54 protein-coding genes and 2 pseudogenes (1 of these 56 only partly in view) are annotated in these 51,182 nt (G+C 38.6%); 34 read left to right on the forward strand and 22 right to left on the reverse strand.

Features of this window, described 5'->3' with window-relative positions:
* The 7 genes from KME09_08845 to KME09_08875 form a co-directional block, all read left to right on the forward strand.
* Window positions 1-742 carry the 3' portion of a M48 family metalloprotease gene (locus tag KME09_08845; GenBank protein ID MBW4534033.1) on the forward strand. The gene continues 110 nt to the left of window position 1, outside the view, so only the last 742 of its 852 coding nucleotides appear in the window; its start codon lies off the left edge, out of view; its stop codon occupies window positions 740-742.
* Between the two features lie 55 nt (window positions 743-797).
* Window positions 798-1,343 (forward strand): DUF456 family protein, encoded by a 546-nt coding sequence (locus KME09_08850; GenBank protein MBW4534034.1) that lies wholly within the window; start codon window positions 798-800, stop codon window positions 1,341-1,343.
* Between the two features lie 94 nt (window positions 1,344-1,437).
* On the forward strand, window positions 1,438-2,625 hold the full coding sequence (locus tag KME09_08855; GenBank protein ID MBW4534035.1) for an NAD(P)/FAD-dependent oxidoreductase: 1,188 nt from the start codon (window positions 1,438-1,440) through the stop codon (window positions 2,623-2,625).
* 7 nt (window positions 2,626-2,632) lie between these two features.
* The gene (locus KME09_08860) at window positions 2,633-3,826 is read left to right on the forward strand and encodes a 1-acyl-sn-glycerol-3-phosphate acyltransferase (GenBank protein MBW4534036.1); all 1,194 of its coding nucleotides are present in this window, start codon (window positions 2,633-2,635) and stop codon (window positions 3,824-3,826) included.
* A gap of 294 nt (window positions 3,827-4,120) precedes the next feature.
* Window positions 4,121-4,843 carry an HAD-IA family hydrolase gene (locus KME09_08865; protein ID MBW4534037.1) on the forward strand — a complete coding sequence of 241 codons (723 nt, stop codon included), beginning with the start codon at window positions 4,121-4,123 and terminating at the stop codon, window positions 4,841-4,843.
* Window positions 4,844-4,918: 75 nt separating this feature from the next.
* Window positions 4,919-5,818, forward strand: coding sequence for an Hpt domain-containing protein (locus tag KME09_08870; GenBank protein ID MBW4534038.1), 900 nt, complete (start codon window positions 4,919-4,921; stop codon window positions 5,816-5,818).
* 92 nt (window positions 5,819-5,910) lie between these two features.
* Complete coding sequence (locus KME09_08875; GenBank protein ID MBW4534039.1) at window positions 5,911-6,186, forward strand: hypothetical protein; 276 nt, start codon at window positions 5,911-5,913, stop codon at window positions 6,184-6,186.
* Here the strand turns inward: KME09_08875 and KME09_08880 are convergent, their stop codons facing one another.
* Window positions 6,187-7,152, reverse strand: a complete 966-nt coding sequence (locus KME09_08880) for a ribonuclease III (GenBank protein MBW4534040.1) — start codon at window positions 7,150-7,152, stop codon at window positions 6,187-6,189.
* Window positions 7,153-7,331: 179 nt separating this feature from the next.
* The gene (gene lipA / locus KME09_08885; protein MBW4534041.1) at window positions 7,332-8,243 is read right to left on the reverse strand and encodes a lipoyl synthase; all 912 of its coding nucleotides are present in this window, start codon (window positions 8,241-8,243) and stop codon (window positions 7,332-7,334) included.
* Between the two features lie 325 nt (window positions 8,244-8,568).
* On the opposite strand from lipA, the gene KME09_08890 reads away from it, so the two are divergent.
* The 5 genes from KME09_08890 to KME09_08910 all read left to right on the forward strand — a co-directional run bounded on the left by KME09_08890 (window position 8,569) and on the right by KME09_08910 (window position 12,731).
* Window positions 8,569-9,129 carry a response regulator gene (locus KME09_08890; protein MBW4534042.1) on the forward strand — a complete coding sequence of 187 codons (561 nt, stop codon included), beginning with the start codon at window positions 8,569-8,571 and terminating at the stop codon, window positions 9,127-9,129.
* 172 nt (window positions 9,130-9,301) lie between these two features.
* Entirely contained in the window at window positions 9,302-9,484 is a 183-nt protein-coding gene (locus tag KME09_08895) for a hypothetical protein (GenBank protein ID MBW4534043.1), read from the forward strand.
* A gap of 146 nt (window positions 9,485-9,630) precedes the next feature.
* Window positions 9,631-10,722 carry an AI-2E family transporter gene (locus KME09_08900; GenBank protein ID MBW4534044.1) on the forward strand — a complete coding sequence of 364 codons (1,092 nt, stop codon included), beginning with the start codon at window positions 9,631-9,633 and terminating at the stop codon, window positions 10,720-10,722.
* 52 nt (window positions 10,723-10,774) lie between these two features.
* Window positions 10,775-11,980 (forward strand): homocysteine biosynthesis protein, encoded by a 1,206-nt coding sequence (locus KME09_08905; protein ID MBW4534045.1) that lies wholly within the window; start codon window positions 10,775-10,777, stop codon window positions 11,978-11,980.
* Window positions 11,981-12,119: 139 nt separating this feature from the next.
* On the forward strand, window positions 12,120-12,731 hold the full coding sequence (locus KME09_08910) for a PH domain-containing protein (protein ID MBW4534046.1): 612 nt from the start codon (window positions 12,120-12,122) through the stop codon (window positions 12,729-12,731).
* Between the two features lie 462 nt (window positions 12,732-13,193).
* On the opposite strand, the gene KME09_08915 is transcribed toward KME09_08910, so the two are convergent.
* Window positions 13,194-14,012: a hypothetical protein gene (locus tag KME09_08915; GenBank protein MBW4534047.1), complete on the reverse strand. Its 819-nt coding sequence runs from the start codon at window positions 14,010-14,012 to the stop codon at window positions 13,194-13,196.
* Between the two features lie 296 nt (window positions 14,013-14,308).
* Between KME09_08915 and KME09_08920 the strand changes: the two genes are divergently transcribed.
* From KME09_08920 to KME09_08935, 4 genes are all read left to right on the forward strand, one after another.
* Window positions 14,309-15,121: a tetratricopeptide repeat protein gene (locus tag KME09_08920; GenBank protein MBW4534048.1), complete on the forward strand. Its 813-nt coding sequence runs from the start codon at window positions 14,309-14,311 to the stop codon at window positions 15,119-15,121.
* Between the two features lie 128 nt (window positions 15,122-15,249).
* On the forward strand, window positions 15,250-15,888 hold the full coding sequence (locus KME09_08925; GenBank protein ID MBW4534049.1) for a 1-acyl-sn-glycerol-3-phosphate acyltransferase: 639 nt from the start codon (window positions 15,250-15,252) through the stop codon (window positions 15,886-15,888).
* 38 nt (window positions 15,889-15,926) lie between these two features.
* Window positions 15,927-16,517, forward strand: a complete 591-nt coding sequence (locus KME09_08930; GenBank protein MBW4534050.1) for a chromophore lyase CpcT/CpeT — start codon at window positions 15,927-15,929, stop codon at window positions 16,515-16,517.
* 231 nt (window positions 16,518-16,748) lie between these two features.
* Window positions 16,749-17,615, forward strand: a complete 867-nt coding sequence (locus KME09_08935; protein MBW4534051.1) for a DNA-formamidopyrimidine glycosylase — start codon at window positions 16,749-16,751, stop codon at window positions 17,613-17,615.
* A 190-nt stretch (window positions 17,616-17,805) separates the two neighbouring features.
* Here the strand turns inward: KME09_08935 and KME09_08940 are convergent, their stop codons facing one another.
* Window positions 17,806-18,267, reverse strand: a complete 462-nt coding sequence (locus tag KME09_08940; GenBank protein MBW4534052.1) for an ATP-binding protein — start codon at window positions 18,265-18,267, stop codon at window positions 17,806-17,808.
* Window positions 18,268-18,369: 102 nt separating this feature from the next.
* On the opposite strand from KME09_08940, the pseudogene KME09_08945 reads away from it, so the two are divergent.
* Window positions 18,370-18,612: pseudogene (locus KME09_08945) on the forward strand (transposase).
* Window positions 18,613-18,690: 78 nt separating this feature from the next.
* Here the strand turns inward: KME09_08945 and KME09_08950 are convergent.
* Both KME09_08950 and KME09_08955 read right to left on the reverse strand, forming a co-directional pair.
* Entirely contained in the window at window positions 18,691-19,077 is a 387-nt protein-coding gene (locus KME09_08950) for a TIGR02588 family protein (protein ID MBW4534053.1), read from the reverse strand.
* Window positions 19,078-19,145: 68 nt separating this feature from the next.
* A complete protein-coding gene (locus tag KME09_08955; GenBank protein MBW4534054.1) occupies window positions 19,146-20,045 on the reverse strand; it encodes a TIGR02587 family membrane protein in 900 nt (299 codons plus the stop codon).
* Window positions 20,046-20,318: 273 nt separating this feature from the next.
* On the opposite strand from KME09_08955, the gene KME09_08960 reads away from it, so the two are divergent.
* Window positions 20,319-20,741: a response regulator gene (locus KME09_08960; protein MBW4534055.1), complete on the forward strand. Its 423-nt coding sequence runs from the start codon at window positions 20,319-20,321 to the stop codon at window positions 20,739-20,741.
* A gap of 4 nt (window positions 20,742-20,745) precedes the next feature.
* Here KME09_08960 and KME09_08965 read toward each other — a convergent pair whose 3' ends face one another.
* From KME09_08965 to KME09_08975, 3 genes are all read right to left on the reverse strand, one after another.
* Window positions 20,746-21,159, reverse strand: a complete 414-nt coding sequence (locus KME09_08965) for a response regulator (GenBank protein ID MBW4534056.1) — start codon at window positions 21,157-21,159, stop codon at window positions 20,746-20,748.
* Window positions 21,160-21,390: 231 nt separating this feature from the next.
* A complete protein-coding gene (locus KME09_08970; GenBank protein ID MBW4534057.1) occupies window positions 21,391-21,771 on the reverse strand; it encodes a DUF2294 domain-containing protein in 381 nt (126 codons plus the stop codon).
* Between the two features lie 397 nt (window positions 21,772-22,168).
* Window positions 22,169-23,146: a DVUA0089 family protein gene (locus tag KME09_08975; protein ID MBW4534058.1), complete on the reverse strand. Its 978-nt coding sequence runs from the start codon at window positions 23,144-23,146 to the stop codon at window positions 22,169-22,171.
* 265 nt (window positions 23,147-23,411) lie between these two features.
* Here KME09_08975 and KME09_08980 point away from each other — a divergent pair, with 265 nt between their 5' ends.
* On the forward strand, window positions 23,412-24,107 hold the full coding sequence (locus KME09_08980) for a hypothetical protein (GenBank protein MBW4534059.1): 696 nt from the start codon (window positions 23,412-23,414) through the stop codon (window positions 24,105-24,107).
* A gap of 158 nt (window positions 24,108-24,265) precedes the next feature.
* Here the strand turns inward: KME09_08980 and KME09_08985 are convergent, their stop codons facing one another.
* The 3 genes from KME09_08985 to KME09_08995 form a co-directional block, all read right to left on the reverse strand.
* Entirely contained in the window at window positions 24,266-25,408 is a 1,143-nt protein-coding gene (locus KME09_08985) for a hybrid sensor histidine kinase/response regulator (GenBank protein MBW4534060.1), read from the reverse strand.
* On the reverse strand, window positions 25,398-26,843 hold the full coding sequence (locus KME09_08990; protein MBW4534061.1) for an AAA family ATPase: 1,446 nt from the start codon (window positions 26,841-26,843) through the stop codon (window positions 25,398-25,400). Before KME09_08990 ends, KME09_08985 begins: the two co-directional genes overlap by 11 nt.
* A 357-nt stretch (window positions 26,844-27,200) precedes the next feature.
* On the reverse strand, window positions 27,201-27,554 hold the full coding sequence (locus KME09_08995) for a hypothetical protein (GenBank protein ID MBW4534062.1): 354 nt from the start codon (window positions 27,552-27,554) through the stop codon (window positions 27,201-27,203).
* Window positions 27,555-27,867: 313 nt separating this feature from the next.
* Here KME09_08995 and KME09_09000 point away from each other — a divergent pair, with 313 nt between their 5' ends.
* Entirely contained in the window at window positions 27,868-28,140 is a 273-nt protein-coding gene (locus KME09_09000; GenBank protein ID MBW4534063.1) for a DUF692 family protein, read from the forward strand.
* Window positions 28,141-28,210: 70 nt separating this feature from the next.
* Here the strand turns inward: KME09_09000 and KME09_09005 are convergent, their stop codons facing one another.
* The gene (locus KME09_09005; protein MBW4534064.1) at window positions 28,211-28,387 is read right to left on the reverse strand and encodes a YqaE/Pmp3 family membrane protein; all 177 of its coding nucleotides are present in this window, start codon (window positions 28,385-28,387) and stop codon (window positions 28,211-28,213) included.
* Window positions 28,388-28,636: 249 nt separating this feature from the next.
* Between KME09_09005 and KME09_09010 the strand changes: the two genes are divergently transcribed.
* The 6 genes from KME09_09010 to KME09_09035 all read left to right on the forward strand — a co-directional run bounded on the left by KME09_09010 (window position 28,637) and on the right by KME09_09035 (window position 33,031).
* A complete protein-coding gene (locus KME09_09010) occupies window positions 28,637-29,002 on the forward strand; it encodes a phage holin family protein (GenBank protein ID MBW4534065.1) in 366 nt (121 codons plus the stop codon).
* 234 nt (window positions 29,003-29,236) lie between these two features.
* Window positions 29,237-30,376: a DUF2382 domain-containing protein gene (locus KME09_09015; GenBank protein MBW4534066.1), complete on the forward strand. Its 1,140-nt coding sequence runs from the start codon at window positions 29,237-29,239 to the stop codon at window positions 30,374-30,376.
* 34 nt (window positions 30,377-30,410) lie between these two features.
* Window positions 30,411-31,211 (forward strand): SDR family oxidoreductase, encoded by an 801-nt coding sequence (locus KME09_09020; protein ID MBW4534067.1) that lies wholly within the window; start codon window positions 30,411-30,413, stop codon window positions 31,209-31,211.
* Between the two features lie 57 nt (window positions 31,212-31,268).
* On the forward strand, window positions 31,269-31,730 hold the full coding sequence (locus KME09_09025) for a BON domain-containing protein (GenBank protein MBW4534068.1): 462 nt from the start codon (window positions 31,269-31,271) through the stop codon (window positions 31,728-31,730).
* Window positions 31,731-32,036: 306 nt separating this feature from the next.
* The gene (locus KME09_09030) at window positions 32,037-32,744 is read left to right on the forward strand and encodes a sterol desaturase family protein (protein ID MBW4534069.1); all 708 of its coding nucleotides are present in this window, start codon (window positions 32,037-32,039) and stop codon (window positions 32,742-32,744) included.
* A 137-nt stretch (window positions 32,745-32,881) separates the two neighbouring features.
* Window positions 32,882-33,031, forward strand: a complete 150-nt coding sequence (locus KME09_09035; GenBank protein ID MBW4534070.1) for a hypothetical protein — start codon at window positions 32,882-32,884, stop codon at window positions 33,029-33,031.
* Between the two features lie 150 nt (window positions 33,032-33,181).
* Here the strand turns inward: KME09_09035 and KME09_09040 are convergent, their stop codons facing one another.
* From KME09_09040 to KME09_09065, 6 genes are all read right to left on the reverse strand, one after another.
* Window positions 33,182-33,727: a DUF2231 domain-containing protein gene (locus KME09_09040; protein MBW4534071.1), complete on the reverse strand. Its 546-nt coding sequence runs from the start codon at window positions 33,725-33,727 to the stop codon at window positions 33,182-33,184.
* A 334-nt stretch (window positions 33,728-34,061) separates the two neighbouring features.
* Window positions 34,062-34,910 carry a phytanoyl-CoA dioxygenase family protein gene (locus KME09_09045; GenBank protein ID MBW4534072.1) on the reverse strand — a complete coding sequence of 283 codons (849 nt, stop codon included), beginning with the start codon at window positions 34,908-34,910 and terminating at the stop codon, window positions 34,062-34,064.
* Window positions 34,911-34,987: 77 nt separating this feature from the next.
* Window positions 34,988-36,277: an O-antigen ligase family protein gene (locus tag KME09_09050; GenBank protein MBW4534073.1), complete on the reverse strand. Its 1,290-nt coding sequence runs from the start codon at window positions 36,275-36,277 to the stop codon at window positions 34,988-34,990.
* A 167-nt stretch (window positions 36,278-36,444) separates the two neighbouring features.
* Window positions 36,445-37,344, reverse strand: coding sequence for an FkbM family methyltransferase (locus KME09_09055; protein ID MBW4534074.1), 900 nt, complete (start codon window positions 37,342-37,344; stop codon window positions 36,445-36,447).
* On the reverse strand, window positions 37,284-38,102 hold the full coding sequence (locus tag KME09_09060; protein ID MBW4534075.1) for a PIG-L family deacetylase: 819 nt from the start codon (window positions 38,100-38,102) through the stop codon (window positions 37,284-37,286). Before KME09_09060 ends, KME09_09055 begins: the two co-directional genes overlap by 61 nt.
* Window positions 38,065-39,393 carry a glycosyltransferase family 4 protein gene (locus KME09_09065; GenBank protein ID MBW4534076.1) on the reverse strand — a complete coding sequence of 443 codons (1,329 nt, stop codon included), beginning with the start codon at window positions 39,391-39,393 and terminating at the stop codon, window positions 38,065-38,067. The genes KME09_09060 and KME09_09065 overlap by 38 nt, the downstream gene beginning before the upstream one ends.
* A 407-nt stretch (window positions 39,394-39,800) precedes the next feature.
* On the opposite strand from KME09_09065, the gene KME09_09070 reads away from it, so the two are divergent.
* Window positions 39,801-41,096: a flippase gene (locus KME09_09070; GenBank protein MBW4534077.1), complete on the forward strand. Its 1,296-nt coding sequence runs from the start codon at window positions 39,801-39,803 to the stop codon at window positions 41,094-41,096.
* Window positions 41,097-41,294: 198 nt separating this feature from the next.
* Here the strand turns inward: KME09_09070 and KME09_09075 are convergent, their stop codons facing one another.
* Entirely contained in the window at window positions 41,295-43,379 is a 2,085-nt protein-coding gene (locus KME09_09075) for a nucleotide-binding protein (protein MBW4534078.1), read from the reverse strand.
* Between the two features lie 82 nt (window positions 43,380-43,461).
* Window positions 43,462-43,923, reverse strand: a complete 462-nt coding sequence (locus KME09_09080) for a DUF29 domain-containing protein (GenBank protein ID MBW4534079.1) — start codon at window positions 43,921-43,923, stop codon at window positions 43,462-43,464.
* A 172-nt stretch (window positions 43,924-44,095) separates the two neighbouring features.
* On the opposite strand from KME09_09080, the gene KME09_09085 reads away from it, so the two are divergent.
* The 4 genes from KME09_09085 (at window position 44,096) to KME09_09100 (ending at window position 45,523) form a co-directional block, all read left to right on the forward strand.
* The gene (locus KME09_09085; protein MBW4534080.1) at window positions 44,096-44,260 is read left to right on the forward strand and encodes a type II toxin-antitoxin system HicB family antitoxin; all 165 of its coding nucleotides are present in this window, start codon (window positions 44,096-44,098) and stop codon (window positions 44,258-44,260) included.
* Window positions 44,261-44,394: 134 nt separating this feature from the next.
* Entirely contained in the window at window positions 44,395-44,859 is a 465-nt protein-coding gene (locus KME09_09090) for a hypothetical protein (protein MBW4534081.1), read from the forward strand.
* A complete protein-coding gene (locus KME09_09095; GenBank protein ID MBW4534082.1) occupies window positions 44,856-45,188 on the forward strand; it encodes a hypothetical protein in 333 nt (110 codons plus the stop codon). Before KME09_09090 ends, KME09_09095 begins: the two co-directional genes overlap by 4 nt.
* Window positions 45,185-45,523, forward strand: coding sequence for a hypothetical protein (locus KME09_09100; GenBank protein MBW4534083.1), 339 nt, complete (start codon window positions 45,185-45,187; stop codon window positions 45,521-45,523). The genes KME09_09095 and KME09_09100 overlap by 4 nt, the downstream gene beginning before the upstream one ends.
* Before the next feature lie 235 nt (window positions 45,524-45,758).
* On the opposite strand, the pseudogene KME09_09105 reads toward KME09_09100, so the two are convergent.
* Window positions 45,759-45,896: pseudogene (locus KME09_09105) on the reverse strand (IS6 family transposase).
* A 214-nt stretch (window positions 45,897-46,110) separates the two neighbouring features.
* On the opposite strand from KME09_09105, the gene KME09_09110 reads away from it, so the two are divergent.
* The 3 genes from KME09_09110 to KME09_09120 all read left to right on the forward strand — a co-directional run bounded on the left by KME09_09110 (window position 46,111) and on the right by KME09_09120 (window position 50,584).
* Window positions 46,111-48,282 carry an EAL domain-containing protein gene (locus tag KME09_09110; GenBank protein ID MBW4534084.1) on the forward strand — a complete coding sequence of 724 codons (2,172 nt, stop codon included), beginning with the start codon at window positions 46,111-46,113 and terminating at the stop codon, window positions 48,280-48,282.
* Between the two features lie 197 nt (window positions 48,283-48,479).
* A complete protein-coding gene (locus KME09_09115) occupies window positions 48,480-50,132 on the forward strand; it encodes an NAD(P)/FAD-dependent oxidoreductase (protein MBW4534085.1) in 1,653 nt (550 codons plus the stop codon).
* A gap of 116 nt (window positions 50,133-50,248) precedes the next feature.
* Window positions 50,249-50,584, forward strand: a complete 336-nt coding sequence (locus KME09_09120) for a hypothetical protein (protein ID MBW4534086.1) — start codon at window positions 50,249-50,251, stop codon at window positions 50,582-50,584.
* The last annotated feature ends 598 nt before the right edge of the window (window positions 50,585-51,182 follow it).

A 51,182-nucleotide genomic window follows, 5' to 3' on the forward strand; every position in this document is an offset into this window, starting at 1 on the left:
AGTGCAGCTTTCTCCTGAACAGGAAGTTGTGATTGGTCGCCAGTCAGCACCACAGATGGCAGCACAGCACGGCAACCTCTATCCCGATCGAATCTTACAAGACTATATAGATGAAGTAGGAAATCGAGTTATTCAGAATTCGGTAGCCAAAAATTCAGCTTATCCTTTTGAGTTTCATCTTTTGCGCGATCCCCAAACGATTAATGCTTTTGCCCTACCTGGAGGGCAAGTGTTTCTGACCGCAGCTTTACTGAGTAAATTAAATTCTGAAGCACAGCTAGCAGGGGTTTTGGGTCATGAAGTTGGTCATGTGATTGGTAGACATGGTGCAGAACATTTAGCCAAACAACAGCTAGGGAGTGCCTTAGTCAATGCAGTAGGAGTTGCCGCCAGCGATAGTCCTGGTAGTGGTAGACAGGCAGCAATTTTAGCCCAGGCGGTAAATCAAATGGTCAACCTCAAATATGGTCGAGAAGACGAATTAGAAAGCGATCGCCTGGGATTTCAATTTATGACTGAAGCGGGTTATAACCCTGTAGGCATCGTTGAGTTAATGAAAATTCTTGATTCTGCTAGAGGTGATGCAGGAGGACAGCCAGAGTTTATGAGTACTCACCCCAATCCAGGAAATCGAATTGAGAAATTAATTGCCATCATTAACCAGACTTTCCCCAATGGTGTTCCCCCTCAACTACAGCAAAATCAAGACCGTTTTGCCAGAGTAGTTGGCGATCGCCTTTAACTGAAATAGGAAATAGGAAAGGGCTATAAATGCAAACCCGTTATTAAATTTAACTATGGATATAATTACTATTTATTGGATTGTCTTAGCTGTCATGGCAATTGGGGTCATCGGGTCAATGATTCCTGGACTTCCTGGCAGCAGTATTATTTTAGCGGCGATTGTAGGTTGGAGTATCTTCACAGGTTTTGCTGGCATAGGCTGGCCAATGATTTTAATCTTTGTGGTCTTAATTCTCAGCGCAGGAGTGGAATATTTGGCGTTATATTTTGGCGCAAAACAGTCTGGGGCGAGTAAATGGAGTCAGTATGGTGCGATCGCGGGGATGGTCTTAGGCTTTGTGGGTTTACTACCAGCTTTGCCCTTTGGCGGGCCTTTAATCGGCGTATTGTTGGGTGCAATTATCGGCGCTTTTGTCGGGGAATATGCTTATCGTAGCAATCTTGAAGGTTCAGAACGGATGCAGCAGGCACTAAAAGCAAGTGCAGGTGTTGTGGTTGCCTCTTTAATTGGTAACCTGATTGAAGCATTGCTAGCAGCTTTAGCCGTAGCCATATTTATTTATTCCACCTGGTCGTTTGTGTTTATTGGCAGCAGTTAGCAGACAGCAGGCAAAAGCGATCCACAATTTTTAGAGAACCGCTAGAATCAATATATATTAAGCATTAGTTATTTGGTGCGAACAAGATATTTTTATGAGCGCAACAAGAATTTGTATTGTCGGTGGTGGTTTTGGTGGTCTTTATACGGCTTTGCGCCTGAGTGAATTTCCCTGGCAAAGTGCAGACAAGCCAGAAATAACTCTGATCGATCAAAGCGATCGCTTTTTGTTTTCGCCTTTGCTCTATGAATTGATTACCGAAGAGATGCAGAGTTGGGAGATTGCCCCACCTTTTGCCGAACTCTTGGCAAATACAGGCATTATTTTTCAGCAGGGTAGCGTTACTGAAATTGACATCGAAGGGAAGCAAGTTACTCTACACAACGAGCAAAAAATCGACTACGACAAGCTAGTGCTTTCTACGGGGGGGAGAACTCCTGTCGAGTCCACCCCAGGCGCAAAAGACTATGCTCTACCATTTCGTTCCCTTAATGATGCTTATCGTCTTCAAGAAAAGTTGAGGCTATTGGAGGAAAGCGATCGCGATCGAATTCGGATTGCCGTAGTTGGCGGTGGCTACAGTGGCGTGGAGTTGGCCTGTAAGCTGGCGGATCGCTTAGGTGAAAAGGGCAGAATTCGCATTATTGACCGAGGAACGCAAATTCTGAAAGATAGTTCTGAATTTAATCGAGAAACGGCGATTAAAGCCCTGGAAAAAAATCAAATCTGGCAAGATTTAGAAACCGAAGTCGAGCAAGTTACCTCAGACAGTATTACTCTAATTTATAAAGGTCAACCTGATACGATTCCCGTCGATTTAGTTTTATGGACTGTCGGCAACCGCGTTTCTGAATTAATCAGTAAACTTCCTCTGCCACAAAATGAGCAAGGATTATTAGAAATTGAGCCTACTTTACTAGTTAAAGGAAGAGAAGATATTTTTGCCTTGGGAGATGCTGCCAACAGTTACGATGGCGACGGCAAACCTCTACCTGCTACAGCTCAAGTAGCTTTTCAGCAGTCTGATTACTGTGCTTGGAATATTTGGGCATCGGCAACTAATCGTCCTTTATTGTCTTTCCGTTATCAGCCTTTGGGGGAAATGATGACCTTGGGTACAGACAACGCTACAATCAGCGGTTTAGGTTTAAAATTAGATGGCCCGATGGCGTATGTGGCTAGGCGTTTGATCTATTTATATCGTTTACCAACCTTGAAACATCAGTTAACTGTCGGGTTTAATTGGATTACTCAGCCTATAGTTGAACTGTTGTCGTCTTAATCTTTCGATGTCCGATCCTAAATTTATCCCGCCTCAGCAAAACCCTCTGCTGGTTCGCTTAGCTCAAAGTATATTTTATCTAGTAACTTACCTGGCTTTCAAGTTTAGCCTCATAGTATCTGAAGAGGATCTAGCAAAGGTAAGGGCGATCGCTTGTGATCGAGTCGTCTATCTACCCAATCATTCCAACCTAGATGATGGTGTTGCAGTGTTTCAATTGTCTGCACGCATCGGACAGTTGTTTCATTACGTAGTGGCGATTGAGGCTTTTCAAGGTGTAGTTGGCAAGTTAATACAGCTGGTTGGCGCTTATTCCCTGCGTCGAGGCGTAGGCGATCGCTCTAGCGTCATACAAACCCTCACAATACTCCAGCAACCCCAATGTAAGCTAGTAATTTTTCCTGAAGGGGGTTGTTCCTATCAAAATGATACTGTGATCCCGTTTCGCACTGGGGCAATTGAGCTATCTTTTAAGGCACTAGAAAAGTTAGTTAAACAAGAAAATACAGTCCCCGACTTTTATTTAGTACCTGTTAGCTTAAAATACTGTTACCCCAAAGCTACAAACAAACAAATTGACCAAGCTCTTACTCGTCTAGAACATGCTTTAGCTCTTAAAGCGATTCAGGACGATCGTTACTCTCGTTTAAGGGCGATCGCCGAAAAAGTCTTAACTAGTCTTGAGACGGAATATCATGTTGCTGTCGAGCAAACCGACTGGAATCAACGCTGTCAAAATCTGAGAAAACAAATGCTGGGCTACTGTGAAGCAAAATTAGCCATAGCTACCAAAAATCAATTAGGCGATCGCGAAGCCAATCGCGAACGAGTTTATCGAGTACAGTCTATTCTACGCAACCTGAGCGATCCAGATCAAAAAGCAGCTATAGACTATGAACACCTCTACCTAACTACCGTTCGGCTACTCAATTTTGATGCCATCTATGATGGCTACGTGGCAGAAAAACCGACAATCGAAAGATATTTCGCCACAATAGATCGTTTAGAAAGAGAAGTTTTTAAAATTGATCGACCGAAATTTAAAGGATGGCGAGAAATCACCGCTAAAATAGGTACGCCAATTAATCTCAAAAATTATTGGCAAAAATATCACAGCGATCGACCCTCAACTTCACGCGAACAAATCATCAATCACCTAACTGAAATTGCTCAGCAGGAAGTCCAGGCTAATCTCAGCTAAATTAATTACTGATGTTAAGCACCTGCTAATTTACTCTATAGTTTTTGCGTTGGGGTTTTGCCCTAAAGGATATGCCCTAAAGGACTAGCTTCGCGTCGCGTAGCGGTATCTCCAACTATGCGACTTGTCCTAAAGGATACTGCTCCGCATATGCCGCTTAGTTCGGTAGACAAGTGCTTTAGCACTAGCTTCGCGTCGGGAATTAGGGACTTGGGGCAATAATTATCTCCCTATCTCCCTATCTCCCTACATAATTGTAATTACTAACTTTTTTCTGCCTAACGTCAGTTAATCATGCAAATATTAGACCAATTACCCCGCGAGTCTCTACCCAAAGTCATTTTTTTTGATGCTATGGGTACTTTATTCGATCTAAAAACTAGTGTCGGGGAAATATACCATCAATATGCCCATCAATATGGTGTAGAAATAGATGCAGAACAGATAGAACAGGCTTTTGCAAATAGCTTTAAATCTGCCCCTCCATTAGGATTTTCGCCTAATGAACTAACAATAATTAAGCAACAGGAATTTGACTGGTGGAAACAAGTAGTATCAGCAACTTTTGAGCAGTTAGAGGTATTAGAAAACTTTAGCGATTTTAATGCTTTTTTTAGGGAAATATATCTTTATTTTGGGACGAAAGATCCTTGGTATGTATTTCCTGATACTGTTAATTGTTTAACTAAATGCAGCGATCGCAAAATTGAATTAGGCGTTATTTCTAATTTTGACAGTCGCTTAATAAAAGTACTGAATCTCTTAGATCTAGATCAGTTTTTTACTAGTATTACCATTTCTTCAGTGGCGGGATTTGCCAAGCCGAAGTCTAATATTTTCCAGCTCGCTTTGAGTAAACATAATTTGCCCTCAGACCAAGCATGGCATATTGGCGATAGTCCAACTGAAGATTACGCAGGCGCAAAAAATGCAGGATTAAGCTCATTCTGGTTAAATCGCTCAGCCTATTCATTGAATATTGAAAATCAACTACCCAATTTATGGAGTCTGGGATAAACTTGTCAATATATAGTGCTTTATATAGACATTTTTAGACATTTTAACAGCGTTTAAGGACACGGGGGATAGTAGGTGGATACAGCTAATCAACAGAGAATTCTCGGATATTTTATCGAAGAAGCAAAAGAACATCTGCAAACATTAGAGCAAGGAATTCTACAGCTAGCTACGTCTGTACAGGATACCGAGACTGTTAACGAAATGTTTCGAGCTGCTCACTCAGTCAAAGGTGGTGCTGCAATGTTGGGCTACACCAGTATTCAAAAAACTGCTCATCGTCTCGAAGATTCTTTCAAAATATTGAAAGATAATCCTGTTGATGTCGACCAAAAGCTAGAAACTTTATTTCTTAACGGTTACGATCATCTTCAAGATTTAATTGAACGTTTAGAAAATTCTGCCGATTTTAAGGATGCTGATGCAGTAGAAATTTTACAGCAATCAGAATCAAATTTTGCGATCTTAGATCAATATCTCCAGCAGCTACTCTCAGGATCTACTTCGGGTCAAGCAAACGTCCCTCAGCAAGTGACAAAAATACTCAAGCAAATGCTACAGATATTCAAGCAGCCTGACAGTCCAGAAAGCCGTCAGAAACTGCATTTATGCTGTAGAAGCTTGGGGGAAATTGCCCCTAGTGAAGCTAACTGGCAAAATCTTATTTCCACTACTCAAACAGCGATCACTAATAAAAAGTATCCCTACAGCACAATTGCTCAGGTAGTTATTAAAGAAATCAAGCAGGCTGGCGACTATTTAAATGCTGGTCAGGCAAACAAACTCACGATCAGTAAAAACCTTCAGCAGTTGGCAGCTACGGCAGGCGGTACTGCTAGTGGTGTTGCTAGTGCTGTTGGTGCTGGCACAGTGAGTATTCCCACAGATCCTCAAGGTGCTGCGATCGCTTTACTTAAAACATTCAACAAACAGCAAATCATGCAAATATTTCAGATTATTAAGACCCGTCTCTAACTGGTAATATTGAACCAAAGACATAGATTTGATAATTTAATGTATGTCATAATAAAAGCTTATAATGTAAGTTTTTTAAGTGATAATTAGCTGTGTTTCAATTTGCTTTAAATTCCGCTATTCTATTCAAACCATTACTGCTTCAACTTCGTGTAGTTGGAGCTTTTTCCATTTTGAGCCTTTGTACTTGGAGTTTAATTAGCTGCATTTTGGATGTAATCGCTCAAGCTAAAAAAATGCATCAAATTCCCTGTAGTAAGTGTCGCTTTTTTACAGGAGACTATCGTCTCAAATGTACGATCAATCCTTCGGTAGCTAATACAGAGCAGGCGATTGGCTGTGGTGACTATCACCATCATAATTACTAATTAGTTTGCTGGCTCATTTTCACCAATTAGCTCATAGTATTTTTCTCGACCTTCATTGTATTGATTATTAGAATAGTTCATCACTTTATGAATAATCCATTTTTGCGGTTTACCGTCTTTAAGGAGTAAAGCGATCGCTGTAGCCATAATTTCATCATCGTCAAGACAGTCTTGAGCAAAGTAAGCACTGGTTTTACGGAAGCTAGATTTACTGTTTTCGCTGTCAAGATGTAGATATATTTTTGCGAGTAAAGTTTTATATGACTTAGGTTTTATCTGTTCAGCAAACATAGCTGACCAAGTAGGATCAGATAATTTCAGGTAATTACTCTGACTTTCTTTAGCAGTAAGTTTTCGAGCCAAAGATTTTAAAATATTGGGACTTGCTAGATGAATCTGTTTATATAAATAATCAACGACAACCGTTTGAAGTAAAGTATCTCCTAAAAACTCAATATGTTTATCCGAGGGAGCATGTTCTAATTCAGGCTTGAGATAACGTTTGAGGGATGGCACGATTAACCGTTTTTGTAGCCAATTGCGTGTCTGCGCAAAACCGCGATCTATAAATATTGCACCGATTAAAGCTTTGCAAGCCTGTTCAAAGGGATTACTTTGCTTGACTCGTAAACGATGACGTTCTTCTTTAAGATCCAAAAATGGATAAAATTCGCCTAGCTGTAAATCGTACCAAAAATTAGTTAGTCTTTCTGATTCGGTTAACTTACTCACCAATGCCTTTTGTTTTCCTACCTGAAAGTGAGAAAAATTCCAATAAATGTAGTCAACCAAAACTAAATTAAGAATTGCCTCCCCTAAAAGTTCCAAACGCTGATTGTTAATTTCAGGCTCATCAATTAGCTTGGCATAGGAAGAATGAATCAATGCTAGGCGAAGAGTTTGATCGTATTTAAAATTGATGCCAATCTTGTTCTCGATTTGTGATGGTTCCCAATTATTATTCATTGCTAATGTTGAAGTGATTCCCTGTTAACAAGACTACCTAAGATATATCGGCTAATGACAAAACTATAGAATATAGATAGATCTAATCCCACCGCTAATCGATAAAGTTATGGTTTCTGTATTTAAATGGTCGATCGCCGATTGGCATGAACTTAATCGAGATAATTAGTAATCAGTAATCACTCTTCTCCTGCATGATAAGAACTTCTAACCAATGGTGCAGAACGAACATGAGAAAACCCCAGATCTTGAGCTATTGCTCCTAAACGAGTAAATTCATCAGGAGTCCAATATTTGACTACAGGAAGATGAGCCAAAGAAGGACGCATATATTGACCGAGAGTAAGGCGATCGCATTTAATTTGCCGTAAATCTTTTAAAGTCTGAATTACCTCTGCTTCTGTCTCTCCTAACCCCAACATCAAACCTGATTTAGTAGCAATACTGGAGTCTATTTCTTTGACGAAGCGTAAAACATTAAGCGAGCGATCGTATTTTGCACCTCGTCTAACAGGTGCTTGTAAACGGGGAACAGTCTCTAAATTGTGATTGTAGCAAACAGGTTTGGCTGTGACGACGGTTGCCACTCGCTGCTGTTGACTAATATCTGCCGATTTACCACTCCAAAAATCGGGGGTTAGTACTTCAATTTGAGTTGATGGATTTTCTTGGCGTATAGCTGTCATCACTCTCACAAACCAAGCTGCACCGCCATCATCTAGATCGTCCCTCGCAACAGAGGTTAACACCACGTAGCGTAAGCCTAATAATTTAACAGCATCAGCTACCTTTTTTGGCTCATCAGGATCGAGAATCATCGGTGCATGACCCTTTTCTACCTGACAAAAAGCACAAGCGCGAGTACAAGTCTGACCCATTAATAAGAAAGTGGCAGTCCGATTGCTGTAGCATTCTCCACGATTAGGACATCTTCCTTCTTCACAGATAGTATGAATGTCTCTCTGTTTAATAATTTTCTGTACGGTAGACAGTTCACTTGCCTTACCGATAGGTCGCTTTAACCACGCAGGTAAAGAAGTCGCTTCAGTATGCCAATGGTTTTTGGTTGAAGAATGTGCAGAGTGATTCATAATTTATTGACGATTAGCAAAAGTATTGTAAATTAGTTATTTTCAAAGTCATTAGTTTTTAATTTTTAGCTCATGTAAAAAGCATTAAGTCAGGCTGATTCAGCTACGTAATACATCATCTAAATTTAAAGACCGTTTAATTAAAGCGCTTTTGTGGCTTGAAATTAGCACTCGGCGTAAATTACAAAAATAATTATTTATTAGATGTTTTTTCCTGTTATTTTAGTAATTCAAAAGGGAACTCTAAACTTGTAACCCAAAACTAACTGTCAAAACCAGTCTAGTCGATATCAGGTATCAAGAGTTAGTCGCTTAGGAGTAAATCGTGTCAACCCACAAAATTCTAGTTATTGATGATAGTAAAGTCATTAGAATGCGAGTCAAAGATATGTTGCCAGAGGGTAATTTTGACATTATTGAAGCCAAAGATGGTCTTGAAGGATTCAACTTAATTAGAACAGAAAATCCCAATTTAATTATGTTAGATTTTCTGTTACCAAAAATGAGTGGGTGGGAAGTATATCAAGAGATCCAGAAGCAATCACAATATCGCTCAATTCCCTTGGTTTTGATGTCTGGTCGCAAGGAAGAAGTCACCGATAAAATTACTGAGCCTTTTGAATATTTTTCCTTTGTCGAAAAACCTTTTGATAAAGAACAGCTCATTAATGCGATTCGCGATGCAATGATGAAGGCGAAAAAACAGCCGCAAGCATTGGTTACAGCATCCCCCAAAGCAGCTAGTGGAGCTAATGCCAATCTTTCTGCCTTAACCGCTGAAATTGAGTATTTAAAGTCTAAAGTTTACCGTCTAGAACAAGAGTCAGAGCAGATGAAAAAACAGTTTAATCAACTTGTCACTTTTATCAAGCAAAAACTGAGATAATTTTTGGCGCGACGATGATCTTAAATTGCGATCGCTAACTAAGAAATCAATTTTTGCTCAATTTTACCGATAATTATTAGACGGCTATTGACACCTGCTAAAGTTGTGGATAGCAACTACTGTGTTTGCTAGTGCAAGAATTGTGACTTATGCTATTTATCAACCAAGCTTAATGAACAATCAAGCTATTTTTGTCTTTAAAATACTGCTATTTTCTCTTGGATTATCTTTGTTAGTTAAGTATGGAGGCCGATATCTAGAGCTTCAGCCCACTACAATTACTGCTTTAACTATTGTTTTAATGCCATCTGTGGTTATTGGTTTAATCTTGGGCTGGCGCTACTATCAGAGTTAATTAAGCACTAAATTGCACAAATAACATCGTAACTAGATTATTTCCCGTGAATTATCAATAATATATTAGATAGCAAAACTCAAAAATTAGGTTAATCTATAGGCCAACTTTATGCCTGCTATGCTCAACCAAAGGAGTTTAAAAAAGTGAATTTTGGTGCTTGGATTGGTCTAATTGTCTTTTTTATCTCCATATATATATTGTGGCAAATCAAGCAGTTACTGCTACTGCTTTTTACGGCAATTGTCTTAGCAACATCCTTAAATATCTTGGTTAAAACCTTTCAACGCCGAGGTATCAAGCGATTTAGTGCGGTTCTTTTGTCAATGTTGTTGCTTATTTTTGTGAGTGTTAGTTGTGTTTGGATTGTTATACCACCGTTTATTGACCAGTTTCAAGATTTAGGTAAATTAATTCCCCAAGGGATAGAAAGATTAAACACCTGGACTGATTTACTTTCAGAGCGTCTCGATCCTCGAATAATAACTTTATTGCCAGATACCGAAGAATTAAATCGGCAATTACAACCTCTGCTCAACCAATTTTTAGGTAGCGGGTTAACAATTTTCTACAATTCTTTGGGCGTTTTGTTAGGTATTTTGCTGCTGTTAGCCATCACTTTAATGTTACTTGCCGATCCTATGACTTATCGGCAGGGTTTTAAGCGGTTATTTCCTGCCTTCTATCGTCGCCGAGTTGAAGAGATTTTAAATCTATGTGCAGAAGGTTTAGAAGGATGGCTAGTAGGGATTTTATTCAATATGGTGGTAATTGCTATTTTGAGCTTTACTGTACTTTTACTACTAGGTATTCCCTTGGCTCTATCTCAAGCAATGCTAGCGGGGGTAATGACTTTTATTCCTAATTTAGGGCCAACCTTAAGTGTAATTTCGCCTATGGCGATCGCTCTGATTGAAGCTCCTTGGAAAGCTCTAGCTGTCCTAGTTCTTTATATAATTATTCAACAGATTGAAAGTAATATTTTGACTCCGATTGTGATGGCGCAACAGGTTGCTTTGCTGCCAGCGATTACTCTATTGTCTCAGCTATTTTTTGCCACTTTTTTTGGTTTTCTTGGTCTATTTCTCTCCCTACCCTTAACCGTAGTTGCTCAGATTTGGTTTAAAGAAGTAATTGTTAAAGATGTTTTAGATAATTGGAATTATTCTTTTACAGGAAATCAAAACTTAGAAAAAAAAATAGTGATTAAAGAAGTAGCAACCTCAGAAGAAGAATAACGAGTCAAATCGGTAATTAGTAATTAGTAATCAGTAACCAGTAATCAATTACATGCGAACAATTGCTGAAATAAATGAAAAAATTAGTCGTGGTCAAGCCGTCGCTTGGACAGTAGCAGAAGTTAAGGCAAAAGTTCCTCAGCTAGGCATCAGCAAAATCTTTGAACAGGTAGATGTTGTCACAACGGGGACATTTGAGCCAATGGAGTCCACGGGAGCAATTATTAATCTGGGACATACCGATCCGCCGATTAAGATTCGCCAATGTTGGCTTGATGGTATTGCTGCCTATGCTGCTTTTGGGGCAGTGGATCTTTATTTGGGAGCAACTGCCACAGCGGACTACAATCTTCAAGAAAGCGATCCTAATTTACGAGAAGGTATCGGTGGGGAAAAAGGTGGTGGTCATGTAATCGAGGACTTGATTGCAGGGAGAGCCGTCCAACTTAAAGCGATCGGTCAAAAAACTGATTGTTATCCCAGAGCAATGTGGGAAAATGCGATTACCAAAGATAATATCAACCAATTTTATTTATTTAACCCACGCAATCTCTATCAGAACTTCATTGTGGGTGTAAACGGTGGCGATCGCACTTTATATACTTATTTAGGAGCATTACAGCCGAGATTAGGTAACGCGGTGTATTCTAATCCTGGGGCAATTTCGCCTCTACTCAACGATCCAGATTTAACTTCTGTGGGCATTGGTAGCAAAATCTTTTTGGGTGGTGGCATTGGCTATATTGCTTGGGAAGGGACACAAAATTTTCCTTTACAAAAACGTTTACCCAATCGTACCCCCATTGGCCCTGCTGCTACTGTTGCCCTAATTGGTGACGCTAAACAAATGAGTGCTGACTGGGTACGAGGCTGCTATTTCAAAAATTATGGGCCGTCAATTATGCTGGGAGTAGGAGTGGCCTTACCTGTGACTAGTGAAAAAGTGATTCAAAACTGCTCTGTAGTAGACCAAGACATTGTTGCCCCTGTGATTGATTTTTCCATTCCTCGCCGAGTTCGTCCTACTTTTGGTCTAGTCAGTTACGAACAGCTGCAAAAAGGGCATATGACCATCGATGGTAGATCGGTTAGGGTTGCCCCCCTAGCTAGTAAATATCGTTCTTTGAAGGTTGCCCAAGAATTAAAGGAGTGGATCGAAACAGGTAAATTTACTTTAACCGAACCAGTTGCTCCTCTGCCTAGCGATCGCCTTTTTATCCCTCAAGACAGTAACAAGTCTATTATTTCCTTAGAGTAATTATCTAGATTGATTAATTGGCAGACAACGCAGCTCATCTTAAAACGTTTTTGCTCTAAGTTATTTTTGTCCATCCTAACAAAGCCATTATTCTAAATAAGGGCTAAAATATTGCACTAGCTAATTTGCCCGTTGAAAAATGTTTAAAAAAATAGCAGCCGAAACACTAGGTTTGAGCGATATTGGCAAAATTATTTCCCCTGCCGATTACGATAAAGTAGATGCTGATGATTATTTGTTTCACGAAGATGGGGAAAAAATCTTTTTTCTAATCAAATCCAAAAAAGATGAATACTGCTTTACTAATTTGGCTTTAATTCATGTTGATGGAGATTCTGCTATTTCCAACAAAAGAATTGTTAAGCGTTATGAATATGCCAGTTATCAAGTTTCACAAGTTTTTATTGAAACCGCAGGCAATATTGACTTAGATATTGAAATAAAGTTTACCTTGGGTAATAGCCAAGTTTTTAGCATTGATGTCGATCGCCAGTCCCTCGAATCACTCAAAGATATTTACAAAGTTTTAATTACAATTAGCAAGCTTCAACATAAGGAAGAAATCAGCCGCAACAATGCCGTTCTCTGTCTTCAGGCTCTATCATCAATGTATAAAATCAATAACATTGAAAACGAAGCCTCAATCGTGCAGCATTTCAATACCATTTTCGTGAATTTTAATGCCACAATTTTAGAGCGCTATACAAAACGAGATTTTAGCAATATTTTTGAAAAATATATTCGCCTTTAGCCTTTCACAGTACAATTGCTCGAATTATATCAAGTATGAATAAACAGTTGAATTAAAACTCGCGCCCTAAAGGATATGCGAAGCGGTATACCACAAGGGTACAATGTGCTTTAGCACTAGCTTCGCGTCGCAAAGACACAAAGGCGTTTATCCCGCTTAGTTTGAGCGCGAGATTCGGCGAATTCATTTCGCCTTGAATAATCGCGCTGTTGGGGCAAAGATTTTATTAGAAGTACATAAGCGGACTTGATATTACAGTCATTTTTAGTTCTCAAGGGAGCGATCGCCCTTTTATTCTTCAAGACAGCAACAGGTCGATTATTTCCTGAGAATAATTATCTGGCTAATGTAATTAGTCCTAAAGGAGAAGCTTCGTGACCATAGGGCGACGCGTAGCTAGTACTTTAGTGAATCCTTTAGGACAACTTCAGTAATCAGTAATCAGTAATTAGTAATCAGTAATCACTGTCCATCGCTTGGCTTTTTCTTGGGCAAAATAGGACGAGCTGTGGCACTAGTTCTTTGGGGGCGAGCTGATTTAAGCTGAATTTTTTTCGGATCTTTCTTAAACTGGGGTTTGCGTTTTTGAGCAAAGCCTAGATCTGTTCCTTCTTCAATAATCAAATCTTCTCCCTCAAGACGCACCTTCAGATCCCAAAAACGACGTAGGGGTTTATCTCCCAAAACTCCCTTCAGTTTAAGTTTAAAGAACTTCGGTTTTTCACCTTCCTTACGGGGAAACTGCTTGACTTTGACGATGACAATTTCTTCTTCTGTAGAGTAAAAAATTACTTCGCCTCGAATTGAGAAATAACCGTGTTCAGCTTCTTTACCCGATGCCTCTAATTCCTCTGAGTCTTGGCTGAGGGTTTCTGGTTCCCATACCCCAACGATTTGAGCATGAAGACGATCCTCCTGTATTTTAGTTCGGGGATAAACTACCCACAAATGCTCTTGTTCGAGGTCAAGATGATTTTTAATCAGACTGATAATACGACCTAGCAGCACTGCTTCAATTTGAGCCCCATCAGTAGTCAACAAAGTTCCTTGAGTCATCTGATCGTCACTCTGTTGATATTTAGCTTCGATCAGACCGATAGCACGATATTGTCGTGGATGGGAAGGAGGAGGAATTGGCTGCTTCCTTTCTGGGTTTACCTCGGGTTGGGAATTGGGCAGGATGGAATCCTGAGAGTTATTGGTCATGGTAGATTCAGCCAATTGATTGACAGCAGTAGAAAGTTGATTGGGTTGTTCAGAATTATCGTGAGCCGAATTCATAGAGCGATAGTATCTTAATTAATGGGATATTACATCTCATCAATTGAAACTGCATCCAGAAAATGTCAGAGAAATTAAAATTGTCCAAGAAATCATACTTTATATTCTCATGAAATTTAAAATAACCTCTAGTTTTGTCTGTCTAAATCAAATTAGCTTCTCCCTCTAGAATAAACGATAGGAGAGTTGGTCTGATGACCTTAACCAACAAATCAAGTATAATCTGCTGATCGTAATTTGGTGATAAGAGCATGAAGAAAAAGCGCAGTAGTTGGATTTATTTAGTTTTAGGCATGATGTTATTTTCTTTAATAACTGCTTCTGCCCTGCCGATATTAGGCAGTGTCCTTGAAGGACAACAATTTGCCACAAATCCCAATCAAGAGGTAATCACCCTTTCACAGCAAGAACTAGCACTCATAGAAGCAGAAGCTTCTGGTTATCAAAAAGTTCTAGAACGTGAACCAAACAACGACACGGCTTTAAATGGTCTATTAAAAATTAGATTACAACAAAAAGATTTAAACAGCGCGATCGCTCCCTTGGAAACATTAGCAAAACTTCATCCTGAACAGACTGAATATAGTACTTTACTGGCTCAAGCCAAGTCACAAATTGAAGATTATGAAGGAGCAGCCGCAGTATATAACGAAGTATTAGCTGAACATCCTGGAGATATTTATGCTCTTGGTGGTATTACCAATCTCTATTTAACTCAATCATTACCAGAGAGAGCGATCGCCTTATTAAAAAAAACAATTAAGTTAGCCGATAATGCTGATAGCCCCCAGGCAGGTTCAATTAATCGAGAAGCCGTAGAATTATTACTAGGGGAACTATACACCAATCAGAAACGATATGGAGAAGCGATCGCCCTCTACGATCGATTAGCCCAGTTAGATCAGACTGATTTTCGTCCTATTTTGGCTAAAGCTTTGGTATTGGAGAAAAAAGGCGACTTGAGCGCAGCCCAGCCAGTGTTACAAAAAGCCTATATAGCTGCTCCCGAACAGTATAAAGATCAGATTGGGCAGGAAATGGAGCGAATAGTCAAGGAAATTAAAGTATCTAAAGCAGATAATCAGAAATCAGCATTATCCGTTGAATAAACTCCAAGAGCAACCAAAAAATCCTTTTTTCGGTTATTTTTTTTTCAATCTTTACAGATTAATAACTGAGTAACATCAGTAACCTAATATAGTTAAAGACGATAATGTTATTTATTTAAGATCGGTTTGTGGAAGGGAAAAGAGAGTCATTTGCTAATTGGGCATCTTATCATCTATTGAAATGGTCAATAGTTAGCCCTGCTCTACATACTTATTGGCGGTTAAATATTTATGGGGCAGAAAATGTCCCTCAATCTGGTGGCTTAATTGCCGTAAGTAATCATGCTAGCTATTTCGATCCACCTATCTTATCTAATTGTGTGGGTCGTCCTGTAGCTTTTATGGCCAAAGAAGAGTTGTTCAAAATCCCCGTGTTCAAGCAGGGAATTCAGCTTTATGGGGCATATCCTGTAAAACGTCAAATGGGCGATCGCGCAGCTCTACGTGCAGCTACCACAGCTATAGAATCAGGCTGGATCGCAGCGATATTTTTACAGGGAACTCGTTCTCCCGATGCCAAAATTACCGACCCCAAACTTGGTGCAGCTTGGATTGCAGCCAAGACTAAAGTACCCTTATTACCCGTGAGTCTTTGGGGAACAGAAAAGATTTTAATTAAAGGTTCAGCCTTGCCCAAACCAGTGCCGATTACAGTTCGGATTGGCGAGGTGATTCCACCTCCTGCCTCGACTAATAAAGCAGATCTACAAGCTGTTACTGAGCAGTGTGCTGCTGTGATTAATGCTCTCCATGATTTAGGACGATAAGCTGTCAAAAATACATATTTATCTAAAAATCAGCTAAGATGACTCATTCTCAAGATATAACCACCCTCGCCCGTTGGATGGCATCAGACTTTAGTAACCAGGCTCAAGCCTATGCTAATCCACCCTTTTTTGCTCACATTCGTGTCTGTATGCGTCCTTTACCCAATGACTTACTGGACGGCACTAGTTTGTTTCTAGAACAGGCATATGATTTTATGCTGAATCAACCTTATCGTTTGCGGGTCATTCGCTTGAGCTTAGTAGGCGATCGCCTTGAGCTAGAAAATTTTAAGGTCAAGGAGCAAGAAAAGTTTTACGGCGCATCCCGCAACCCAGAATTATTAAGTACTCTCACTGCCGATCTAATTGAGAAGATGGACGGGTGCGACATGGACGTGACTTGGACAGGTAGTTGTTTTCAAGGGCAAATTAAGCCTGGAAAAGCCTGTATTGTAGAGCGTAAAGGTAAGGTAACTTATCTCGATAATAGTTTTGAACTTACCGATAAACAGCTAATTAGCTACGATCGCGGACGAGATCCTGAAACAGATGAGCTTGTTTGGGGTTCGATCGCAGGGCCATTTGAGTTTTCCCCTGTTCAAAGTTTTGCCGATGAGGTAGTTAGATGAAGTCCGTTTAGACAATTTTAATTAAAACTCGCGCCCTAAAGGACTAGCTTCGCGTCGCAAAGACGCAAAGGCGCAAAGGCGTTTATCCCGCTTACTTTGGGGCAAAGATTTTATAAGAAGTAATCAAGCGGACTTGATATTACACCTTAAAATCAGAACGCGATTTAAATGCTGTCTGGCGACTTTTAGACTGGTAAACTATTTTTAACTTGTAACCAATAGAAAAATATCTTGCCTGAACTTCCAGAAGTAGAAACAGTCCGACGCGGATTAAACAATTTAACTCTCCAGCAGAAAATTCTAGGAGGAGAAGTTTTATTACCCAGGACTTTAGCTTATCCGCCTGAAATCGAACAATTTTGGCAAGGAATTACGGGAGTGGCGATCGCCCAGTGGCATAGAAGAGGTAAATATCTTTTGGCTCAATTAGAAAGCGATCCGAAGACTCAGTCTAAGCCTGATCGCCCCGCAGGTTGGTTAGGGGTACATCTACGCATGACGGGACAGCTTCTATGGCTACCGCAGGATGCTCCTCTCCAAAAACATACTCGTATTCGTTTGTTCTTCCCCGATCGCCAAGAGTTACGCTTTGTTGATACTCGCACCTTTGGCAAGGTTTGGTATTGTCCCCCTGAAACTGAACTTGAGTCTGTGATTACAGGCCTACAAAAATTAGGCCCTGAACCCTTTGCCGATGATTTCTCAGTCAAGTATTTTACCGAAAAGCTCCATAATTGTCGTCGTCAGATCAAAACTCTGCTGTTAGATCAAGCGATCGTGGCGGGAATAGGCAATATCTACGCCGATGAAGCTCTATTTCAAAGTGGAATTTTACCCCATACAGTAGCTGCCGAGCTAAAACCAAAGCAAATCAAAAAACTTCACCAAGCAATTATAGATGTTTTGCAAACTTCGATTGACAAAGGCGGAACAACTTTTAGTGACTTTCTCGATCTCCTAGGGGTTAGCGGTAATTATGGTGATGCTGCTCTAGTTTATGGCAGAAAAAATCAACCGTGCAAAGTTTGTGATACTCCCATTGAGAAAATTAAGCTGGGTGGGCGATCTTCACATTTTTGTCCTCAGTGTCAAGAGTAAGATTAGTTTTAATACTATTTCTCAAAAGTAATAAGGTAGTAGCACATCCACTTTAACTTGTTGGGTAAAATAATCAAAATCCGTAGGGCGAGGCACACCCCACTCTACTTAAATGAACCCAATGTTTTAGCCTAGACGCGCTACTACCAAGTCTCTTATTACTTCCTATTTCCTATTTCCTACTTCCTACTTATGTATTTTCTCTTCTTTCTATTTGGATATTAAAACCCTCTTCTTCGGTAGGAGGTTGAAAATAACTATTTACTTGATGAAACACTTTTTCGGTATCAAAATTAGCGGAATTTGGGTTAATTTTTCGCCGTTGTTCGATCTGTTTTAGACAAAGTTCATCACTTGCTTCAAGGTAATATAATTTATGTGGTATTTTATCCTCGGAAAATATTTCTTTGAACCAAGCTCGTTGATTAGGCGTATTACCTGGAAAATCCATAACTACGGAAATATCAGAATTTAAGAGATTTTGAACGTGTTTCTTTAGTAAAGGCTTGAGACGCGATGAATATTTTAGATAATCAGCAAATACTTTAATTTCTTCAGGATAAACAGCTGCCAACCATTCATCTTCAGAAAGTAGTATGGCATCATATTCATTCGCTAGTTTGCTCGCTTGGGTCGATTTACCAGACCTCATCTTCCCACAAAAAAATATTAGGGCGTGTCATCAATTAGAAAAATGCGCTCGCTTCGGAAGAGATAGAATAATCCACAGAAGAGCTAAAAGAAAGAGTAAATTGTGACCAAACGTTATGCTTTGAGAGATGATCAGTGGTCAAGAATTAAGAATCTACTTCCAGGAAGAGAAGGAACGGTGGGAGTGACAGCCAAGGACAATAGATTGTTTATAGAAGCAGTACTATATCGTTACAGAGCAGGTATTCCGTGGAGAGATTTACCGTCGAGATTTGGTGATTTTAGAGTGGTGCATACGAGACATAGCCGATGGAGTAAAAAAGGAATTTGGGAAATGGTATTTCAACCTTGCTTCTTCTGTCGTTTGGCTTAATTGATGACACGCCCTAATTAGTAATTAGTAATCAGTAATTAGTAATTAATATTATGGTTCTTGATAACTGGCTACTCTAACGCTCAATTTTCCTGCTTGGGGATCTTGGTCAAAAATAAATTCTCCAGACACAGTTTCTTGACGAGACAAGAAATCGATTTCTTGGTGACCAACTTGGGTTGCTTCTGGAGTAACCAGTTCACCGACAACTTCAACCGAATTAGCAGTTTTTCCCCCAAAGTTGGTGAGGGTAAACGGGACGTAATATTGCTGATTAACCTGTCTTACTTTAGCAGTAGATACAGATAAAATTGGCGGATTTGTATCTCCCGTGATCCAGGTATAGCAAATCAAGGCAACAATGATACTTAACAAGAACAATGAAATACTCAAGCTGACTTTTTCAGCTAGCGATCGCTTGGGAGAATTTTTGGACATAGGAAAACTAGAAGGAATAAATAAAATTTGTCCTAGGAAACTAACTGCAAGATTCAAAACTTTAAACTTTAAACTGCCAAACGTCCCGCAGCGCCACCAATACAGGCAGGTAAGCCTAATACTATGCCATGACGTAGCCACATGAACCACGGATCGCTAAAAGTTAGTTTGTGAAAAAACCACATGATTAGTATTCCTGTTAGTAAAGATATTAAATAAGATATAATCGTCTCGCTCTTGGGACTCTGAAATATTCCCGATTGTTTTCGACGATTTTGATAGTTGGTAATTTTTGAGGCAAAGACAATGCCATAAGAGATTAATAACGAAGCCAGCATCATAATCAGTAGCCAACCAGAAGACGCAGAGGCTGCTAGCATATCTATCTCATCAGTTGGTGCAATGCTAAAAGACACAAACAAAGCGCCGATCATTGCAGCAAATAGATCTGCCACAGTATCTTTCCAGACTATAGCTTGCTGCTTGTTAGATTGAACAGACTGATTATTGTTATCGGAATCTGTTTCTGCACCTCTAGTTAAAAGCGATCGCGAAAATGCCACCCCAACGGAAAAAGGAATACCCTCAAAAACAATTTTACCTAATGCTTCGCTTAAAGATGTTTGTCCATTAATTTCTTGCAAAACAATTAACATCAAGGCTGCACAGGTTATACCAATCGCTAGGGTTTCAATGGTTTCGGCGATATTCTCTAAGATAGTTAGGTTTTTTTGTGGTCGAAAACCTTCAATCTGATTGAGCATTAGCACAATCGTAAACGTTACGGCTAGACTGCTTAAGAGCATTGGCGGTTCGATCTCAGAGCCGATAAACCAGACTTCCATCGTGTAAAGCAAGGGAATGCCAAATAAAAATCCTCCCGAAGCGCCACTGATGATTTCTTGGATTTCTTCTTGCCAGCTATTGTTAGATCTTTTATTTCCTGCTGGCTGCTGTCGATTACTCAATATTTTATCCTGTCTTTAATATGTGTTGTCGATCATAGTACTTAATCCAGTATTGCTTAAACTTAGGCAAACAATATTGTTGATCGTCGATCAAAGTAACCTACCAAACAAAACAAAACCAAGCAAATGATGTGAATACTTCTTTACAACAGCAACGCCAAAATTGGACTACGTAATTGCATCTATTCCTTAAGAGATATATCTTTATTGCGATGTAAGAGTTTGAATTTATTGTTTAGTATACATATGTTGTGTGTCAATCGACTTGTATCTATGAGTAACTTTATTTTGGTGGTTGAGGATAATGATGACCTTCAAATCTTGTTCAGGCTAGTTTTAGAGTCTGAGGGATATGAAGTGGCAATAGCGGATAATGGAAAGGATGCTCTTAGGCTTCTTGAAGAGACGCAACCTCAATTAGTAATTATGGACATCATGATGCCTGGAGTTAGCGGTATTGAAGTTTCTCGTAGCATCAAACAACAGCCAAGTTATGAGACTTTACCAATTTTGCTCGTATCTGCTGTAGATCGCCTCAAAGAACAGCAACTTAACTATAGCCAAGCTAATGGAGTTCTTTACAAGCCTTTTGATCTTGACAATCTGCTTGACAGAATCGCCCAGCTAACTGGCGATCGCCAATTTCGGCTAAATTTTTGGGAAACTTCATCTTTTAATTGCTGTTTGCAAAGCTAATTATTTAAGCTGTATTGGAAATATGAGAATAGACAATTTGCTCTAATTCTTCCAATAGGTATGGCTTAAGTAAGCAGCCATCAAAGCCAGCATTCTTAATCATTTCTTGCTCCCTGTCTCCAGCTAGAGCGGTAACTGCAATTACAGGAATAGATTTTGTTAGCCAATCGAGCCGTAAGATTTTTAATAGCTCTAGACCACTAATTTCAGGCATTCTAACATCTAGCAGAATTAAATCTGGCTGTCGCTGCTGTGCCAGTGATAAAGCCGTTAAGGCGTTTTCAGCAATTAAACAATGATAATTAAATAAGCTCAGAGCCGTATAAATATAAGTCAAATTATCTTTATCGTCTTCTACGACGAGGATAGTTGCTTTAAATGAGTTTTCTTGAGAAATTGGCGTTAGTGTAGTATACATTGATAATATATATCTCCTAGCTACAATAACGCCTCCTCAAAATGAGAAATGAACTCAATTTCCATCTGAGAAGGGGTTTCGTTGATTGATTGTATGTTGCTTATGCCAAGTCGCTCACTTGAGATAAACAGCCATATCATTTAGCTTAATTCTATGATCTTAAATCTTATTAAGCAAATTCATCTTTTCTATTCATCAAAGTATAATATCGCAATTAAAAAGTATTACCAATTAATTACGCTTAGTTTGACGTATTTGAGGCATTTCATTCAGCAAAGCCAAAATACCAGTAAAATTATGTTCCAAGGTAGTATCAATCGTAAGATCGATAACTTCAACTCCCAAATTGTGTCTGATTTTAGCAATCACTTCGCTTTTAATGATGCGATCGATACGAATGCGCAGATCGCTGACAAAATTTTGATCCTCAGAATTATTTAACAGCCTTTCCAAAGAAGTGACGGAATTTTCCACAACGATCGCAACTTGTTGACCAAATATATGACAACTAATTTTGCCTACCCGACAGCTTAATTGATCTCGGTATAAAGCTTGGATAGATTGAGAAAGATTACGCTCCATTTCACCACGACTAGGAACATTGTTTGCCATTTTCGCTTTTAATTAATTATTCAAGTTTTGATTAGATGAAATAAAAAATTAATCAAACAGCTTTCATAGTGTCTGATTCCCTAGCGTTTGAAGAGTTAGGGACGGTTGTATTGCTTATTCCTATACAATCTTAACTAAATAATAAAGGTTTTAATAATAGGGTCAGATGAGTAATAACCGAATATAACTATTGGCTTTTTGTACAGAACAAAAAAAGAAAAAAAGAAAAAAGAAAAAAGAGTTGCACTAATAAGCTAGAACAGGTTTTGATTAAAAGTAACTACTGAAGACTAAAAAATTGTCTAGATAATATAAATAAAAGCAAATTAGCGATCGCTGTGACAAAATACAATCGGCGATCGCTAATTAAATAGCAGAATAAAAAAAAGTTAATTACTTAAGCTACAAATTCTTTCTCAGTTGCAGCTCCTTCAGCTGCTCTAAAGGTAGGTGAGACCACTTCAGAGAAACCAAAGTCATCTGAAGTAATTACATCAGGAGAAACTCCAGTTAAATTGGCAATCACACCACCAAAGCTAGAAATTGTAGTACCAGTGCCACCAGTAGTACTTGCAGTGATAGTTAGATCGTCAAAAGTTAATCCATTGGTTAATAAAATCTGATCTGATCCATCTACAAAATCAAAAATTCTATCTTGACCATCACCGATTACAAAAAGATCATCACCCCTTCCGCCATACAGAGAGTCATTTCCTGCTTCACCCCCTAGGGTATCATTACCATTTTCACTTCTTAAGACATCATTACCATCTCCACCTCGTAGTAGATCATCGCCTGCACCTCCAGTCATAAAATCGTTACCAGCATCCCCTAAGAGATTATCTTTTTGCCCCCCACCTGTAATAGAATCGTTACCAGCCAATCCCTGAATATAGTCTGATTCTCCCGTTCCTGTTAGTCTTTCTGAGCCATCAGTACCATTGATACCGTTAAAGATGCTGATTGCTAAGTCATACTCTCCAATGCTAAAACCTTCGCCAGAGTTTTCTACATTGGGATCGTAATCGAAATTAGCATAACTACTCACGCCAACATAGTAATCACCTGAATTGGCAGCAGTGTATGCCAAGTAAGAATCGAAACTGAAATCTTCAAAAGGCCCTTGACCATCATCATTGATAGCTTGTTGGCTGCTAGCAGAGTCAAATACTCGTAGTACAGAATCTAAATCAGAGCCATTTTCCCGCGCTTCAGTATTGAGAGTGACCACATCTCCTTGATCTAGCTGCAATTTGATGAAATCGACATCGGAAGTTGATTCGATCTCACCACTGAGAACTGCGGCATTTCCAGGAGAGGTTAATCCGCTATCGTTTGCAGTGCTAATAGTATTGTTCGGTTCAATTATAGACATTTGTTTGGCTCCAAAAAATTATGTTTTTCTGGCTAAAAGTTTTTAGCTGATATATATCTATCAGTAGTACCCATAAATTTTTTGGTTTTTTGAGGCTTGACTGTAATAAAGCTTAATACAAGCTCTAAATGTATTGAGGATGGTTCTTTTATCCAGAATCATGATTCTGCTTTTTGTTTATTTAAAGCTTTTAAATTGCATTTATTACCCCAAATGTCGGTATGGAAATTCAGCGTAATTTTCGTAATCAGTGAGCGAAAGCATTATGGGTATCAAGATCAGTAAGTTACTCCAACAAGTATCTCAACATCCCCAAGGAAGTGAACAAAGGCGAAGAGCGATGCATCGTTTATTAACTGAAATTTATCATCTACCAGGATTACTCAAATCATCGCATCCAGATTATTTAGCTGCCTTGAACCAAACTTGGGAAAAAGTTAGTCGAGACATTTGTTGTGAGTTTCAACCTAAATCAAAATCATTGGAGAAAAGTCTGGTTAATTGGATCAATGGATATCTATACTGGCGCATAAAAGATTTATATGCTGCTAATTCTGCTTTAATTAGCCTCGATGCACCGATCGCTGAAAATGATTGGCAAACAACCTTGCTCGAATTACTAGCAGAGACGGGATTCAACACGCCCAAATTAAATGGATTAGATTGCTATATTGAACAGCTACAAGAACAAGAAAATGAACGTCTTAGTCAAAAAATAGTAAATTATATTAATCAAGATCCCCAAAATCGGCTGAAAAACTGTTATCCCCGCGCATATCCACATTGTCATTGCCAGTTACTTAGCCAAAAAAGATTGTTATCAGAACCTACTAAAACTTTTGAAGATATTGCTGAAGAATTAAATATACCTTTAAAACAACTAACTAACCATTGGTATGGAAGGTGTAAGCCACTTTTGCAAAAAATCTTTCAAGATTACAAATTACGAATTACTAATTAAAGTTTAATTTAAGTAGGTATGCAAAATAATTGATCAAACCCCTACCCTAGAGCTATTTGTCCTAAAGGATACCGCTCCGCATATTACTCGTTACTTGTTACTTGTTACTCCCTAACTTCATTTCCAATTTAATTACACCCACCTACTTAGCTAGATAACTATTCCTTGACCATGGGAATATTAACGGTAAAAGTCGTACCTACTTCTAGCTCACTGACTACGAAAATAGTGCCTTGATGAAATTCGACATATTCTTTGGCGATCGCTAAACCCAAACCCGATCCCTGATAACCTTGTGAGTTACTGGCACGATAAAAAGAATTAAATAGTTTAGGTAGATCTTCGGGGGGAATGCCAATACCGCGATCGCGAATCGTAAATATTAATTCTGAAGCCTGAGAGTGAATTTCAAAATCTATAGTGCTATCTTTGGGCGAGTATTTACAGGCATTGGCGAGTAAGTTAGTCAGAACATGATTAAGTAGTTTACTGTCTAAATTGAATTCTGCTGATTCTGCTTGATAAATAAAGTTGATTGTTTGCCTGTTGTCAAATGCTGTTTGAACTTCATTAATTACGTGGCGACAAAACGTTTCTAACTCTAGTGGCGCAGGATTAAATTCCAACTTGTTCATGTCTTTTTGACTAATCACCAAGACATCATTTAAGAGATTGGTCATTTTGGTGACGTTGCGCCGTAATTGTTGCAAAACTTCTGTCTTTTTAACTGGGGTTAATTTATCTCCATAAGCCTCTAAAATTTGTGCCATGCCTGAAATACTATTTAGAGGATTACGAAACTCATGAGATACCGTAGAAATGAAGCGAGATTTGATTTTATTTAACTCTTTTTCGTGAGCTAAAGACTGATTTAACTTTTCTTGTGTGGCTTTAAGCTGAAGAGAATAAGAACGCGATCGCAATAGTACGCGAATTTTAGTTCGGAGTTCAATTTTTTCCACTGGTAGATAAACAATATCATCGACTAATGGTTCTAAATGATCTGTAGACAAACCAACATCATGCAGGGTAGTCATAAAAACGAACGGTAGGAACAAAGGAATCACTGCCTCCCTTTTCGCCAGCATTTTTTCGCGTAAATAATGAATAGCCGTATAATCAATAAAACAGAGATCGAAATCCTCGGTTAACATTTGCTCACCAGCTACAACAAAGTCCGAATCAACTCCAGGAGCAAGTACTTGATAGTATTTCTCCAAGGCTTGAGATAACAATTGTCGATTCTGCTGATGTTCGACTAGTAAGAGAATACGTTTCCTTGTTCCTTGTTCACTGTTCATTGTTCACTGACTTAGGTACACCGCTTAATATTCCTCGCAAATGAGACAAGGGTTCACCTACCTTGATCCCATACTTAGTAATTTTAAACTCTCTTAGGGTGCGCTCGAAATCTGATACTCTTTTTTTCAATACGCCGATCGCTTTACGCAACTCGCCATTTATTTCTAAATAACGTAAAAAGATCAAATTGTCGGCTAAATAAGACAGTCCTACTTCAGTCACGCTAAACTCTACCCCAGTAATCGCATGGGTTTCGTTGACTAGAATGACCGTGACTCCCATATTTTTCAGATATTTACATAGGGAATGTAGATGACGAATTAAATCTCCTCCTTCCATCGATAATCTATATCCTGAAGTACTATCGATCATCACTATTTTGGCGTTGTTTTGCTCCACTTCGGTGCGAACTAATTGGACGAATTGATGAGGAGTATACTTTAGGGGTTCAATATTAACTATCGAGAGTGTCCCGCGTTCAATCATAGCGTGGGCGGGAATATTAATTGATTCGCAACGTCTTAAGATCGTACTTGAAGCTTCTTCAAAAGCATATAATACTGAGCGTTCTCCTCTTCCCGCAGCCTCCTTCATAAACTGCATCCCAAAGGTTGATTTGCCTACACCTGATGGGCCACTGAGAATAGTTGTTGTTCCTCGTTCAATTCCACCACAAAGTAATTCATCAATTTCTGGAATACCAGCAGAAATGACTTCTAGTGTATCCTCACGTTGATAAGTCTCTGGAATCAGAATCGGATAAACCAACATGCCGCGATCGCTTAAATGTAAATCGTGATGACCTTTAGCAAAACCAGAACCCCGAAATTTATTGACTTGAAGACAGCGCTTGTTAATAGTTGTGTGTAGTTCAATTACGCCATCGCTCATAAACTGGAGATCATCATCAGGATCGCGATCGCTTCCTTCGGAGGTAAATAATAGAGTAATATCGCGATCGACTACAAAGCGTAAAAATGACTGTACCTGCTTGCGAAATTCAAAGGCATCTTTTGCCAGATAACGGAATTGGGTAATAGCATCGAGGAAAATCCGCTGTGGCTTGATTTTTTCAATTGCAGCCACCAATTTTTCCGTAACTGGTGATTTTTCTACTTCTGAAGGAGAGAAAATATCATAGCTTCGATCTTCGGCAAAAAAATTTTCTGTAGTGCTAAGATCTAGAAATTCTACATCATCTAGCTCGATACTCATTAGCTTGGCATTACGACGCAGCCTTGATTCTGACTCACTAAAGCTGATTAGTAGGCTGGTTTCTCCCAAAGCAATTCCAGTACTAAGAAAATGAAATCCTAAAGTCGTTTTTCCACTACCTGGTTGACCTTTAATTAAATACGCTTGTTCAGCAACCAATCCCCCCAACAGGACTTCATCTAAACCAGCAATTCCTGTAGATATACGCTTTAAGGTCATTATAGATACTTCGATACGATCGCAAATTTACGCAAATTTAAGTTTATTATGAAAATAGCCCATAATATAGTTTAAGTTACTATGTGATCGCACCTCTTGGAAATACTTGATGAGATTTTCCCGAAAACTTTAAATATTTTTTATTTTTACATTGGCGATCGCCCCTCTTGATCATATCTCCTGAAATTCTTAAGGCTATTTCAAATATGTTTTACATCTAATATAAATTAGTCTACGTTTAAATCTACTAATTTAAGCGATCACCGTTGATAATTAATACACAAAAATACGCAAAAAAATAGTAAATCTAAACTTAATTAGATTTACTTAATTACTCTTAAAATTACGGAATTTTAATTATTTTAGGTTGTCGGGGACAGTTCTTTCAGCTACATCTGGATAAAGTCCACCCCAATCTTTTACTGCTTCTTTTGTTTCTTTGCCAATTTCTTTAACTCTTTCTAAAGGTTGGTCTTCGGTTGCGCGAGCCTCTTGTTTCCACTCGCGAGTAGTTGTTGGTCGTTCGGGATTACCTTCAAAGATCTTATCACTAATTTTATCAGCAGCACTATTACCGTTGGTAGCATAGCTACTAACACCACTAGTTAATAAAATTACAGCTAAAAAAGTAGTAGTTAGTAGACTTTTGATTTGAGTTTTTTTAAGTACAGAACTCAGGTAGTTGATTGCTTGAGAAAATAAATGTCTCATTTTTTTTGACAGAATAACAAAATAATTGTGCAAATTTACGTGTAAGTTACTCAAAATGAAGTAAATAGAAATATTGGAAATTTAAATTTATTTTTTATTTCATTCTGCTTTTAGTTACACAACCTCAGATTAGCTAACTTATAACTTTTAATTCCTCCGACTAAAGTTATAGTTTGTTTTGGAGCAAGTACGGATAATTAATAAATATAGATAAATATCTCATTTCCCCATAATTCAAACTATTTAACTGTTCCAAAGATATTATTAAGAAATATCCAACCAATGTTTCATTTTGAAGTTTATTTGTCAGTATTTGATACAAACTTTTGAAGCCGTAAAAATAGCTGCTGACAATATTAACTACTTGCGCGATCGCTTAGATATTCCCTTTGCTTTTGAAACTGGGGTTAATTATTTGCAACCGCTTCCTGGTGAAATGACAGATGGAAGTTTTTTCGCTGCCGTTGCTGAAACTGCAGAGCGTGGAATTGTCCTCGCTCTGCACAATCTTTGGTGTAATGAAAAAAATGGTAGTAGGGCGAGGCACACCCCACCCTACTTAAACGAACCCAATATTTTAGTCTAGACACGCTACTACCAAGTCTCTAAAACCTGAAAGCTCAAAACCAATTAATTTAGATATCAGCTAGTTCGCACTAGTAGTTTGCCTGCTCTGATTTTTTGGAGAGTATCCAGAGCGCGTGAATAACTCCTGGAACCCATCCTAACAGAGTCAATAAAATATTAATAAATAAAGCTTGACCTACTCCCATGGTTAAAAACACACCAAGGGGGGGAAGCAATATTGAGGCAATAACATTAATAATTCCCATTTCTCTTTCCTACTTTTTAAATACTTTGTATCCAATTAATTTCCATTTTAAATCTCTTTAAGCAGCAGAGCTTCTATCTTAAGCAAGATAAGCATCTATCTCTACATTTTATTTTTTAGGTAATAATACATCTTTGGCTAGAGGTAAGAAATAAGACAATTTTTTAGGATTAATTAGTATAAAAACAGAAGCAAAGCATTAATGTTTTGTCTTACGTAAAATTGTAAAATAAACAGGAGTCAAAAAATTATGTTAGGTTCATTTTTAACTATCTTAGCTACAGCATTAAGCCTTTTGGTAGTTGATATTATCTTTCCTGGGGTAAATCTGGCGAATTTTCCTGCTGCTCTAGTTGCAGCCTTAGTAATTGGTTTAATTAATTCAGGAGTTAAGCCAGTAATATCATTATTATCTTTACCACTCAATGTCGTAAGTTTAGGTGGATTTTCTTTGGTAGTTAACGGTTTATGTTTCTGGTTAGCTGCTCTTTTCGTTCCTGGTTTCCGAGTTGCTGGTTTAGTAGCCTTTATCGTTGCCCCGATAATTCTGTCTATAGTTAACACTTTTCTGAGCAAGTATTTTGCCGAAAAACTACCCAACATGGCTCAAGAATAAAAATTAAGACAGTTTGTAATCATACAATATTACACAATTCATTGTTTTATTGTTATCTATCTTAATATTTTAATTTAATCAAACTATAGATAGATAATCTTTGGCAATAGATAAAAAATACTCAAATAAAGATAAAACTAGCTTAACTTTGGTAAAACTAGTCTAGCTAGTAAATATTTGAGCTTAACCAAACGCTGATAATCACAATATATTTCATTTCTAGGAATCAAAGTTATGAAGACCAAGCAATACAAACGTGCTGCTGGATTGTTTTACAGTCGGGATGAAGCAGAAAGTGCAGTTCGTGATCTCAAAGCAGGAGGTTACGACATGGATCAAGTGTCAGTCATTGCCAAAGATGCCGATCGCGTGGCAGGACATGAAACTACCGAAAAAATAGGTAACAAAGCAGACGAAGGTGCTACTACTGGTGCTTTAACTGGTGGAACATTAGGCGGTATTACTGGTTTATTGGTAGGCTTAGGTGCATTAGCTATCCCTGGTCTTGGGCCTATTTTATTGGCTGGTGCAGAAGCAACTGCGATCGCCACCACTTTAGCTGGAGCTGGTATCGGTGCTGCTGCGGGTAGTTTAATTGGAGCGTTGATCGGCTTAGGGATTCCTGAAGAAAAAGCGAAAATATATAGCGATCGCGTGGGAAGAGGTAGCTTCCTGGTAATAGTGACAGGGACAGAATTAGAAATAGATCGTGCAGCAACGATCATGCGTCAACATGGTGTAGAAGAATTTGACATCTACGATATGCCAGGCGCAAAAGTACCTGCCGTTACTAATGTTACTGATGTTGATAAAAACATGAGAGCCAGAACCGATCTTGGTGATATGCCAGGCGCAAAAGTACCTGCCGTTACTAATGTTACTGATGTTGATGAAGATCTTAGAGCCAGAACAGATCTTAGCGATGTGCCAAAAGCAAAAGCCATTGCCATCACTGACGTTGACGAAGATATTAGAGCTAGAACAGATCTTGGCGATCGCGATAAAATAAAGCTCTATGAAGAACGTTTGCTGGTCAATAAACACCGCGTCAAAGCTGGCGAAGTATCTATTGGCAAACACGTCGAAACTGAGACTGCTGAAGTTGCTGTCCCTGTGAAAAAAGAACGTATTGTGATCGAACGCTCAAACGCAGTAAATACAACCCCCGTAGACTCGGGTACGGTAGATTTCACCGACGCTGAGACAATTCGCATGGAAGCTTATGAAGAAAAGCCAAAGATTCAAAAAGAAGCTTTTGTTCGCGAAGAAGTCAACATTCATAAAGAGATTGAGCAAGACACGGTTAATGCGCAAGAAACTATCCGTCACGAAGAACTAGATATAAAAGCAGACGGCGACGTAATTCAACGATAAACCAGTAATAAAACAAGATAGAAATAGGTTAGGTATGGATTTTGGGATTAAAGGCAAGGTAGCAGTAATCACTGGTGGTGACTCTGGCATGGGTAAAGCTACAGCTAAATTATTGGCTGCTGAAGGAGTGAAAATTGCCCTGATAGATAGAACCAAGGATGAGCTAAATACGACTGCCACAGAAATAGATAAAATTAGTGAAGCTATACAGGTTACAGCCGATCTAACTAACCTAGAGCAAGTTGAAGCAGCAAAACAGCAAATTCTAGAACATTATGGCGCTGTGGATATCTTGGTCAACTGTGCGGGTATCACAGGCTCAACTAAAGAGTTTTTAGAATTAACCGATCGAGATTGGTACGAAACGATTGATGTTGATTTTATGTCTGCGGTGCGCGTTTGTCGAGCTTTTATTCCCTCCATGCAAAAACAAGGCTGGGGCAGAATTGTGTTAATTGGTTCAGAAGATGCTGTACAGCCATATACGGATGAAATGCCTTACTGTGCAGCCAAAGCAGCAGTACTTAACCTAACCAAAAATCTCTCTAAAGCTTATGCCAAAGATGGTATTTTGATCAACTCGGTGTCTCCTGCCTATATTGCCACCCCGATGACTGATGCCATGATGGAAAAACGGGCAAAGGAAAAAGGCACGAGTTTTGATGAGGCGATTCAAACTTTTCTCAAAGAAGAACGTCCTCATTTAGAACTACACCGTCGAGGTGAAGCAGAGGAAGTAGCTGCGGTAATTGCCTTTCTTTGTTCTCAGCATTCTAGCTTCGTTGTCGGCGCAAATTATCGAGTTGATGGTGGTTCAGTCGCCACTGTCGGTTAGCAATAACCACTATTACATTTGTTCATAAATATATTAATTGATTGGAGAAGATCAAAAATGAAAAAGTTAACAGGATTATTATTCAGTAGTATTTTGCTTTTGGGTGTAGTTGGTTGTGATGTTGCCCGTACTAGTGGTGATGCTCCTACAGATCCAAACGACGGTGCAGCAGAGGTAGAAGATGCTGCTAAAGTAACAGAAACTAAAGATGATGGTCAGGGTGAAATACGTCGAAAACAGTTAGAAGCTGATATTCGAGCAAGAGAAGAGCGCAATAAAGTTGCTGGCGATCCTGAAGTGAGGGCTGATTCCGATCTTGAAAGTGAAATAAGATCTAAGTTAGAAGCAAATATACCTCGTTCTCAACTAACCGTAGAAGCTAAAGATGGTCAGGCAAAAATTCTCGGTACAGTACCCAGTCAAGAAGAATACGATAAAATTGTGCCTCTAGCCAAAGAAATTAAAGGAGTTAAGGAAGTAACTACAGAAGTTAAGGTAATACCTGCTACTGAATCATAAGTTTTTAGTAATAACCTAAAATTAAAGGGTTTGGCAATGCCAGCCCTTTAGTCATGTTAATTATTAATAAACTATATTCAATAATCCAGTTGTTAAAACAATCATTTTAGATGAAATACAAATAAGAATGATACAGATAGATAGTCCCTAAGTCCCCAAATCCCCGACGCGAAGCTAGTCCTTTAGGGCAAGTCCCCTTAGATGCGATCGCTAATATTACCATAGTTTTATATGCTGTAAATATCTAACAAACGCACCTGATTGAAATAGAACTCTTAAAAATTATTCATTTCCAAAATTAATTTGATGAAGCTTTGGCTCTATTATCTCACCACTTTTTTCGTAATTATTCTGACACGGTATTTATTAGTAGCTGGAGGCACTTATTGGCTATTTTATGCTTCAGATAAATCCTTTATTAAGCAATCTTTAAATCTTAAATATCCTCAGAAAAAACTCATCCAAAAAGATATTGCCCTGTCTATTACAGCTACCGTAGCAACTGCTATTTGTGCAGCCTTAGTAATGACTATCTATGACTTTGGGGCAACTCGTTTGTATAGTTCAATTGAAGACTATGGAACGTGGTATTTAATTATTAGCTTTTTTGGCGTAATCTTACTACAGGATGCTAGTTATTACTTTTTTCATCGAGGATTTCATCACCCCTCAGTCTATAACTGGCTGCATCGAGGACATCATCGCTCTAAAAATCCTACACCTTGGACATCTTTTGCCCTCGATTTTCCTGAAGCATTAATTCAAGGATTATTTTTGGTAGCCATAGTTTTTATCATTCCTCTTCATTTCGCCGTTTTAGCTTTGTGGTTAATTACAATGACAATTTGGTCATTGGTTACTCATCTTGGCTTTGAATTGTTCCCCAATTTTCCCGCTCATTGGTTTGGCAAGTGGTTTATTAGTTCAGATCATCACTCTCTACATCACAGACAATACAATAAACACTATGGACTGTATTTTACTTTTTGGGATCGATTACTCGGTACTAATTGATTTTATTGGCTCTAAGGTTTAAATAAAAATCCGTAGGGCGAGGCACACCCCACCCTACTTAACTTAAATAAACCCAGTAATAAGAGACTTGGTAGTAGAGCGTCTAGACTAAAATGCTGGGTTAATAAAATCTTAAAATGTTTGTCTACATTGAGGGGCGCAATATTTTTACCCAACAAATTAATGTGGACGCGCTCTTTTGGTTGGGTAGAACCAAGCGTGAAACCCAACAAAATCTTTTAATCGTTGGGTTTCGTGCCTCAAACGCCACTTGCTATATCCTTTAGGACAACCGAGGACACCTCGGCGACGCGCGACGCGAAGCTAGTCCTTTAGGGAAGCTAGTACCACAAGGGTATAACATCCTTTAGGGCAACGCAGTGGCTCCCCAACCTACAATTTGATTTGATCTCTCCATTTACTATTGAAAATTGGTATTACGTATTATTAGAACCAATAACCCCAACTTTGTGTCGAAAAGAAAGTTCTCCACCATACCAACCTCCAACTCCTAGGAGTGTTGCCACCAACAACGAGACAAGTAAACCAATGGGAAGGATAAAAGCCTCTGGGCTATCTTGCCTAAACCAAAAATTAATTGCGGTTAAGACTAAAGCTGTAACATTAAAAGCCATGTGCGCCCAGCCAGCAGTACGTTTACGAACTTTGGGAATTTTGAGAAAATCTGACATTCCCACCAAAGCTGCTAAAATGCCTGCGATTAAACCTAGTCCAATTAACCAGGTAGAAGCACGCGCCCAGAAAAAGTCTCTTGTTAACAAATAGCCGAGATCGCTACCAGCAGCACCCGTTAAAAAAGCTACGGGAAAGACCACAATAATCGGATGAATTGGATGTCCTGCGATCGCTACAGAACTAGTCACGCCGTTACTTAAATACTCGCTTTCGAGGCTTTCAATAATTGGCGGGAGGTTAGGATAAGGATTTTGGGCGTATTCTGATTCAAATTCTGTATTTGTCATAGTATTTCTCCTCAAAGCAACAGCTATAGCCGTACAAAATTAGCGATAGACAATTAGGGTAATCGGCTCGAAGGTAGCAGGTAGTATGTAATAGGTACTAGGAAAAAACGTCTTAACGTCTTTAGGTATGGCTATATACAAAGTCGCCTTGTTGTTAGGTTGTGAATAAGATATTTGTGCTGAAATCCAAGATTAATTACCTGAGCCAATACTTTAATTAATAAACCGATCGCTCAATCCCAACATCTCGCGGAAGTCTTAAAGAATTTAAGTATGAAAGTCAAATTGATATCTCGATTGATAGATAAATGCGATCGCGCAAGTCAACAATCAATTAATCAAATTGAGGATGATATACATCACGAAAGAAACGTTGATGTTTAGGCGCTAGCTGCTCAATAACTGCTGGTTTGAAGTCTGGCTTATGGTGGCGTACATTGATATGGTTGTAAGCACAGAAAATTGCTATCCGAGGTGATTGAGAGTTTTGCCAAAAATCAGCAGAATGACGGACTGCTTCGGAAAAAATGACTAAAGACCCCGCAGGACAACCATAGCTCTCCCATAATCCTGAATTTCGGGCATCTATACTCTTGATAGGATTAGTGCGGATATTGTAATTAGCTTTGTGGCTACCAGGAATAAAACAAGTCCCACCTTTATTTTCTAGAACTTCATTCAATTCCCAAACCACCCGCACCATACCAGCATAAATCCGTCCATCATGGAAATTGTAAGCATAGTTAGGATTGGTAGTACGTCCACCCGCATGAGGTTTCCATTCACCTTCGCCTTGCTGACGATGGCTCAAAAAGACATTTTCTAAGCGAATTTTTTCGGGGTCAGGATCGATGACATTTAATAGCACATTCATGACTTCCCGATGATCGATTAGTTGAGCAAAAGGGCCTCCTGGTAAATAACGCTCATGAGGGGGTAGTGATTCAGGGTTATTTTTTTGGCGCAGTGTAAACTCTTTAATGACTTCTATTTCACTTTGACTCAGTACAGCTGGTTTAACAATGTAACCCTTAAGATCGAAAACAACTCGGTCATGCTCAGACATATTTACTCCTGAAAAACTAGAACGGTTAGAAATCAATTTGGTTAATTTTGTCGCCTTCAGGACAGCTTTCTGGGATTTAAGTTTAAATTGATCTTGAAGTCGGGATAAATGGCTCATGTCGCCTAATAAAAGTATGCTTAGAATAACTAACAGCGGTTTTAATGCTTGATCAATTTAGCTGACAAAGTTGAACTTTATTCTTCTATAGCGTAGCGATTGTTTTTAGCGATGACCAAAGAATAAGACACGGCTACGTACATTGCCCAAAAAGAATTATTCATCGTGGTGATCGTACCCTCGGTTAAATTAGAAAGCAAAATATAAGTCAAAAATAATAGAGGCCAAAATCCTTCTGGAGTATTGGTTTTTCTCAGTAATGCTAAAGACTGCTTGCTAGTAATCACAAAACCTGCCAGAAAAACACTCAACCCAACCAAGCCGATGGACAGCCAAATGTCTAGAAATCCGTTGTGGGCATAAATTACAGCTATTCTCATTGCCAACTGTATATATCCTGAAGGCCCTTCATAACCATTCCAAAAGGCAGCTAGCCCATAACCAAACAAAGGACGCAGTTGAATCTGATCCCAGACATATCGCCAAATATCTGTTCTACCTGATAAACTTGCGTCTTTTCCTACTGAACTGAATAAGGAATCGGAACCGATGTATCCAGCAACCCAAATTAGAGCAATAAGACCAATGATAGTTACGGCTAATACTGCTGAAAGCATCACTTCGTATCGCCATCTAAAAATACGATAGATAAGACATAAGATGAGCATTACGCCAAAAGTAGCTAAAGCAGTTGTAGATTGAGACATTACCATCGAAGCGCAGCCAAGAACTAAGAGTACCCAATAAATCCAACTGTTCTTTTCTCCCCGAATAGCATTTAAGAAGAAAACGACACTTCCAAGAGCCATAAAAGCACCGTATTGATTTTTGTGGGTAAATACACCTCTCAAGGCACCTTCATGAACTCCTGCCATTATTCCATATTGAGGTATGGCGACTGCCAGCAAGATGCTTAAAATTAGTAATAATCCATAAGTCCAGCCAAATAAACTCAATTGTTGGCGAAGAGTATAGCGAGTTGCCAAATATAGCCCAAAACTAGTAGTTCCTAGAGCATAAAGAGAAAATCTCAAAGTTTGAGCTGGATTTACCGACCAAAAACAGGAAAAACAAATGATTCCCATTAGGATCCAAAGAAGTTTATTTTGAGAAAATATTGAAACAACTCTTTTCCATCTAACTAATAACAAAATCCAAGTTATTAGATAAATTAAAATTGACATTTTGGCGTTGATTGACAAGTCGAAGCTACTAATATCTATACCGTCTCCCTCGTTTGTTCCTTTGGTTAGAATTAACGGCGTGATAGCATTTGAGATATGAATTAAAGAAAATATGGAAAAAATAAATTCAAAAATTTTTAGGATATTGCCTTCGCTTTTTGATGCTATATAAGCACTATTCATAATGATTAAATAAATTTAATTTCTGTTTGATATAAATAATTAAGCCAATTAACAATTAATATGACAAATTTTACCTTCTTTTTTAACTGAAGGTAAAATTAAGTTTTTGATATTTTATACTTTAAACAGTAATTTCTCAGTAAAGAAGACAAAAATATTGCCTTACTTTAGTTTGAGTGGGAAATCGGAGTAGCGATCGCATGACCTACACACCAGTCAATTGTATCGTAAGAATTTTCGATCTGAGTAACTCGATAGTTTAACAACTCAAAAAAACTGGCTAATTCTTGATACTTGCGTTCGTAAGCAGAGCGATCGCCATCATCAACTTCATAGATCACCGTTGGTTGATAGGTTTTAATGGTTTCGGTCATACCCTTAAGCACATCTAACTCTGCACCTTCGACATCCACCTTGACAAAGTTGGGTGGCTCTATTTTGTTTTGAGCAATTAAATCGTCTATGGAAACTAGATCGACAGTTGCTTTTCCTGCCAGATCTGGTGGCGCATCAGCAGTCGCTAAGGCATGTCCTCCTGAATATTTAGCCAGCAATAACTGCCCTTCTCCACTAGTATGAGAAACCGCTTTGGCAATCACTTCTATTTGGCTAAAGTTGTTTAACTGTGCATTGTGGCGAATACTCTGGGCATTTCCTGACCCTGGTTCAAAAGCGTAAACCTTACCTGTATCTCCAACTAATTGGGCGGCAATGATACTGAAAAAGCCGACATTAGCACCAATATCGTAGAAAACATCACCAGCTTTGAGCTGTTGAGCAAATAGCTCTTGAATTGGGATTTCATAAGTACCTAACGCTAATTCAGGGCAAGACTCTCCTGGATTAAATTTCAACCCTTGAGCTATGCCATTCCTCACAGCTACATCTCGCTGTCGTAAACCCGCACTAGCTAGGCGATATTTTAAGGAACTAGGGTTGGAACTAGCCAAATTTTCCAAAATATTGACGGGAAATAGGGGTAAAAGGCGATAAACTGCCTGTTTAATCATGATTTTGCTCCTGTATTGATCGTCCGACGAAAGATTTCTTGGGTTTGAAAGAAACATTTAAGCCACTCTCCCTTAGAGACATCTTGAAGTAGTCCCCAATTTGGATCGTCAATTAAACGTTTCATTTGAGTTTGATGTTGAGCTAAAGCAAGCTCTTTTTGTGACTTAACTGGTTCAATGGCAACGCGGTAATTAAATTCCTGAATTAATTGCCAGCCCAGTTTTGCCTTGATGCTAGCTTTAAGATAGTTAAGCTGCGAGTTGCGATCGCTTTGTGTCCAGGGAAAATGATGCCAATACCAGACGGGGTATTCATAAACAGCGACTTCTGGCGCATGGTTTTTCAAGGCAGCCAAGACAATTTGGGTGGTGGCTAAATGGTCAGGATGGGTTTCGCGAATATAGGGAATAAACAGCTGTTGAGGCTGATTTTGCAGTAGTAGTTCCTCGACTTGAGCGATCGCCTTAGTTAATGACTGCGACAATTCTCCGTCACGAAAACCTAAAAACACGACATTTTCTGCCTCAACGTTTAGGGTTTGGGCTGCCTGCACTGCCTCTTGCTGGCGCAACACAATTAATTCCGCTTCGGGTATAAAGCGATCGTGAGAACGGCTGCCATCAGTCATAAAGACAATTTTGACCTGAGCCTCGCATTCTCGTTTACGAATAATTGTTCCGCCACAGCCTAAAGTTTCATCATCCTGGTGGGGTGCAAAAACAATTGCCGAAGCTGCTAAATCTATGTCTGATAGAGGTTCAAGCTGATTTAGTTGTCTAAGATAGCGATCGCGCAACTGCTTTCTGAGTATCATTGAATTCTAACTCTACGCCGATGGCTGCATAAGTGTTAACTAAACTTGCGGCAATTTTTGACCAAGTATAACGTTGCCAAACTTTTTTTCTACCTGCTATTCCCATTTCTCTGGCGCGATCGGGATTAGAAATTAATTCTACAGCTGCATCCGCCAACTCCTGGGGATTTGCTGGCTCGACCAATAAACCAGTGACACGATCGTCCACAATTTCGGGCATTCCGCCTATTTTAGTGGCAATCACGGGAGTTTCAGTTGCCATTGCTTCCACTAAACTCATACCAAAAGCTTCACTCAAAGATGGATTAATCACCACATCTGCTTGCTGATAGTAAGGTAAAAGTTCTGGTTGCCGTAGCGAACCCGTAAAGATCACCTGAGAAGTTAAATGAGCAGGAATTTTGCTTTTAAGGTGTTCTAGATAATCAATACTGTAAAAGTCTTTCAAAGCTTGTACTTCAGGTTCAGGCTGTATATCGCACAGCAGCTCCCTAACAATTACCAGATGTGGCCCAGCTATAGTTAAGACAGCTTGAGGATATTGCTCTGTAATCTTAATAAAAGCATCGATTAAATCGTGTACGCCTTTTTCAGGAGAAATACGACCAACAAACAGTATTTGTGGTGCATTTTTGGGTTGCGGGAGGCGCTCTTGGGGACAGGGAACAAAATAATCGGCATTGACACCATTATTAATGGTTCGACAGATTCTCGCATATTGAGGAAAGCGAGCTTTGATTTTATTAGTAATATAGTCGCTACAGCTAATAACTAAGTCTACTTTGGCTAAACGCGAGGCGATCGCCTTTGGTTCAAGTCGATTAACCCATTCGCAATGAAGGTGCAGAACTATTTTTGCCTCTGGATTGCGATCGCGAATTATCGGCACAAACTGCGAAAAGTTATGAATATGAATGATGTCACATTGACGACGCGCAGCATCTTGAGCAACTTGCCAACCATAACCAAAATGAAACCAAGCAGAACCAAAATAGGGCAGCTTATTGTTAAAGTTTAGTTTGCTGACAATTTTTCGGGGAATTTTTAACAAATAGTCTAGTTTAGGGGAAATAGCCTGATACTCTATATATTCTAGTTGTCTGGCTTGCTCCCAATTATGATTATGCTCTGAAGTTGCTCGCGAATTAGCAGAATTTGCCGAACCATAATAGATTACATCACCATACTTAGTTAAGTGATTACCAATCAGATAACTCCAAATTCCAGTCGAGTCGCTTCCTTGAGGAGGAGCAGCTGTTGTCCAAGGTTGATTGACAAAAGATAATTTCATAATTAGTCTATTTCCCGTCTAAACAACCACAAATAATGATTAGAGTCTAATAATTTCATGATAGATTTGATTACTTCTCTTCTTTATTTGACTATTTAAGTTTGACTATTTAAGTCAGCTATATTGATGCATTGATATATTGCTATAGTGCTATAGTTTTGCAAGTATAAAATCAATAATAACTAATTAATATGAGTCTTTTCTTTTCTCTTTAGTTTAATCATACTTTTGAATAAACTTTCTTCATTTATAAAAGTTTTATATTACTAGATTGAGCTTTATGAAATCTTTATATTAAATTAAATCAAAAAAAGTAATAGTCTGAACATAATTTTATTGAATTACCAAGGTTCTTTTAGCGGTTTTAAAGTTATTAATTGCGAGTATAATCAATTGAAAATTAAGATATGTATATTTTGCTAGCTTTAATCGGTTTGAAGAGTTTAAGTCGAAAGTTAAAAAATATTTCACAAAAGCCTTTAGTTAAAAATAGTCTTTGGGAATTATTAGCCAAAGCTATTAATGTGATCTGCCAAGCTGTATATTTCACAGTAATTGTGCGAGTTCTTGGGGCGGAAAGCTATGGTGCATTTGTGGGGATTACTGCTTTAGCTGCTTTAATTTTTCCCTTTGCTAATTTGGGTAGTGGAGATGTGTTAATTCAGCAAGTATCTAAAGATAGAAAAGTTTTTGCTAGCTACTGGGGCAATGCCTTAATTGTTATTTTAGTTATCAGTTTGCTACTAACCTTAATTACTTACTGGTGTTCTCCGTTAATTTTTCCCAATATTGCTAATTTACCAGCGATCCTCAACATTTTATTAGCAGATTTAACTGGTTTAGCTATATTTATAGTTAGTGCTAAAGCATTTATGTCTCAAGATTTTCTCAAAAATTCTTCTTTACTCCAAATTATTAGTACAGTCACCAAATTATTAGCAGCTATATTCTTAACAACTTTTGAAAATCCCTCTTTATTAAAGTGGTCTTACTTATATTTATTCAGTGCGCTAATTACAGCAGCGATTAGCTTCATTTGGGTAAGTAAAACATTAGGTTTTCCTAACGCAGCACCAAAAGCAATTCCCACAATGGTTCATGAAGGAATTTACTTTGCCATCGGCGAATCTGCCTACAATATTAATTCTGATATTGATAAAACAATGCTGGCGAGTATGGCTACTTTAGAAGCAACAGGTATTTATGGCGCAGCATATCGCTTAATTCAGGTTAGTAGCATTCCCATCTATGCTGTATTGTCTGCTTCTTATCTCAAATTTTTTCAGGAGGGGGTAAGCGGCATCAAAGGGTGTTTAAATTTAACCAAACGGTTACTCCCTTTTATCGCTATCTACGGCACCCTCTCTCTGGTAGGGTTGTTATTTTTTGCCCCCTGGGTAACCTACCTTTTAGGCGACGAATATCAAAATGCGATCGCTACAGTACGTTGGCTAGCACCGATGCCTATTCTTGGCTCAATCCAGTTATTATTAGCCGATACCCTCACAGGGTCAGGGTTTCAAAAAACTCGTAGTGCGATTCAAGTAACCACCGCTTTAAGTAACGTGGGCTTAAACTTCTGGTTAATTCCGTTATATTCTTGGAAAGGTGCAGTTTGGGCAACATTAAGTTCTGAAAGCTTCCGTATTATCTGTCTGGCGATCGCTGTAGGCTGGTTTTATCGGCAACAACAAGAAATTTAGGCGTTATATGAAGTCCGTTTAAACAATTTCAATTAAAACTCGCGCAAAGACGCAGAGGCGCAAAGATTTTATTAGAAGCACTTAAGTGGACTTGATATTATATGAAATACAAATAAGAATGATACAGATAAATAGTCCCCAAGTCCCCAAGTCCTCAAGTCTTCCATTTGTAGCAAACATTTGTAGATTTCATATTACTTATTGGCTGACCATAAAATCACTAAAGCCACTACCCGTATCATCCCCCCATTCCCAATTAGCCACAATGCCCAGACGATTAATGTTCAAGGGGCTAGCCCAAGGATAGACATCAGTAAGGGCGCGATACAAAACGGTTTGATGGTTAACTTGGACTGTATAGTTATTGCCATCAAAAACAACTCTGAGGGTGTAAGGCTGTCCAAAAGCGATCGCCTGACCGATATTTGACCACACTGCATCATAAATTTCTTCAAAACCGTCAAGACGGAAAAAACAGGAAATAGACTCTCCTTCATAAAAGTCATCCAGCCAAGTATTGATAATGATGTAGTTATCTCGATCTTGCCAAAAAATCAAACCAGCTCGACCTTTTTCTCCTTGTCCCCGTTCTTTTCCTGGTGGCAAAATGGTTACGGACACATCGGCAAAATTGGGATTGTCCCAAGCTACAGTATAAGCGGTGCGCCCTGGGTTAGGATGCTCAACGCTAGCCTCTATTAAAGCAATGCCAGACTGAATTTTAAATACACCTTTACCAAGAGTTTTTTGCCAAATGCGATCGCCTAATGAGGTAGTTTTACCAGCTAAATCTCCCTGTCCAACTTGAAAGTCATCTTTAATAACGATATCTGTACCCTCACGCCACCAAGGTAATCCTAAATCGAGAGTAGGCAGAGAAACGGTACGAGGATGAGCTTCAAAGTTTTGCAGATATAAATCTGAATTTTGCTCAAATATAATTATCCCTACTCCTGTAGCGGTTGCCAAGCGGTCATCTGTCACCAAGCAATTAGTCTCTGGTTGTGCTGTGCGATCGCTGATTAGTTTACCATTCAGGTAAATTCTTAACTCTTGTCCGTCATCTAAAATTTGCAGATATATAGTGCTATTTAAATCGATGAAATCTTCCTTACTGACAAATATCTTTTGAGTTTGACCAGCTTCAATCAACTGAAGACAAACTTGTTCGTGATTGAGACGACAACACCAATAATTATCTCGATCTTGAAATCGCCAAATTACGCCTAAATCTGCTGGTTGTCCCGCCCAAATTTTTAGATGCAATAGCCCAGAGGTTGCTTGAGGAGCAAGAATAGCTAAACTGTGCTTTTCTGTCGCCATCAAACCTTCTGGAGTACGCTCTAGACTACCAGATAAAACTTGCCAGCTTCCTCCTACTTCAGCATTCATAGTTGTTAGATTTCCCAGCCCTAAAAAAGCATCGGCTGCATGAGCAGTTCCATACCAGGAAGCTAAACTGCTAACTGTCTCCGTTTTGACTCCATAAACCCTAGTATCCGCCCGAAAGCCAACTTGACCGAGAACACTTTGATGGATACCTGCATAGACGACTGCTTCAGCATTAATAGCATCGATTGCTACTGGACGTAACTGTGGATAAGCTGGTATACCATGCACCTGCGGTAAAGATGAAGCATAGTAAGCTGCCCCCTGTTCCCTTAAGATAACCACATAATATACAGGGACGTTTTGCAATCCACGAAACACAGATAATAGATTAGTTCCCACTGAAGCCAATAACTCGCCGTTTTCTGCCCCCGTAGCCCGCACCACAAAACCATTACCTTGAGTCGGGTTGGCAGGTGACGCATCGGCAAACCAACCAACTGCTAAATTATCGTCAATTTTCGCTAAGGGAAAAAATTTAGTTCCTTCTGCTGAGATCCGTACCCAACTCAATAAACGTCTTAGCGTTCCCTGTTTTTGTCTACTACCTAACCAAGCTAAAACCCTCTTGCTAACTGATTCAGTCTCACTTCCTTTTAACCAGCGGGAAATCCTTTTAGACAACCATTCCATAGTCTCCGCTTGGGAAGTATTGTGACCGTTCAGCAATAGTACAGCTACAGCTAAACCACTTTGACGTTGATATGGCCCATAAGCAATACCCTGTCTCCCCCAGCCTGGTTGGATTAAAGGTTTAAAACGCAGAGCATGATTATCAATGGCGATCGCTTTTTCACGATCTATTCCTGTTCTGATAATATCGCTAGTTGTATTAGTTCCAATAGTTTTGCCACTAGGGCGATCGTCTGGAAAAAGATCGGTAAATTGGCTCATTTAAAAACTTAAGATGATGTTGGCGATCAAAAAGCGATCGCCTAAATTATAAGTTTTAATTATTAATTATTTACAGCAAAATTTAGTTTTTTTCGGTTGAAATAAAATCATCATTTAAAATTTGCTCTAGAGAATAAGGGCAATCAACAGGTATATGAGCAATGTTGGACTTGAGTATCGCTTCTTTTCTCGCTCTAGTATAAATAGTATTTAATTCTTGTTCTGTATAATTTCTCAGAGTTTTTGAATCTAAATACTGTGATAACTCAAACCGAAAATTGCTAATCTCTTCCAACCAACCTTGACCGCTCCATTGTCTTTCTGTCTGCCAATAATGATAGAGTAGCAAGTGTTTAATTAGTTGCTTAAGAAAACTAACAACCGCTCTTTTTTCACTTCTACCCAAATTTTCTATTTCCTCGATTAAATTTTCCCAATCTAATTGATTCAATTGACCTGCTTTTAAAAGTTCGATGGTTTTTTCTAACCACAGGTAATAATCTTGCTCGTATAGTTGTTTTAATTCTGAGACTTGAATACTCATCTATGTTTTTATAATTTTGCAAGATGGGAATTATTATTTAGAAATTATAACGTGATCTGAAAAGTAAGGCGATCGCTCTTTTTGTCTAATCTCAGCTAAAACAAATGATATTATTTTGAATATACATTTTTTATAAATTAAGTAGTTACTGCTTGTCTTACCCATAATTTTTATGAGCGTTAACCAAAAAGAATTTTATGTCATTATTGAACGAGACGAAGATGGTTGTTTTGTTGGCGAAGTACCTCAACTAAAAGCTTGCTATAGTCAAGGTGAAACTATTGATGAATTAATGAGTAATATTAAAAAAGTTATAAAACTTTGTTTAGAGGAGTAAAGCTAAATAGTTGCTCTTGAATTTGTTGGCGTTCATAAAGTTATTCTATATAAACAGTTTAATATATTCTCTTATCTTTATTACTCAAACATGAAAAACTAGAATTATTAGATTATGTATTGGAGTAAAACATATTGATCGCTGATTCTAAAATTTTACATCTTCCGAAAGTCAGTTTAGAAACTAAAGAGTTATTACCAGAATATTCTGGTATATATTATGTTGTTGATGAAAACAAAATAGTTTGGTATGTAGGAAAAGCCCAAAATATACGTAAACGCTGGCAAGGTAAAGCTCATCATCGCATTTATCAATTGAAACAGCTAAAACATAAATATTTTGATATTTATTACGAAAATATTAGTTTATCTCAACTAGATTTAAGAGAAAAACAGCAAATAACTAAATGTAGCTTTGAGTTCATCCGATCTAGTAGTGAATTAAGACTTGATAATACTACAGGTTTGTCTCAAGTTTTTGCAACAGAACCGAATTTTTATATCAGCCAGATGTGCGTCTCATTAGTAGACGCATTCAACTTTTCCACAGCAAATTTCTCGCATCACGCAACTATACCAAGTAAACTGTTAAAATTATGAGCAAAGAAATCAGAAGACTGCATAGAAGAAAAACGGATTTCACCAACTTTTCTAGTAGTGAGTCGCCTGATTTGCCTAATCCAACCGAATCAATCGAACCATTGATTCAACAAGATGACGATAATGCTTCTTCTCTTCAGCCTCCGATAACTAACTCTTGCTCCACTGTCAGCACGAATGACATCAATGCCATTCGTGCTGAATTACTCGAAGATCAATATCATTCTGATTTAGCTGAGTCTAATTATTCTGACGACACCCATGATTGGGGTTGGGATCGCCAAAAGCTCTCTGATGACTATTGGCACTTCCTTGGACGTTATGAATGATTCTCGGACTTGCGATCGCTTTACCTCCCAGTCATCTCCTATCCTGTTTCAGTAATACTTTTACCAAGCAAGGTGAACAGATTAACTTGAATGGTGAACTGACGGTAGATTTTCCTGAAGATGTGAAGATACCTGTCGAACCAAATCAAATGGTTACGGCTGAGGTTGTGGGAAGTCAGGTTAAGTTTAGTTATTGTAGTTTGAGGAATGCGATGCCCTTCGGGCTGGCGTTTGCGGAGCAAGTCGTAGACTCAGCCAATCGCGTACTTGGCTTTTGTTTAGCAACGGGGAAATTTTGGTCGCTAAGGAAAAGTAAAGTGCCAAAACCCCTGTAAAGAATGGATTTTAATTTTACTCTTAAAATTATCAGGTGATCGCTTATAAAACAGATAAGCATTCTTTAGGCGAGTGTCCCACTTTAGCCTTTTACTGGGACAGTTTTCTCTGAAACCATGCTAAATGTTTGTTATAGACACTTTTAAAATTATTGCCCAACCATCAAAAGTGGGCCAGTTAACATTTAAAAATCTCTTACCGACCAAAATTTCTCGTCTGCTATACAAACACCTGATCTACAGACAACCATCTTTCCAGCATTATTTCTTCTAAATTCCTGTAACTCAAAGCATATTTAAGATACCAGCGAACGCAGAGCAAAATTATTTCTCCTTGAAAATGTTTCCACTTGAATGGTTCCTGTGAGTTCATCAGTTCGGGTAATTATTAGCACTTTGATTGTACTACCGATCTATCCTTAGTTTTTGCAACGGAACCGTTTGGACTGTCTCACTGTGAATACAGTAATCAAAAGCCAGGAATAAGCTAATATGAACGTCTAATTTGATCTATCCAGGTAAAATATGTGTATGTATTTACTTTGATCGATACCACAGTTTAACTTATCTGTTACGAATAGTTAATTATGGAATATTTTCAGTTATTTCAGCCAATCTTTGATGCTTTTGATAGTCAAGTTGCTTTAATCGACCGAGAAGGCAAAATTATTGCACTGAATCAAGCTTGGAAAAATAATTCAATTAATAGTGGTTTTTCAAAGAACACGAGTATTGGAGATAATTACCTCAATGTATGTAAGACTATAGTCGGTAGCGAAGCAAAATTAGCTCGAAAAATTGCCACAGAGATTAAGGCGATCGCTCGCTCAGAGAAAACTGAGTATAAACTTAACCACAATAGCGAGAATTTTAAGCTAGAAAATCCTTTAGTTATTCATATTAAACAAGTCAAGCAAGATAACTGGTTTGGAGTCCTGATTATTCAGGAAAATATGACCAAGCAGATGCAAACAGAAATATCTTTACGTTCGGTAGTTGAAGGTACGGCTGCTGTAACGGGGAAAGACTTTTTCCATTCTTTAGTCTATCATTTGACTTGCGCGCTCTCGGTTAACTATGCGTTTGTCACAGAATGTTTAGAAAAAACTAGCCCTGAGCGAGTCTGTACCTTAGCTTTTTGGTGCAAAGAAGACTTTGGTGAAAACTTTGAATATGCTATAGCAAATACACCTTGCGAGCAGGTTATTGCTGGTATATCTTGTCATTATCCTAGGAAGTTACGGACTTTTTTTCCTCTAGACCACGATTTAGCCAAATTAAATGCGGAAAGCTATGTTGGTGTTCCTTTGGTCAATTCATCAGGAACAATTCTGGGACATTTGGTCGTCATTGATGAGCGTCCGATGGAAGACGGATCCACTGAACTATCAATCCTCAAAATTTTTGCAGCCAGAGCAACAGCCGAACTAGAGCGTCAAAAAGCCGAACGACAACTAGCTTATGATGCTTTGTACGATCGCCTGACCGATCTACCCAATCGTAATTTATTAAGCAATCATCTTAATCGAGCTTTAGAAAAATATCGACGCGATCCCAACCGCAAATTTGCGGTCTTTTTTTTAGATCTAAATCGTTTTAAATATGTTAACGATAGTTTAGGTCACAAAAGTGGCGATCTACTTTTAGTGGGGATCGCCCAGAGATTAAAAACTTGTTTACGTGCCAGCGATATCTTAGCTAGATTGGGAGGCGATGAATTTGCAATTTTGCTCGAAGACATTCAAACTCTATGTGAAGCAACCAAACTTGCACAACGTATTCAACAAAGCCTAAAATCCCCATTTCATTTGGGCATACACGAAGTTTTTACCAGCGTCAGCATAGGTATTGCTTTTAGTGAGCCTGACATAAATTCGTCAGAAGACTTATTACGCAATGCCGATATTGCCATGTATAAAGCAAAGGCTTTAGGCATTACTAATTATGAGTTGTTTGATGAGAGTTTGCATACTCAAGTAGCAAATCGACTAAGCCTGGAAACTGATTTTCATCATTCTCTCGACAGAGGAGAATTTCGACTGCACTACCAGCCGATTGTTTCTTTAGTTGATGGTCGAGTAGCTGGTTTTGAAGCTTTATCGCGCTGGAAACATCCTCAAAGGGGATATGTATCTCCAGGAGAATTTATAACCCTAGCCGAAGAAACAGGAATGATAATTCCCCTTGGCTGGTGGGTTTTGCAGGAAGTTTGCTATCAGTTAAAGGAATGGCAACTTCAGTTTAATAATCCTAATTTGACCATAGCAGTTAATATTTCTCAAAAGCAGTTTTCTCAACCTAATCTAATTGATTCGTTGATTCAGATTCTACAAACAACTGGCTTAGAACCTCAAAGTCTGCAATTAGAAATTACGGAAAGTCTTTTGATGCAGGATGTCAAAATAACTATGAAAACTTTAAGGCAGCTAAAGGTTTTAGGATGTGGGCTACATTTAGATGATTTTGGTACGGGTTATTCTTCTTTGAGCTATCTCCATAGCCTACCGATTGACTCACTTAAAATTGATCGCTCTTTTGTTAAAGCAATTGATTCTAAAGGAAATAATAGTGAAATTGTTGAAGCTATTGTGATGATGGCTAAGAGTTTAGGCTTAAAAGTGATTGCCGAGGGAATTGAAACTAAAGCTCAACTTGCTAAATTACAAACTCTTAAGTGTCTTTACGGACAGGGTTATCTATTTTCTAAACCTTTAAACCCCAACTCTCTTTTTAATTGGTTAGTAACTAGATTAAGTTGAATATTTATCTAAATAAAAATATTTAAACATTTTTACTTAAATATTTTTACTTAAAATTATTTTTTCATCGGCACTATCACTGATTTTTGTTTTGTTTACTAAATATTTGGACGTTCAAATTTAAGTAATTACTACATTATCAAATCGCAAAATAGAAGTTACTGTTTGATTGTTCAAGTATTTTACTTAAGTGAGCCATGAGCATTAACACTGAACTTCAAAGCAATCGTGCCAAAAACTGTTCTAAAAGCGAATATAAGGTTGTAGTAATTGGTGCTGGTCCTCAAGGCATATTATATGCTTCTTGGCTGAAACAAGCACGCCCCGAACTGCAAGTAGTAGTTCTTGAAAGAGAGTCACAACCAAAGTTTAAAATCGGAGAAAGTACGCTTTCGGGGTTTTGTAAAGCACTTCGTTCTGTAGGAATCTCCCAAGAAGCTCTTGAACTACTATTTTTTCCTAAAAATGGCTTAGGTTTTTTTCACGTTGACGAATCAATTGAAAATGTCACCGAAGCACCAGAATATATTTTGGAAACATTTGATGAAACCTTTCAGGTTGAACGACGTTTACTAGATGGCTTATTGATTACCAATGCTCGTCGCTTGGGAGTAGAAGTGATTCAAGGGGCGCGAGTGGATCTGACTAATTCTCAATTGAGCGATCGCGGTAACACTATTGCCTATCGTTTTCAGCAACAAAAATATGAGATTAAATCTCAGTTAGTAGTCGATGCCAGTGGTCCTGCTAGCATAATTGCCAAACATCTCGATTTATATAACAAAGAAGACGTAAATTTTCAAAGCAATGCTGTTTGGGGCTATTTTAAAAACGTCAATCGTCTCGGCGATCGCACTGACTGGCAAAAGGTGGCTCAATTTAGCCGCGATCAATATACCCAACATTTCTGTTTTCGTGAAGGTTGGATGTGGTACATTCCTCTAGTTTCTTGGGAAAACGTACCCGAAGCCGACAGAGAGTCGATGTTCAATCGCTTTTTGGGTGGAGAAGAATTACCCACTAAAGCAGAATTAGCTGCTCGTCATGGCTGTCCTGAAGAGGATATCATCAGTATTGGTATGGTGTTGCGTCAGGATCGCGATGACAAATTTGCCGAAGGACGTAAAGTAACATTCGACCATTATGCCCAACAATATTCTGCAATCGCTGAATTACTTGAGGGTGCTGAACTCGTCTCCGATCTTTATGGCGCTGAACAAGCTTTAAGAGCGCGGGCTAACATTCGTGGCTATGCCGAACAAGCGGTAGGAGATGGTTGGTTAAGCATTGGCGAAGCAGCATTTTTTGTCGATCCTCTAATTTCACCAGGCTTAACTGGTGGTGTGGCAACTGCTTATTTTGCTGCTCAAAGCACTCTTAGAGCGATCGACCGTAACAATTTCTCCCAAGAAGCTTTTGCTGATTACGAAGCCTTTGTGGGCAAACTGTATGAGGCTCTAGAACGAGATAATCAGCTTGTCTATATGTCGTTTAATCACCCCAAAGCGATCGAACTAATTCAACGTTTCCAAGAAATTGATGCTCGTCGACACTTTAATCAGCATATTACGTCCGATTACTGTCTTGCGGATACTAACGTTTGGGGAATTCTCAATCCAATCTATCAATCATTACAAAAGCAGCTTTGGCAAATCATGCGAGAAGCAGAGATTGCCGTAGACGAACAAAAAGCAGTCAATCAGCAAACAAAGGAAGATTATGAAGTGATGGTCTCAAGAATTGAAGCTTATTTGGTTAATTATTTAGATATTCACACAGAATTGACTCCTTACATTGTCCAAAATGAGACAACTGAAAAGTTACAAACTGAGTTAACTTGTGTTAAATAATTTATTCGATCTCGAATTTAGTATCTTTCCCTAAAGAGATTGGAAAAGATACTTTTGTAAAAATTTCTTGTCTACTACACCAATTAAATCAAAGTTTTAAAAGGATAATTTACCCAATGCCAGTACCAGAATGGTTACGAACTAAAGAAATTACTACCCGTTTTCGAGTTGGTCAAGAAGATTGGCAGGCAGTAACAATTTTATTAAATGAGGACGGTGGAAGATATGTAACTCCCGATGGTAATGAATCAGGATCATTGCAATATCTTGCTCACGGCAAGCATCCTTTAGGAGGAGAAGTGCTAGTTTTGCACTGGCTAGAACAAAAAGGGCCTTTAGAGGGTCATACGGGCATAGACACCTTATGGTTGCAGCCTCAAGGTAATGCCATTAAAGTTTCTGGTACGTTTTTTCTTGATCGCAGCCATGACTATGGCGAAATAATTAGCTAATCTTGTCAAGAATTTTTATTTTAAGAGATGACTGCACGCGATCTCCCCAATTATCGGGCAACCACTGCCAAATTCCCGACCAAAAGCGATCGCCATGAATTAAGAGGGTTCCGTTGCAAAAACTAAGGATAGATTAGTAGTACAATCAAAGTGCTAATAATTACCCGAACTGATGAACTTACAGCAACCATTCAAATGGTTAGACGGAGAACTCAGTTGTAATATTGTCTTAGCAAATGTTAAAGGGGTTAGAGAACCCTGGGCTTTTTGGCGTTGCATAATAGAGGGATGAACTCAAGCTAAATTTATATGCAATGTCCTGAATGTTCTAAAGCGATTGTCTTGAATGTCAAGTTTAATTTGTCTTTTCAGGCGATCGCTAGACAGAAATTTTTATTCAAAACAATTTGACATCAACATTTTTTTGATGTTTTAGGTTTGATAAAATAATTTCTAGCCGAGTTAGTTAATTGGTAAGAATTCAGGTACTAAGTTGAGGGATTAAAGAAGGGCGATCAATAACACCGATGGTTGCCAATAAAGCTTGAGTGAAAAAATTCATCACAGAGCGACCCTGAAAACGGCAGGTTTGAATCAC

The organism is Pleurocapsa minor HA4230-MV1 (assembly GCA_019359095.1).
GTDB lineage: Bacteria > Cyanobacteriota > Cyanobacteriia > Cyanobacteriales > Xenococcaceae > Waterburya > Waterburya minor.

Bases quoted from the DNA above. Each gene is read 5' to 3' on its own strand.
- KME09_08950 (MBW4534053.1), bottom strand. From the start codon at position 19,077: ATGTCCAAAAATTCTCCCAAGCGATCGCTAGCTGAAAAAGTCAGCTTG.
- KME09_09015 (MBW4534066.1), top strand. From the start codon at position 29,237: ATGAAGACCAAGCAATACAAACGTGCTGCTGGATTGTTTTACAGTCGG.
- KME09_08865 (MBW4534037.1), top strand. From the start codon at position 4,121: ATGCAAATATTAGACCAATTACCCCGCGAGTCTCTACCCAAAGTCATT.
- KME09_09110 (MBW4534084.1), top strand. From the start codon at position 46,111: ATGGAATATTTTCAGTTATTTCAGCCAATCTTTGATGCTTTTGATAGT.
- KME09_09035 (MBW4534070.1), top strand. From the start codon at position 32,882: ATGTTTGTCTACATTGAGGGGCGCAATATTTTTACCCAACAAATTAAT.
- KME09_09045 (MBW4534072.1), bottom strand. From the start codon at position 34,910: ATGAGCCATTTATCCCGACTTCAAGATCAATTTAAACTTAAATCCCAG.
- KME09_09070 (MBW4534077.1), top strand. From the start codon at position 39,801: ATGTATATTTTGCTAGCTTTAATCGGTTTGAAGAGTTTAAGTCGAAAG.
- KME09_08855 (MBW4534035.1), top strand. From the start codon at position 1,438: ATGAGCGCAACAAGAATTTGTATTGTCGGTGGTGGTTTTGGTGGTCTT.
- KME09_09025 (MBW4534068.1), top strand. From the start codon at position 31,269: ATGAAAAAGTTAACAGGATTATTATTCAGTAGTATTTTGCTTTTGGGT.
- KME09_08980 (MBW4534059.1), top strand. From the start codon at position 23,412: ATGGGTATCAAGATCAGTAAGTTACTCCAACAAGTATCTCAACATCCC.
- KME09_08975 (MBW4534058.1), bottom strand. From the start codon at position 23,146: ATGTCTATAATTGAACCGAACAATACTATTAGCACTGCAAACGATAGC.
- KME09_09005 (MBW4534064.1), bottom strand. From the start codon at position 28,387: ATGGGAATTATTAATGTTATTGCCTCAATATTGCTTCCCCCCCTTGGT.
- KME09_09080 (MBW4534079.1), bottom strand. From the start codon at position 43,923: ATGAGTATTCAAGTCTCAGAATTAAAACAACTATACGAGCAAGATTAT.
- KME09_08910 (MBW4534046.1), top strand. From the start codon at position 12,120: ATGTTTAAAAAAATAGCAGCCGAAACACTAGGTTTGAGCGATATTGGC.
- KME09_08895 (MBW4534043.1), top strand. From the start codon at position 9,302: ATGAACAATCAAGCTATTTTTGTCTTTAAAATACTGCTATTTTCTCTT.
- KME09_08940 (MBW4534052.1), bottom strand. From the start codon at position 18,267: ATGAGGTCTGGTAAATCGACCCAAGCGAGCAAACTAGCGAATGAATAT.
- KME09_08860 (MBW4534036.1), top strand. From the start codon at position 2,633: ATGTCCGATCCTAAATTTATCCCGCCTCAGCAAAACCCTCTGCTGGTT.
- KME09_08970 (MBW4534057.1), bottom strand. From the start codon at position 21,771: ATGGCAAACAATGTTCCTAGTCGTGGTGAAATGGAGCGTAATCTTTCT.
- KME09_09010 (MBW4534065.1), top strand. From the start codon at position 28,637: ATGTTAGGTTCATTTTTAACTATCTTAGCTACAGCATTAAGCCTTTTG.
- KME09_09100 (MBW4534083.1), top strand. From the start codon at position 45,185: ATGATTCTCGGACTTGCGATCGCTTTACCTCCCAGTCATCTCCTATCC.
- KME09_09095 (MBW4534082.1), top strand. From the start codon at position 44,856: ATGAGCAAAGAAATCAGAAGACTGCATAGAAGAAAAACGGATTTCACC.
- KME09_08905 (MBW4534045.1), top strand. From the start codon at position 10,775: ATGCGAACAATTGCTGAAATAAATGAAAAAATTAGTCGTGGTCAAGCC.
- KME09_08915 (MBW4534047.1), bottom strand. From the start codon at position 14,012: ATGAATTCGGCTCACGATAATTCTGAACAACCCAATCAACTTTCTACT.
- KME09_09075 (MBW4534078.1), bottom strand. From the start codon at position 43,379: ATGAGCCAATTTACCGATCTTTTTCCAGACGATCGCCCTAGTGGCAAA.
- KME09_08960 (MBW4534055.1), top strand. From the start codon at position 20,319: ATGAGTAACTTTATTTTGGTGGTTGAGGATAATGATGACCTTCAAATC.
- KME09_08880 (MBW4534040.1), bottom strand. From the start codon at position 7,152: ATGAATAATAATTGGGAACCATCACAAATCGAGAACAAGATTGGCATC.
- KME09_08985 (MBW4534060.1), bottom strand. From the start codon at position 25,408: ATGAACAGTGAACAAGGAACAAGGAAACGTATTCTCTTACTAGTCGAA.
- KME09_08990 (MBW4534061.1), bottom strand. From the start codon at position 26,843: ATGACCTTAAAGCGTATATCTACAGGAATTGCTGGTTTAGATGAAGTC.
- KME09_09050 (MBW4534073.1), bottom strand. From the start codon at position 36,277: ATGAATAGTGCTTATATAGCATCAAAAAGCGAAGGCAATATCCTAAAA.
- KME09_09065 (MBW4534076.1), bottom strand. From the start codon at position 39,393: ATGAAATTATCTTTTGTCAATCAACCTTGGACAACAGCTGCTCCTCCT.
- KME09_08930 (MBW4534050.1), top strand. From the start codon at position 15,927: ATGACTCATTCTCAAGATATAACCACCCTCGCCCGTTGGATGGCATCA.
- KME09_09055 (MBW4534074.1), bottom strand. From the start codon at position 37,344: ATGTTTCTTTCAAACCCAAGAAATCTTTCGTCGGACGATCAATACAGG.
- KME09_08995 (MBW4534062.1), bottom strand. From the start codon at position 27,554: ATGAGACATTTATTTTCTCAAGCAATCAACTACCTGAGTTCTGTACTT.
- lipA (MBW4534041.1), bottom strand. From the start codon at position 8,243: ATGAATCACTCTGCACATTCTTCAACCAAAAACCATTGGCATACTGAA.
- KME09_09115 (MBW4534085.1), top strand. From the start codon at position 48,480: ATGAGCATTAACACTGAACTTCAAAGCAATCGTGCCAAAAACTGTTCT.
- KME09_08965 (MBW4534056.1), bottom strand. From the start codon at position 21,159: ATGTATACTACACTAACGCCAATTTCTCAAGAAAACTCATTTAAAGCA.
- KME09_09060 (MBW4534075.1), bottom strand. From the start codon at position 38,102: ATGATACTCAGAAAGCAGTTGCGCGATCGCTATCTTAGACAACTAAAT.
- KME09_09120 (MBW4534086.1), top strand. From the start codon at position 50,249: ATGCCAGTACCAGAATGGTTACGAACTAAAGAAATTACTACCCGTTTT.
- KME09_08920 (MBW4534048.1), top strand. From the start codon at position 14,309: ATGTTATTTTCTTTAATAACTGCTTCTGCCCTGCCGATATTAGGCAGT.
- KME09_09085 (MBW4534080.1), top strand. From the start codon at position 44,096: ATGAGCGTTAACCAAAAAGAATTTTATGTCATTATTGAACGAGACGAA.
- KME09_09020 (MBW4534067.1), top strand. From the start codon at position 30,411: ATGGATTTTGGGATTAAAGGCAAGGTAGCAGTAATCACTGGTGGTGAC.
- KME09_09040 (MBW4534071.1), bottom strand. From the start codon at position 33,727: ATGACAAATACAGAATTTGAATCAGAATACGCCCAAAATCCTTATCCT.
- KME09_08850 (MBW4534034.1), top strand. From the start codon at position 798: ATGGATATAATTACTATTTATTGGATTGTCTTAGCTGTCATGGCAATT.
- KME09_09030 (MBW4534069.1), top strand. From the start codon at position 32,037: ATGAAGCTTTGGCTCTATTATCTCACCACTTTTTTCGTAATTATTCTG.